This window comes from Vibrio sp. SCP2 (assembly GCF_059295395.1).
Map to the genome: position 1 here is coordinate 1 of NZ_JCAFVV010000013.1, position 57,671 is coordinate 57,671.

Consider the following 57,671-nt stretch of genomic DNA (forward strand, 5'->3'; position numbering starts at 1 on the left):
CAATGGTCACTTCGTTTCATTGAAACCTAATTTGAAACCGAAGTTTCTAATTGGATTATCATCAACGAGTGCCCACACAGATTGATAGGTTTATATTGTTAAAGAGCTTTCCGACTGAGCTTCGCTCAAATCGGACGGCCATTTTAGCGAGATAAAGTTTAGTGTCAACCACTTTTTTCAAACTTTTTTTCAAGCGTTTCCGTTTGGCTAATTGACCTTGCTAACTGGGCTCTCGTTTCTTTCGAAGCGTTGCCGTGTCAGCGAGGGGGCATTATAGAGATCGAAAGATTCTTGGCAAGCCCTTTTTTCAGTTTTTTCTAACTTTTTTATCGTTCGATTAAATTTCGATCTAAAAGCCTTATAAGTGAGCCTTTTCTTTACATATCTTTAAACTTATTGGCGAATAGAGTCACTTTTTCCCAATTGGTGTACTCTACCTCTTTACTTGTATCTGTCTCTCCCCCCGTCATACTCATAATGAATTTAATCATTGTTCTATCGAACCAGTTATAACGTGGGTAATAGAGAGCACCTGCAAAGACACCGATTAGTTGAGGCTGCCAAGGCGACTTTTTAAGAAATGTCTTTATATAAGCACTACCTTCAGGCGTATCCTTTCCTTGGTCTTCTTTACGTGCCGTTAGATTCACACAGAAGAAAGCAACTTTACTCTGCTGTAATGAAGACAAGTTACGCTCAATAAACTGATAGAGCTTTTTGTTAAGGTGACCATAACGAATAGAGGCACCAATAAGCACTCGCTCATATTGGCTGAAATCCACCGTGTCTATGGTGTGTAGGTCGAGCAGTTCACAATCATATTCAGACAGCTCTGTCTGTATATGGCTAAATATCTTTTTAGTTTGACCTTCACGGCTTGAATAGAGAAATAGCGCCTTTGCCACATCGTCTCCTTAGCTACGCCAGAACGTCGGCGTAAGTAGTATAAGTAGAGTAAAGATTTCTAGTCGTCCAAATAGCATCGAAACAATCAGAACCCATTTCGCCTTGTCATTCACATCACCAAAGTGAAGTGCTACTTCACCAAGACCCGGACCTAAGTTGTTGAGTGTCGCCGCAACCGCAGAGAAAGCACTTAGCTCATCCATTCCAGTCGCAATCAGACCTAACATGCAGACTACAAAAACCAGAGCATAGGCAGAGAAGAATCCCCACACAGCATCGACAACCCGCTGAGGAAGAGAACTACCGCCGACTTTGATCGTATACACTGCACGCGGGTGTACCAAACGCTTCAGTTCACGCACACCTTGCAACGTCAGTAATAAAATACGGATGACTTTCATACCACCACCGGTAGAACCCGCACATCCACCAATAAAGGAGGAGAAAAGCAACAGCACGGGTAAGAATAGTGGCCACTCAGCAAAGCCTGTCGTTGTGAAGCCTGCTGTGGTCGAAATGGAAACCGTTTGGAAAAGAGCCTGATCAAAGGCGTCATATACCGAGCTATATGAGTGGTGGTTTAATAAAACTAGGAAACAAACCACAAACAGTAAGACCTGAATAAAGATAAAGGCTCTAAACTCCGGGTCCTTCCAATAGTACTTAGGATGCACGCCGCCAGAGGCAAAGGCCGCAAAGTGAAGTGAGTAGTTACATGCCGAGATCAAAAGGAACACGACGGTAATCATATTGATCGCGTAACTGTCGAAATGTCCCATACTCGCATCATGGGTAGAGAAACCACCAATGGCGATTGTCGAGAAACTATGGCTTATCGCATCAAACGGTGTCATCCCTGCAAGCCAAAAAGAAGCAGCACAAGCAATGGTTAGACTTAAATAGATATACCACAGTGCTTTCGCTGTTTCGGCGATACGCGGCGTCATCTTGGTGTCTTTTACTGGCCCCGGAATTTCAGCTCGATAAAGCTGCATACCACCGATACCTAATACCGGTAAGATCGCAACGGCAAGTACGATGATACCCATACCGCCAAACCATTGTAGGAACTGACGATAAAACAAGATTGCTTTGGGCAAGTCATCAAGACCAACAATGACCGTGGCTCCGGTGGTGGTTAAAGCAGAAAAAGACTCAAAGAAAGCGTCTGTGACAGAAACATTGGGATTGTCAGCGATGAGAAATGGCAGTGAACCTGCACTTCCAAGTACCGTCCAAAACAAAACGACAATCAGAAAACCATCACGAGCTTTTAATTCATGTTTATGGCGTCGGTTTGGAAACCAACACACGGTTCCGCAAAACAGCAGAACGAAAAAGGTGGTGACAAAAGGAACACCTGCACCGTCTCGATAGATAAGCGCTACTAAAGCAGGGGCTAGCATAGAGAGACTAAAAAGCGCGAGCAAAAGCCCGACGATGCGAATAATGGATCGAAATTGCATGGTTAGATTGATTTATGAAGCGTAGCTTCAGACTTCCTAATTATCTTTGTTGTTTGTCCAACGAGGTAACCTGTACCTTGGCGCCACTCTTATTAATAATGGTTTGAGTAAAGTCACTCACTTGACGAAGTTCAATCTCGATAACCATTTTAACCAACTCACTGTACTCAGCACTGACTTCTTGAGCTCCGAACTGAGGAAATAGAGACTGTGCAATTGGCATAAACCCATAGTCTAACTCTAGTAGTAGTTTTGTGGTTATTTTTTTCTCAATTGTTTGAAGCGACTTGAGAGCTTGCTGTACCCCACCACCATATGCTTTAACCAATCCACCGGTTCCTAGCTTGATACCACCAGAGTAGCGAGTTACCACAGCAGTAATTTCACCCACTCCCGAACCTGATAATTGCGCCAATATAGGTTTCCCCGCGGTTCCTGATGGCTCACCGTCGTCGCTAAAACCCCATTGCATTGAATCTTCAGGTCTACCAGCAACAAACCCCCAGCAATTATGTCGCGCATCTGAGTGTTTGCTTTTTATCTGCTCAACAAACGCTTTAGCTAAGTCAATTGATGGAGTATGCGCAAGGTAAGTAATAAAGACGCTTTTCTTTATTTCCTCTTCAAACTGAGTGGGTTGTGCAGGTATTAAATACGGCAGGTTATTCATGGCTGTGGTTCGTGTTATGTCTTGCTCGCAGTGTATCACGAGAGCGAATTTAACGTCGCCTAAGATCTGTCCGAGCGCACAATGTTAAACACTTGTTTAAAAAATGTATTGAATTTAACCAACAGCAAGTCCAAACTAAAACTACTGGTCTAACCAGAATAACTATAACACCACTTTCCTTTACAGCGGTTGCAACTCAACCAGCCGCTGTACACGCAATCCTAAGATTGTATGTCATGGAGATAGACAATGATTTACCAAGCCGAAACCCTACAGGTAAAGGAATTACAAGACGGAATCGCTGAGCTCAGCTTCTGTGCACCAGCGTCTGTTAACAAGCTCGACCTCGCTACTCTTGAGTCTCTGGATAAGGCTCTTGACGCGCTAAAAGCTCACAGCTCTCTCAAAGGCTTACTGCTTACTTCAGATAAAGAGGCGTTTATTGTTGGCGCTGACATTACTGAGTTTCTGGGCCTATTTGCCAAATCAGAGCAAGAGCTAGATCAATGGCTTCAATTTGCTAACAGCATCTTTAATAAGCTTGAAGACCTACCCGTACCGACACTTTCTGTTTTAAAAGGCCACACTTTGGGTGGTGGATGTGAGTGTGTACTTGCTACTGACATGCGTATTGGTGACAAAACCACCAGCATTGGCTTACCAGAGACTAAACTCGGAATCATGCCAGGCTTTGGTGGTTGTGTTCGCTTACCGCGTGTTATCGGTGCCGACAGCGCGATGGAAGTCATTACACAAGGCAAAGCTTGCCGAGCGGATGAAGCACTTAAAATCGGTCTACTAGACGCTATTGTCGAGACAGATGCTCTGTACGAGTCAGCGATTAAGACTCTAACCCAAGCGATCAATGAAAAACTGGATTGGAAAGAACGACGTAAACAAAAAACATCGCCACTTTCACTCAGCAAGCTTGAATCTATGATGAGCTTTACGATGGCAAAAGGCTTGGTCGCTCAGAAGGCTGGTCCTCACTACCCTGCACCAATGACAGCAGTTGTGACTATCGAGGAAGGTGCTCGTTTTGCTCGCAATGAAGCGCTTGATGTTGAACGCAAACATTTTGTTAAGCTAGCGAAATCAGAAGAAGCCAAGTCTCTAGTTGGTCTATTCCTTAATGATCAATATATTAAAGGGCTAGCTAAAAAAGCGGCTAAGTCTGCTAGCAAAGACACTCAACGTGCAGCGGTATTAGGCGCAGGTATCATGGGTGGCGGTATTGCTTACCAGTCGGCACTTAAAGGTGTCCCTGTCTTAATGAAAGATATCGCCCAAGCGTCGCTAGATTTAGGTATGACCGAAGCCTCTAAACTGCTTAACAAGCGCCTATCTCGCGGCCGTATTGATGGCTTTAAGATGGCGGGTATCCTAGCTTCGATCACTCCAAGCCTTCATTACGCAGGCATCGAAGAGACGGATGTTATCGTTGAAGCAGTGGTTGAAAATCCGAAAGTGAAAGCGGCAGTACTCAGTGAAGTCGAGCAACAAGTGGGGGACGAAACCGTCATTACCTCAAATACATCGACTATCCCAATCAACCTGCTGGCTAAATCACTTAAACGACCAGAAAATTTCTGTGGTATGCATTTCTTTAACCCAGTACACCGCATGCCTTTAGTCGAGATCATCCGTGGTGAACATACCTCAGATGAAACCATCAACCGCGTTGTCGCTTACGCTGCGAAAATGGGTAAATCACCAATCGTAGTGAATGACTGTCCCGGATTCTTCGTCAACCGCGTACTCTTCCCTTATTTTGGTGGTTTCAGCATGTTGCTACGTGACGGTGCTGATTTCACTAAGATCGACAAAGTCATGGAACGTAAGTTTGGCTGGCCAATGGGACCTGCCTATCTGCTAGATGTAGTCGGCATTGATACCGCTCACCATGCCCAAGCGGTAATGGCTCAAGGCTTCCCAGAGCGTATGGGTAAACAAGGTCGTGATGCGATTGACGCTCTGTTTGAAGCAGACAAGTATGGTCAGAAGAATGGTAGCGGCTTCTATAGCTACGCTTTGGATAGAAAAGGCAAACCGAAAAAAACATTCAGTGAAGATATTCTGCCAGTACTCGCCGACGTTTGTGCAGAGAAGCAGGAGTTCGATGATCAAACCATCATCCAACGAATGATGATTCCGATGATCAATGAAGTTGTCTTGTGTCTGCAAGAAAACATCATCGCTTCTCCTCAAGAAGCCGATATGGCTTTAGTTTATGGTCTGGGCTTCCCTCCATTCCGAGGTGGCGTTTTCCGTTACTTAGATAGCGTAGGTATTGCCGAGTTTGTCGCAATGGCGAACCAATATTCAGATCTAGGCGCTATGTACCAAGTACCACAATTGCTGATTGATATGGCTGAAAAAGGCCAAACCTTTTATGGTGCTCAGCAACAAGGTTCTATCTAAGGAGATTCCCAAATGATTAATCAAACTAAAAACGTTGTCGTAGTAGATTGTCTACGTACACCGATGGGACGCTCTAAAGGTGGAGCTTTCCGTCATACTCGCGCCGAAGATCTTTCTGCTCAGTTAATGAAAGGCATTCTTGCGCGCAACCCTCAGGTTAACCCAAGCGAGATTGAAGATATCTACTGGGGCTGTGTACAGCAAACGTTAGAACAAGGCTTTAACGTTGCGCGTAATGCAGCACTGCTTGCAGGCTTGCCAATTGAAATTGGTGCAGTAACTATCAACCGCCTATGTGGTTCATCAATGCAGGCTCTGCATGATGGTACACGCGCAATTATGACTGGTGATGCGGAGATTTGCCTCATTGGTGGTGTTGAGCACATGGGGCATGTTCCTATGAACCACGGTGTGGATTTCCACCCAGGCATGTCGAAAAACGTTGCTAAAGCAGCGGGTATGATGGGTTTAACCGCAGAAATGCTTGGTAAACTGCACGGTATCAGCCGTGAGCAACAAGATGAATTTGCTGCGCGCTCTCATGCTCGCGCTCATGCAGCTACCGTTGAAGGTCGCTTTAAAAACGAGATCCTTCCAATTGAGGGCCACGCTGCGGACGGTACCCTATTCACGCTAGATCACGATGAAGTGATTCGTCCGGAAACCTCAGTAGAAGGTCTATCTCAGCTTCGTCCGGTATTTGACCCTGCAAACGGAACCGTCACCGCAGGTACATCCTCTGCGCTATCTGATGGTGCATCAGCCATGCTGATCATGAGCGAAGACAAAGCCAATGAACTTGGCTTGCCAATTCGCGCACGCATCAAAGGTATGGCTATTGCGGGTTGCGATCCATCTATCATGGGTTATGGCCCTGTACCGGCAACGCAGAAAGCGCTTAAACGTGCCGGTCTCTCTATCGAAGATATGGATGTGGTAGAGCTAAATGAAGCATTTGCTGCTCAATCTTTACCTTGTGCTAAAGACCTAGGTTTGCTGGAAGTAATGGACGAGAAGGTCAACCTTAACGGTGGCGCTATCGCTCTTGGTCACCCACTGGGTTGTTCTGGTTCTCGTATTTCGACCACACTGATTAACCTGATGGAAGCTAAGGATGCCAAATATGGTCTAGCCACCATGTGTATCGGTTTAGGTCAGGGTATCGCAACCGTCTTTGAACGCCCTTAATCTACTATCAAGTAAAACAACGCCAGCATTAAGCTGGCGTTTTCTTTAGTGCTTTAACCAGTCGTGATGGAGCTGATTGGAAGAGCCTAAGTAATCCACCATCCACTGAATAAGCTTGTGGTTATCATCCTTGCGCCAGACTAAACAACATTGGCTGATCGGCTTTTCATCTGGTAGTGTTTTCTCCACCAGTACCCCCTCAAGAATTAACGGCATCGCAATGTGTCGAGGCATATAACCTACCCCGACACCATTTTTGAGACACTCAATCGCACTGTACCAATTGGGCAGCAACAAACGCCGCTGCTGCGGATAATGCCCTGTGTGACGCTTGGGCAACACGCTAGAGGTATCATCCAAGCAGATTGCTGGATACCGACTGACAAACTCTTCAGTTAGATATTGCTGGCGGACACAAGGATGCGCTGGAGACATCACAAATGCCCAGTCTAAAACCCCCATATCTCTCACTTCAAAATCACCACCCACAGGAATCGCAGAAGTCGCTCCAATCACGATATCTGCTCGCTCTTGTGCTATCGCCTCCCACGAGCCGTTAAACACTTCCATATTGATCTGCAGCTCAGCGAACTCAAACTCACGGTAAAAGTCTTCCACTAGCGGTTTAAGCTTATCTAGCTTGACCACATTGTCTAAGGTCAGCTTGAGTGTTGATTGCCAACCTTGAGCAGCGCGTTTGGTTTGCGCCTTAAGATCTTCCATCTGTCTCAGCAGTAACCGAGCTTCAGCAATAAACAGTTCACCTGCGGGTGTCAGCTCGACTTTCCTTGGCAGACGGCGAAACAATATCACGTCCAACTCTTGCTCGACCTGACGCACGCCATAGCTGATCGCCGACGGGACTTTATGCAACACCTCAGCCGCAGCGGTAAAACTTCCCAAGCGGGCAACGGTATCTAACATCTCAAGCGATGATTTTGAATACATAGCGCACAACCGTTCAAATTTTTTGATTGATAACCAATAATTTTAACGTTTTATTTTCTGAAAATCGAAAAATAGAATGGCGGGGTAAATAAATCAGGGTTGGCGCCAACTGATACTGAGTAAATAATGATTAAATAATTTGATTGGTTGAATCATGAAAATTTCAAAACTACAGCTTGTTTATCTCGCAGCCCTTTCGATGCTCGGCTTTATTGCCACCGACATGTACCTACCTGCATTCAAAGCGATGGAAATCGACTTTGCAACAGGCCCTGAGCAAATAGCTCTTTCTCTGACTGTCTTTCTTGTCGGAATGGCTTTTGGTCAGTTGATGTGGGGCTTAGCCTCCGATAAGTTTGGCCATCGTAATACCCTAGCGGCCGGCTTGGTGATTTTCACTATCGCATCATTTGGCTTGGCGTTTAGCGATCAAGTCTGGCAGCTACTGACTCTGCGCTTTGTGCAAGCGATCGGTGTTTGCGCACCGGCAGTGATCTGGCAAGCAATGGTGATCAAACGCCACTCCAGTAATAGCCAACAGATCTTTGCTACGATCATGCCTTTAGTTGCATTGTCTCCGGCACTTGCGCCACAACTAGGTGTGCTATTGGCAGATAACTTTGGCTGGCACAGTATTTTTGTCGCTCTGACATTAATGGGGGTATTACTCGTCATCGCCACCATGGCACAGAAAAATGAAAAGGCCGAGGTCAAGCAAACCAGTATCTCGGCAGATATTAAGGCACTGCTAGGTTCCAAAACCTACTTAGGCAACGTGTTTATGTTCGCCACGGCATCAGCGGCATTCTTTGCTTACCTAACCGGTATGCCAGAGATCATGTCGCAGCTTGGCTATCAAGCGAAAGATATTGGTTTGAGCTTTATTCCACAGACTATCGCCTTTATGGCTGGCGGTTACTTAGGTAAAGTCGGTGTGCGTAAATATGGGGATGAGAAAGTCCTGCGCCAGCTGATCGGGCTATTCAGTGTCGCTTCTCTACTGATAGTTATCGCCTCTCAGTGGCAGCTAACGTCAATCTGGCCAATTCTCGCCCCATTCTGTTTAATAGCGGTTGCCAACGGTGCTCTATACCCAATCGTTGTTAATCGCGCATTAGCCAGTGCACAGCAAAGTCCAGCAACTGCAGCAGGATTACAGAATAGCCTACAGATCTGTGTCAGCAGCCTAGCCAGTGCGTTAGTCGCCTCGATGGCAAGTCAGGCTCAACTGGTGACAGGTATTGCGATTGTGATTTGTATGGGCGGAATGTGGATTGGCTATGTAGTGTCTAATCGTGAGTTGTCTCAACACTTCACAGCACCAGACAATTCAAGAGTCGTCGGTGATGAATAAATAGACAAAGAGCCGCAATGGCGGCTCTTTTAGTTTCAATCAGATAAGTAAGCAGTTACAAACTCTTCAGACCCCACTTTTCAGCAGTCTTTTTAAAGAATCCTTGAGTTTTCTTCAGCTCCACCCAGTGATTAAGGTAATTAATCCAAACCTGATCATCCTGTGGCAGTAACATCGCGATTGGCGTCGGCTTACGTGGCTCTTTAACCGGAACAATGGCCAATTGCTTAAACTTCTCCACCAGCGTTGCCGCCTCTACGTTTGACGTCACCGAGACATCGGCTCTGCGTGCCAGTAACTCTTGAAAGTCACGTGCTGGCGCTTCAATAACCACATGTTGTGCTGATGGGAAAAACTCTTTGACCATCTTCTCTTGTACCGTGCCTAACGTTGCCGCCACTTTTACTTCCGCTTTATCAAAGTCACTCCAGTCAGAAAACTTGTCTAAATCCTTTTTCTGCACCACGGGAACAAATGCTAAATAGAAGTAAGGCTGACTGTAGCCCGCTACCTTAGCACGCGACATGTTAAGCGAAGCGCTGCCAGTAATGTCGTACTTATTGGCCGTCACCCCATTGACTAGTGTTTTCCAATCGGTTGCGACGTATTCGACTTTCACCCCAAGATCTTTAGCTAACTCAGTTGTTACATCAATATCAAAACCACGGTAGCTATTGGTAGCCGGATCCTTCATTGTCATCGGGTTCCAATCCCCAGTTGTACCTACACGTAGCACCCCTTTATCGAGGATTTGATGTAAACGACTGGTTTCAGCCATCACCTGACCTACTGACAATAAGCACAATCCAAGTGCTAAAATATACTTGTTCATTATATCTTCCCTAAAGTTATTACGAATTAAGCCCGTTCATTGCTAACATAGCAGCATCAAATGGATTTTTTTAGTCAATACAAGGTGTAATGTGACTTCTCGTTATCTATTGCTTGGTTCACTGTTACTTCTCACTGGCTGTTCGGATTATCAGTGGGGTTGGTACGTGCTCGACCCGACAACCGATCAAGGCCGAACCAATGTAAGCTTTCTACTTGCCGGCTTTAGCGACACAATTCAAGTCTCTCTGCTGAGTATGCTATTTGCCATGACGCTCGGACTCATTGTCGCGTTACCTGCGCTTTCACCACTGAAATATCTGCGTGCTATCAACCGTGTCTATGTCGAAAGTGTGCGTTCTGTGCCAGTGCTCGTATTACTACTGTGGGTTTATTATGGTATGCCTACGTTATTGGATATCTCACTCGATCATTTCTGGGCGGGGGTCATTGCACTGACTATCGCGGAAAGTGCCTTTATGGCGGAAGTATTTCGCGGTGGGATTCAAGCCATCAGTCGCGGCCAACATGAAGCAGCAGAGTCACTAGGTTTGAACTATTGGCAGAAGATGCGCTTAGTGATTTTGCCGCAAGCTTTCCGACAAATCTTACCGCCATTAGGTAACCAATTTGTCTATATTCTCAAAATGAGTTCTCTGGTCAGTGTGATTGGTTTAAGTGACCTAACCCGTCGTGCCAACGAGCTAGTGGTTAATGAGTACTTACCTTTAGAGATTTATACCTTCCTAGTTCTAGAATATTTAGTGCTGATTCTTTTGGTCTCTCAAGCTGTTCGTTGGTTAGAAAAGCGCATCGCTATTCCTAGCCATTAAATCGCTTCGCAACTAACTAGAGACAACAAAGCCGCTCATCATGAGCGGCTTTGTAACATTATCATTGCTAGTAAAAGCGATTACTTTTGTTTTACTGGGCGCTGCCAACCTGAAATCTTACGCTCTTTAGCGCGAGTGATGACTAACTCACCTTCAGCGACATCTTTGGTCAAAGTCGTTCCCGCACCAATTGTCGCACCATCAGCGATAGTGACTGGCGCCACCAGCTGACTGTCAGAGCCAACAAAAACATCGTTGCCGATGGTTGTTTTAAACTTGTTTGCGCCATCATAGTTACAAGTGATCACACCCGCCCCTACATTGGTGCGCTGACCGATCTCGGCATCACCTAAATAAGTCAGGTGATTAGCTTTAGAGCCCTCACCAAGGCGAGCGTTCTTCACTTCAACGAAGTTACCAACGTGAGAGTCATTACGCATCTCAGCACCAGGGCGCAGACGAGTGAATGGACCCACGCTACACTCTTCACCGACCGTCGCGCCTTCAATCACACTGTATGGACGAATAACCGTGTTATCGTCTATTTCACAATCTTTGAGTACACAACCAGTACCAATCACGACATTATCACCGAGCGATACTTTTCCTTCGATAATAACATTGGCATCAATTTCACAATCCATACCGCACTGCAATTCACCACGTAGATCGAAACGTGCAGGGTCGCGTAGCATTACGCCTTGCTCTAGTAACTTTTGTGCTTGCATTGACTGGAACGCGCGCTCTAGACGCGCCAACTGAGCGCGGTCGTTAACCCCTTCCACCTCAATTGGGTTTACTGGATGAACTGCTTCAACCGCTCTGCCTTCATCATGGGCTGCAGCGATAACATCGGTTAAGTAGTACTCACCTTGAGCATTGTTGTTGTTTAGACCAGACAACCAACGTTTCAGATCGCCGCCAGTGGCAACCATCACACCAGTATTGATCTCTTTAATCAGCTTCTGCTCTTCTGTCGCATCTTTTTGCTCAACAATAGCTACAACAGGGCCGTTCTTACGCACGATACGTCCGTAGCCCATAGGATTATCTAGTACAACAGTTAGCAGTGCGATACCGCCTGTTGGCTGGGCATCGAGCAAGCTTTCAATGGTTTCTTCTGAGATCAGTGGTACATCGCCGTAAAGCACTAAGATTTTTTCATCATCTTCAAACTGTGGTGCTGCTTGATCCACTGCGTGACCTGTACCGAGCTGATCCGCTTGCAACACCCAACTTACTGATTCACTGCTTAGTTCAGCTTGCATTTGATCGCCACCATGGCCGTACACCAAATGGATGTTCTGCGCGCCTAATCCGTTACATGTATCAATCACATGTTTCACCATTGGCTTACCCGCAAGCGTATGCAGAACCTTAGGTTTATTGGAATACATGCGAGTCCCTTTGCCCGCCGCCAGAATCACTGCGCTAAACTTCATTGAGTTACCCATTTGAACTTGTATTAAAACTGAGAGGTATTCTAGACACTAATCGTTGATTAGTTAATTGATTAGGAAAAATTTCCGTTAAAAATTAAGCAAAAAGGCGGTCTTACGACCGCCTTTATCACTTTTAAAACAGTGTCGCGAATTAGCGACGCTGTTTTGTCAGCTCGATAACTCGTAGCTGAGCAATGGCTTTAGCCAGTTCACTGGCCGCTTGAGCGAAGTCCATATCGCCGTGCTGATTGTGGATACTCTCCTCAGCGCGACGTTTAGCTTCCTCTGCCTTAGCTGCGTCTAGCTCTTCACCACGGATAGCCGTATCAGCCAGTACAGTCGCTGTACCCGGTTGAACTTCTATCATACCACCAGAAACATAGATAATTTCTTCGTGGCCGTGCTGTTTAACAATACGCACCATACCAGGCTTGATAGCGGTCAGCAGCGGTGTGTGACCATGGAAAATACCAAGCTCACCTTCGCTACCGGTCACCTGGAACGTTTCAACTAGGCCAGAGAAGATTTTCTTCTCCGCACTAACAACGTCTAGGTGAAAGGTTATTGCTGCCATATCGCCTCCTAGTTAGCCTTATAGCTTCTTCGCATTCTCGATAGCATCGTCGATCGTACCGCAGTACATGAACGCTTGCTCTGGAATGTCATCGTAATCACCAGCTAGTAGACCTTTGAAGCCACGTAGAGTCTCTTTAAGAGGTACGTAAACACCTGGGTCGCCAGTAAATACTTCCGCTACGTGGTAAGGCTGAGTTAGGAAACGCTCAATCTTACGTGCACGAGATACAACTTGCTTATCTTCTTCAGATAGCTCGTCCATACCTAGAATCGCAATGATATCTTTCAGCTCTTTATAGCGCTGAAGTGTCTGCTGAACGCCACGAGCGATGTCGTAGTGCTCTTGACCTACTACTAGTGGGTCTAGCTGACGAGAAGTCGAATCTAGCGGGTCGATCGCTGGGTATAGACCCATAGCTGCGATGTTACGGTTAAGTACAACCGTTGCATCTAAGTGCGCGAACGTAGTTGCTGGAGAAGGGTCAGTCAAGTCATCCGCTGGTACGTATACCGCCTGTACAGACGTGATAGAACCTGCTTTAGTTGACGTGATACGCTCCTGAAGAACACCCATCTCTTCTGCTAGTGTAGGCTGGTAACCTACCGCAGAAGGCATACGGCCTAGAAGTGCTGATACCTCAGTACCTGCTAGCGTGTAACGGTAGATGTTATCAACGAACAGTAGAACGTCACGACCTTCGTCACGGAAGCGCTCTGCCATTGTTAGACCAGTCAGTGCAACACGTAGACGGTTGCCTGGTGGCTCGTTCATCTGACCGTAAACCATTGCTACTTTCGATTCTTCTGGCTTCTCAACGTTTACAACGCCAGCTTCCTGCATTTCGAAGTAGAAGTCGTTACCCTCACGAGTACGCTCACCAACACCTGCGAATACTGAAAGACCAGAGTGTTGTAGTGCGATGTTGTTGATAAGTTCCATCATGTTAACGGTCTTACCTACACCTGCACCACCGAATAGACCGATTTTACCACCCTTAGCGAATGGACAAACTAGGTCGATTACTTTAACGCCAGTTTCTAGTAGAGCAGTTTCGTTTGATTGCTCTTCGTAGCTTGGTGCTTCACGGTGGATAGAGTAAGTCTCTTCCGCACCGATTTCACCACACTCATCAATCGCATCACCAAGTACGTTCATGATACGACCAAGGGTCTTAGTACCTACTGGTACTGAAATTGGAGCGCCAGTATTTACAACTTCAACTCCACGACGTAAACCATCAGAGCTACCCATAACGATACAACGAACTACGCCACCGCCTAGCTGTTGTTGAACCTCAAGAACTAGACGCTCTTTTGATTCAGTAACGTTTAGAGCGTCATATACACTAGGTACTTCGCTCTGTGGGAACTCTACGTCGACTACCGCACCGATGATCTGTACGATCTTACCTGTAGCCATCGTTAATCCTCTAAACTATTTCGTTTTACCTAAGCTTAAACCGCTGCTGCACCTGAAACGATTTCTGATAGTTCTTGTGTAATCGCTGCCTGACGGGCTTTGTTGTACACAAGTTCTAAGTCATCAATCAGGTTGCTCGCATTATCAGTTGCAGCTTTCATTGCAATCATTCGAGCCGCTTGCTCACAAGCAAGGTTCTCAACCACACCTTGGTATACTTGAGATTCCACATAACGCACTAGAAGTGTATCTAGTAGCGCTTTTGGTTCTGGCTCGTAGATGTAGTCCCACTGGTGGGTACGCTGCATCTCTTCGCTGTCCGATTTAGGCAAAGGTAGTAATTGATCGATCGTTGGTTGTTGAACCATAGTGTTCACAAACTTGTTGCTCACCACATATAGGCGGTCCAATTCACCTTCATCGTATTTCTTAAGCATAACGCTGACAGAACCGATTAGGTCTTCAAGGCTTGGCTTATCGCCTAGACCTGAAACCTGAGCAGCCACTTTTGCACCGCTGTTGTTAAAGAAAGCTGTTGCTTTTGAACCGATCAACGCCAGTTCAACTTCAGCACCTTTCTCTTTCCAGCTTTGCATGTCTGTCACAGCTTTTTTGAACACGTTAATGTTCAAGCCGCCACAGAGGCCACGGTCTGTTGAAACGATGATGTAACCAACACGCTTAGCTTCACGCTCTTCTAGGTATGGATGACGATACTCTAGACTTGCGTTTGCTACGTGACCGATCACTTTACGTATTGTTTCAGCGTATGGACGAGAAGCTTCCATTGCGTCTTGAGAGCGACGCATTTTTGAAGCTGCTACCATTTCCATTGCTTTCGTAATCTTCTGAGTGCTTTTAACACTACCGATTTTATTACGTATCTCTTTTGCGCCGGCCATCGTTACTCTCCATTAGTTGGTGACATTACTGCCACCGACCTATTACCAAGTTTGGGTTGCTACGAAGTCGTCAGTCAGCTTCTTCAGCTGTGCTTCAACTTCATCGTTGTATGCACCCGTCTTGTCGATCTCAGCTGCAAATTCAGCGTATTGACCGCGAGCATACGATAGTAGAGCCGCTTCGAAATCTAGCAGTTTGCTTAATTCAACATCTGCTAGGTAGCCGCGCTCTGCCGCAAAGATAACTAGAGCTTGGTCAAATACAGACATTGGAGCGTACTGCTTCTGCTTCATTAGTTCTGTAACTTTCTGACCGTGGTCTAGCTGTTTCTTTGTCGCTTCATCAAGGTCAGACGAGAACTGTGCGAAAGCCGCTAGTTCACGGTACTGAGCTAGTGCAGTACGGATACCGCCTGATAGCTTCTTGATGATTTTCGTCTGTGCAGAACCACCAACACGAGATACTGAGATACCTGGGTCAACCGCTGGGCGAACACCCGCGTTGAATAGCTCAGTCTGTAGGAAGATCTGACCGTCAGTAATCGAGATTACGTTTGTCGGTACGAATGCTGAAACGTCACCAGCTTGAGTTTCGATGATAGGTAGTGCAGTCAAAGAACCAGTCTTACCTTTCACTTCACCGTTAGTGAACTTCTCTACGTACTCTTCGCTTACACGAGCTGCACGCTCTAGTAGACGTGAGTGGAGGTAGAAAACATCACCAGGGAATGCTTCACGACCTGGTGGACGTTTTAGTAGTAGAGAGATCTGACGGTAAGCTACCGCTTGCTTAGATAGATCATCATAAACAATCAGTGCGTCTTCACCGCGATCACGGAAGTATTCACCCATCGCACAACCTGCGTATGGCGCTAGGTATTGTAGCGCTGCAGATTCAGAAGCAGATGCAACAACAACGATAGTGTTAGCTAGCGCGCCGTGCTCTTCTAGTTTGCGAACTACGTTAGCGATAGTCGATGCTTTCTGACCGATAGCTACGTAGATTGAGAAAATACCAGAGTCTTTCTGGTTGATGATTGCATCGATCGCCATTGCTGTTTTACCAGTCTGACGGTCACCGATTACAAGCTCACGCTGACCACGACCGATTGGGATCATTGAGTCAACAGATTTGTAACCAGTTTGCACAGGTTGATCTACCGATTTACGGTCGATTACACCTGGTGCAATCACTTCTACAGGCGAAGACAGTTTAGCTTCGATTGGACCTTTACCATCAATTGGCTCACCTAGTGTGTTTACAACACGACCAAGCATTTCGGGACCAACTGGTACTTCAAGAATACGACCAGTACCTGTAACTTTCATGCCTTCCTTAAGGTCAGCATATGGGCCCATTACAACCGCACCAACCGAGTCACGCTCAAGGTTAAGTGCTAGTGCATAACGGCCACCCGGTAATTCAATCATTTCACCTTGCATCACGTCCGCTAGGCCGTGAATGCGAATGATACCATCGCTTACCGATACGATAGTACCTTCGTTGCGAGCTTCACTAACAACTTCGAAAGATTCGATACGTTGTTTGATTAGATCGCTAATTTCCGTGGAATTAAGTTGCATGCTCCAATCCCCATTAAGACTGCAATGCATCGCTCAGGCGGCTTAAACGGCCACGTGCTGAGTTATCGATGACTAAGTCTCCGGCTCTAATAATAACCCCACCAAGTAGGGCCTCATCTACGCTGCAATTCAGCTGGACTTTGCGTTCAAGACGCGTTTCAAGTTTGCTGCTGATGTCTGCTTTTTGCTGTTCTGAAAGTTCAGTCGCAGAAGTCACTTCTACACTGATTTCTTTCTCGTGCTCTTGTTTTAACAACAGGAACTCAGCACATACATCAGGAAGAGCCAATAATCGGCCATTCTCCGCCATCACCTTAATCAGGTTTTGGCCAAACTCATCAACTTGTTCGCCACATACCGCAACAAATACTTCTGCAAGTTTGTCTGCAGACATTGAGCTAGTTAATAACTCATGTACTTGTTCGTTGTTGGCGACTTCCGCGGCAAAAGACAACATCTGACCCCATTGGTCTAGTTGGCCTTTTTCTACAGCAAAGTCGAATGCTGCTTTAGCATAGGGGCGTGCGATAGTAGTCATATCAGCCATGTGCGCCCCCAGACTTAAAGTTTTGCAGTAATGTTGTCGAGAAGATCTTTGTGCGCGTCTTTATCGATAGAGCGCTCTAGGATTTTCTCAGCACCAGCTAAAGCCAGAGTTGCAACTTGTTTGCGCAGTTCATCGCGCGCACGGTTGCGTTCTGCTTCAAGTTCAGCTTCTGCTTGCGCAAGGATTTTCTGGCGTTCTGCCTGAGCTTCCTCACGAGCTTCGTCTAGAATTTGAGCTTTACGCTTGTTCGCTTGCTCAATGACCTCAGTTGCTGTGCGCTTCGCTTCTTTCAATTGAGAAGAAGCGTTAGCTTGAGCTAGATTCAAGTCTTTCTCAGCACGTTCTGCCGCATGAAGGCCGTCAGCAATTTTCTTCTGACGTTCTTCGATTGCGTTCATGATTGGCGGCCATACATACTTCATGCAGAACCACACAAACAGAGCGAACGAGATTGCTTGACCCAGCAGAGTTGCGTTCATATTCACAACAGCTACCCCTCTTTAATTGGACTTAGTGTTAATCAATGACAAACCAATGTTTGTCTCTGAAAAGCAATGATTAACCAGCTAGTTGACCAACGAATGGGTTTGCGAAAGTAAATAGTAGAGCGATTACGATACCGATCATTGGAACCGCATCTAGTAGACCAGCGATGATGAACATCTTAACTTGTAGCATAGGAGCCATTTCTGGTTGACGCGCAGCACCTTCTAGGAACTTACCACCTAGGATTGCGAAGCCGATTGCAGTACCTACTGCACATAGACCAACGATGATTGCTACTGCGATTGCTGAAAAGCTCAGTACAGTTTCCATTACTATCTCCAAATATACTTTTTGACTAATAAGAGTTTAAAAAATTAGTGATCACTGTCTTCGTGTGCCATCGACATATAAACAATCGTAAGCATCATAAACACGAAGGCCTGAATCGTAATAACCAAGATATGGAAGATTGCCCACGGTAGTGAACCCATCCATTGTAAATACCATGGTAACATTGCCGCACAAAGAATGAATACAACCTCACCCGCGAACATGTTACCAAATAGACGCATACCAAGTGATAGAGGCTTCGCAAGTAGCGATACCACTTCAATCAGTAGGTTAAACGGAATCATGATTGGGTGATTAAATGGATGTAAAGCAAGTTCTTTGGCGAATCCACCTAGACCTTTTACTTTGATGCTGTAGTAAATCATCAGAGCAAACACGCCTAGAGCCATAGCCATGGTGATATTAACATCAGCTGACGGTACAACCTTAAGGTAAGGAATACCAAGCCAATGCTCTGCTGGGTAAGGTAAGAAATCGATAGGAACTAAGTCCATCACGTTCATCAAAAATACCCAACAAAAGATAGTTAGTGCTAGAGGGGCAATCAATGGGTTGCGTCCATGGAACGTATCTTTGACGTTTTCCGCGACAAATTCTACGATCATTTCAACAGCACACTGAAGCTTACCTGGTACACCCGCTGTTGTTCTCTTCGCTACTTTGTAGAAAATTCCTAAGAAAATTAAACCAGTAAACCAAGAAAAAAACAGGCTATCGATATGTACGTTCCAGAAACTTGTCTCCTCCGCTACCAAGCCTAGCTTTGCTAAAGATAGGTTTGATAAGTGGTGGGCAATGTATCCGGACGATGTTAGCGCTTCACCTGGCGCAGCCATAACTCATCCTATTTTTTGTTGTTAATGAATAGCGCTGGCGCAAAGATATTAATCCCTAATACCAGCAAATAGGTTAGTTTGAGGGGAACGAGTTCCACCTGCATATACATGTAAGCAACAGAGAAGAGAGCCACAGTAATGAGGATCTTTAGTGCCACTCCGGTGTAGAAAGACGCAGCAACCATTTTTGCTGCACGAGCCCCTACAAACAGAAAAGCACACAAGGCAAATACAGCATTGGCGACAACAAATATGCTCCCTCCAATTAGCGCTGAGATTCCCCATTCAGTATTGACGGCTATCGCCATACCCGCTGCCACTAACGCAACCGCGCTCGCCTCGATCATTAACAATTGCTTTGCAAGCGCTCGTCCTGGTCTAGCTAACGCAGCTACCATGTATTCGTACCTCTAGTAAAATCCACAGCTTTACTACCTCAGGGCTGGGAAATTGGCGAAAATTATACGGTGAGTCGAACTGATTGCAATTAAAACACCGCAAAAAGTTACAATTTTGTTTACAAGCCGACAACTTCCGCACAAAAATTCGATTTTTACATATATTGATTGAGATCAATTATCTCATTTAGCTCTCAAGCTTGGCAATTAACTGCTCTAATTTGTGAGGCTCATCAAGACTAATCGTCACTTTCGACTTGCCGTTGTCAGCGCGCACAATTGCAACTTTAGCCCCAAGCATTTCACTCAATTTTTGTGACATTTGTTGTGCTTCAGCGTCTTGAACCTCATTTTTGGGTTCAGATTGTGGCTGGAGACACTTTTTCACTAACTGCTCGGTCTGACGAACGGTCATTTTCTTTTTGGCGACCTGCTGAGCGATCTCGACCTGTTGCTCACCTTCAAGAGCCAACAGAGCCCTAGCATGCCCCATATCAAGCAGATTGCCGGAGACTAAACTTTTCACGTCATCTTCTAGCTGATTTAGACGCAATAAGTTACTTACCGCCGCACGAGACTTACCAATCACATCAGCAACCTGCTGATGAGTCAGACCAAACTCTTCTTGCAGACGATCAAGCGCGACCGCTTCTTCGATCACATTAAGATCTTCACGCTGAATGTTCTCGATCAATGCCATGGCGATCGCTGCGCGATCTTCGACATTCTTCACCACGCATGGCACTTGCTTAAGGCCCGCTTTACGAGCTGCACGCCAGCGACGTTCTCCGGCGATGATTTCAAATTTGTCACCGTCAACCTGTCTCACTACGATAGGCTGAATAATCCCTTGAGATTCAATTGAAGCGGCAAGCTCTTCTAACGCTTCAGGCTCCATCTCTTTGCGCGGCTGATATACACCCGGCTTTAAGCTATTAATATTTAAATCGGTGAGACTACCATCCGATGACAGTTCTTGGCTGTGCAGTGCACTTTGCTGTTTTTCACGCGCTAGTGAACTGGTTGAAAGCAGGGCATCAAGCCCTTTACCTAAACCACGCTTAGACATGAGACGGAATTCCTTTGGTTGTCGTTATGCAGGGACTTCTTCGCGGCGAAGCATCTCACCAGCTAGAGCTAAATAAGCCTTAGCACCTGCAGAGTATTTATCGTAATACATTGCCGGTTTACCATGACTAGGCGCTTCAGCGAGACGCACATTGCGCGGAATAACGGTGCGGTACACCTTGTTGCCAAAGTGCTTTTTAAGTTGATCGGATACTTCGTTCGACAGTCTGTTGCGAGGGTCATACATGGTACGTAGTAACCCTTCGATTTTTAGATTTTCGTTTACAACAGCAGCAAGCTTACTGATTGTATCCATTAACGCGGTTAAACCTTCAAGTGCAAAATACTCACACTGCATTGGAACCAAAACCGAATCGGCTGCGGCCATAGCGTTGATTGTAAGAAGGTTTAGAGAAGGAGGACAATCGATAAAGATGAAATCATAGTTATCGCGAACTGATGCTAAAGCGTGCTTAAGGCGAACTTCACGGGCAAAAACTTCCATCAGTTTGATTTCAGCCGCCGTCACATCTCCATTGGCCGCCACTAAATCATAGTTGCCGGATGTCTTACGACACACCACTTCATCAAACGGCACATCTTCTACAAGCAGTTCATAAGCCGTGGCATCGACTTGGTATTTATCTACACCACTGGCCATCGTTGCATTGCCTTGTGGGTCGAGGTCTATCACCAATACCTTACGCTTAGTCGCAGCCATAGATGCGGCTAAGTTGATGCATGTCGTTGTTTTTCCAACCCCGCCTTTCTGGTTGGCGATCGCTACGATTTTTCCCACAATGAACCTCGCTTTTATTCCTTGCGCGATAAGATTACTAGATGACGCTCACCTTCCAATTGAGGAACATTCAAAGCTTTGACGTCGGTCACAGAACACCACTCAGGTAATTGCTCAATCTCATCCTGTGGTAATTGACCTTTCAGCGCTAAGAAATGCCCACCTGGTGATTTTGGTAGATGGTGGCACCACTCAACCATATCAGTCATTGAAGCAAATGCACGACTTAATACGCCATCGAATTTATCTTCAGGCTGGTATTCTTCGACTCGACTTTGAATCGGTGTCACATTTTCTATTTTGAGTTCATGAAGAACTTGTTTGATAAAGCGAATGCGTTTGCCCAAGCTATCGAGCAACACAAACGCTTTGTCAGGATTCATAATAGATAAAGGAATACCTGGCAGTCCTGGTCCTGTACCGACATCAATAAAACGCTCACCCTGTAAGTGAGTGCTAACAATGATGCTGTCCATAATGTGTTTCACCAGCATCTCTTGTGGATCACGTACCGATGTCAGGTTGTACGCCTTGTTCCATTTGTTGAGCATTTCGACATAGCCAACCAGCTGTTCACGCTGACGAGGCGAGACCTCTAGATCGGTCTGAGCAATCAGTTCATCCAGTTGAGTGCGTAGTTGAGACATTATGCTTCCTCGCCTTTTTTCAGCAGGCCATGTTTTTTCAAGTGAACTAAAAGAATCGAAATCGCAGCCGGTGTAATGCCCGAAATGCGCGAAGCGATACCGATAGACTCTGGTTTCGCTTCTGTCAGTTTCGCCACCACTTCATTCGATAGACCGCTGACCTTAGCGTAATCTAAATCGACAGGGATCTTTGTATGCTCATGGCGCAGCGACTTTTCGATCTCATCTTGCTGGCGTTTGATATAACCTTCGTATTTGACTTGGATTTCAACCTGCTCAGCGGCTTGTTGATCTTCGATGGCTGGGGCGAATGCGTCTAGCTGAGTCAATTGATCGTAAGACATTTCTGGACGACGCAGTAAATCTTCACCACTCGCTTCACGTGCCATCGGTGTTTTTAGCAGTTCATTTAGTGCATCAACCCCTTGTGATTTAGGGTTCATCCAGATCTCTTTCAAGCGTTGACGCTCAGCTTCGATATTGTCGATTTTTTGATTAAATCGAGCCCAACGTACATCATCAACCAAGCCAAGCTGACGAGCTTGCTCAGTCAAACGTAAGTCCGCGTTGTCTTCACGAAGTAACAAGCGGTATTCCGCGCGTGAAGTAAACATACGGTAAGGTTCTTTAGTCCCCATGGTCGATAGGTCATCAATCAACACGCCCATGTAAGCTTGATCACGACGTGGGCTCCAGCCTTCTTTGTCTTGGCTAAACAGACTGGCGTTAAGGCCAGCCATCAAGCCTTGTGCCGCAGCTTCCTCGTAACCCGTGGTACCGTTAATTTGTCCCGCAAAGAACAAACCACTAATAAATTTGGTTTCATAGGTCTGCTTTAAGTCGCGTGGGTCGAAGAAGTCATACTCAATCGCATAACCTGGGCGCACGATATGCGCGTTTTCGAACCCTTTCATCGAGCGTACGATCTGAACTTGAACATCAAACGGCAAGCTGGTGGAAATACCATTTGGATACAGCTCATGCGTATCAAGCCCTTCTGGCTCAATAAAGATCTGGTGGCTGTTCTTGTCAGCAAAACGCATCACCTTGTCTTCGATTGACGGACAGTAGCGCGGGCCAATACCTTCAATCACACCCGCGTACATTGGGCTGCGATCAAGGTTGTTACGAATTACATCGTGAGTCTGCTCGTTGGTGTGAGTGATAAAACATGGGATTTGACGCGGATGCTGTTCACGCTTTCCAATAAACGAAAATACGGGTGCAGGGTTATCACCATGTTGAGCTTCTAACTCAGAAAAATCGACACTGCGCGCATCAATGCGTGGAGGTGTGCCTGTTTTTAAACGATCGACTCTAAACGGCAGTTCACGCAGACGATCAGCCAGCGCGATCGATGGCGGATCCCCCGCACGACCACCTGACGAGCTCTCCATACCAATATGGATCTTACCGCCGAGGAAAGTCCCCACAGTCAGCACGACGGCTTTTGCGTAGAAACGCAGTCCCATCTGGGTAACAACACCCAAGACACGATCTTGCTCAACAATAAGATCATCAACAGATTGTTGGAACAGAGTGAGATTAGGGGCGTTTTCTAGCGCGTTGCGAACATAAGCTTTGTACAACGCACGATCAGCTTGAGCACGGGTTGCTCGTACAGCTGGGCCTTTCGAGGCGTTGAGTGTTCTAAATTGAATACCGGAATGATCAATCGCTTGAGCCATTAAACCGCCCATCGCGTCGACTTCTTTGACTAAGTGACCTTTACCGATACCACCAATTGCTGGGTTACACGACATCTGACCTAAGGTGTCAATGTTGTGAGTGAGTAACAGGGTTTTTTGCCCTGTACGAGCAGATGCGAGTGCGGCTTCCGTTCCTGCGTGACCGCCACCAACGACGATGACATCAAATTTTTCGTGATAAAGCATGAACCGACCTCAGGTATTCAATAGAGAGTTGGATAGAGAAAAAGAGCGTTATTCTACCTTCTTTCACGGGCTGAGAAAATGCTTTTGGCTCTTTTCCTTCAAGCAGTGAAATCCTTATATATATAAGATCTATATATATGATCTTTTATTAGATCTACTATTAAGATCGACCGTTTCTGTGGATAAGTGGAAAATGATCAATAAGATCATGGATCTTATTTGGATCATATCATGTGATCTTGCCTTGATCAGATCGAGGATTAGCTGGGATCAAAATTGGTAGTTATGCACAGGAGTAAAAAAGGATCTAAGTTGTTACTTGGATAACTATAAGTTAATCACCGGAAAGATCGTAGTTTATCCACAGATGAAGTGATTAAAAAATGAGCGAACAGTTTTTGGGGAGTAAGGAAAGTTATTCACAAAAGGGGTAAGTGGCCAAGCAATTGACCACTTAGAAGGGGATTAGAAAAGCTCAATATGGTCATTTAACCAGCTTTCTGCGGCATCTTCTGGTACATCATGGCTGAGAACATCGATGGTAAAACACTCTGTCAGTGCTGTAGCGCCGATATCGGTAAGTAGGTCATGGGCATGCTGACCCGCTGCGCAGAACGTATCGTAACTCGAATCACCAATGGCGATCGTCGCGTACTTGACCCCACTCATTTTCGGTGGTGTGTCTTGTAGGGCTTGAATAAACGGCTGAATATTGTCTGGGTATTCACCAGCGCCGTGAGTTGAAGTAATGATTAACCAAGTACCCTTATTGTCAACTTGTGCCAAATCAGGTTGGTTATGGATGGTAGTCTCAAAGCCTTTTTCGATTAGTAGATCACTGAGGTGGTCTCCCACATACTCAGCACCACCCAGTGTGCTACCTGTAATAATGTGGATCATAGGTGTTCCTTTATACACAATGAAAAAACGCGACCAGAGGCCGCGTTATAGATTATTTTCCGATACAGAAAGAAGAGAAGATGCGCCCTAGAAGGTCATCAGAGCTAAACTCACCCGTAATCTCACTCAAATGTTGCTGAGTGATACGCAGTTCCTCAGCCAAGATTTCTCCTGCCATATAGCCTTCAAGTTGCTGCTGACCTATATCTAGGTGCTCTGCGGCGCGATCGAGTGCTTCCAAGTGGCGACGTCGGGCCATAAAGCCGCCTTCATTACCACCAGCGAAACCCATGCACTCTTTGAGGTGAGTACGCAGCGCTTCAACGCCATCGCCTGTTTTCGCTGAGAGCCTGATTAAGGTTGGATCGTTGACATGACAGATACCGAGATCTTCACCAGTTTGATCAGCCTTGTTGCGGATCACTGTCATGCCGATATTATCGGGCAAGCGATCAACGAAGTCTGGCCAAATCTCTTTCGGATCGGTAGCGTCTGTCGTCGTGCCATCCACCATAAACAGAACTCGGTCTGCTTGAGTAATTTCATCCCACGCGCGTTCGATACCGATTTTTTCTACTTCATCAGAGGCGTCACGCAGACCTGCGGTATCAATAATATGCAATGGCATCCCATCAATATGAATGTGCTCGCGCAGTACATCACGAGTTGTGCCGGCAATATCCGTCACAATAGCAGATTCTTTACCTGACAGGGCATTGAGCAGGCTTGATTTACCCGCATTCGGACGACCTGCGATGACCACTTTCATCCCTTCACGCATGATAGCGCCTTGTGTCGCTTCTTTGCGTACCGCTGCTAGGTTATCGATGATGGTTTGCAGATCGGCAGCGACCTTACCGTCGGCAAGAAAGTCGATCTCTTCTTCTGGGAAATCAATCGCCGCTTCGACATAGATACGTAAGTGGATCAGTGATTCTACAAGGGTATTGATTCGGCCTGAAAATGCGCCTTGCAGTGACTGGAGTGCAGATTTGGCCGCTTCTTCAGAACTAGCATCAATTAAGTCAGCAATCGCTTCTGCTTGAGCCAGATCGAGCTTATCGTTTAGGAAAGCACGCTCTGAGAACTCACCAGGTCGTGCGGTACGTATCCCAGGGATCTGGAGAATGCGCTTAATCAGCATATCCATCACAACTGGACCGCCATGCCCTTGAAGCTCAAGAACATCCTCACCAGTAAATGAATGTGGGTTAGGGAAGTAGAGTGCGATACCTTGGTCGATCTGATGGCCATCTTGTGAGTTAAATGGCAGATACTCAGCGTAACGTGGACGTAACTCTTTGCCTGTCACTTCAACCGCGACTTGCGCTGCCAAAGGGCCGGATACGCGAATAATCCCGACGCCACCACGACCGGGCGCTGTTGCTTGAGCAACGATGGTATCTGTTGTCATAAATGTGCCTGTGCTATCTAAATGCCGCGCTGGGCAAAAATTCTGTTAGCTGAATTGTAATCAGCTCAAATAAAAAAGGCGACCTTTTGGCCGCCTTTCGTTGTTAATTCCACTAAAGGTTACTTGCTGTGTAAGCCTTTTTTCTCCAGTGCTTTGTAAATAAGCGTTTGCTGGATAAGGGTTACGATGTTCGATACTAGCCAGTAAAGAACTAGACCTGACGGGAAGAACAGGAAGAAGAAAGTAAACATAACCGGCATAAAGGTCATGATCTTCTGCTGCATTGGATCCGTTACGGTTGTTGGGCTCATCTTCTGGATTAAGAACATAGAAGCACCCATCAGTAGTGGCAAGATGTAGTATGGGTCTTGCGCTGAAAGGTCATGAATCCAACCAAAGAATGGTGAGTGACGTAGCTCTACCGATTCCATTAGTGCCCAGTAAAGAGCGATGAAAATAGGCATCTGTAGAATCAGAGGTAAACAGCCACCAAGTGGGTTTACTTTCTCTTTCTTATACAGTTCCATCATTTCTTGGCTCATGCGTTGACGGTCATCGCCAATACGCTCACGCATCGCTTGCAGCTTAGGCTGAAGCATACGCATTTTCGCCATTGAGGTGTACTGTGCCTTAGTCAGTGGGTACATCGCACCACGGACAATGAAGGTCAAACAGATGATTGCCACACCCCAGTTGCTAACAAAGCCTTGAATGAACGAAAGCAGTGAGTGCAGAGGTTTTGCAATAAACCATAACCAACCGTAGTCAACTACTAGGTCTAGGTTTGGTGCCACTTCAGCCATTTGGTCTTGCAGTTTAGGACCAACCCAAAGTGTTGCTTTGAAGTTTGCGCTATCGCCATCCGCAATGGTTTTGTTTGGCATGCGAACACCGATATCACCTAGGTTACCGATCACGCGAGTGTAAAGGTTAGTACCTGGTTCATCACGTGGAATCCACGCAGTTGCGAAGTAGTGCTGGATCATCGCTGCCCAACCCTGACCATTAGTCAGTGGTAGAGATAGGTTACGATCTTGCATGTCTTCGAAGCTGTACTTCTTGTAGCGAGTATCTTCAGTAGAGTATGCACCACCGCGGTAAGTTGGCATTGTGATGCTACCACCAGCGTCAAGTAGGTTTTGACGTAGGTGAGCGTACATACCAAATGTCGCGTTGTTGCCAGATTTGTTTACGATGTCATATTCAACGTCAAGTGCGTAGCTTCCACGCTTAACAATGAATGTTTTTGTGTACTCAAGACCATTGGCAGTGAATGTCATTGGAATACGCAGTTCATCCTGACCGTCAGCTAGAGTAAAGCTGTCTGCGCTTACAGAGTAAGCAGGGCGGTTTGAGCTGCTAAGGTCGATACCTTGAGGGCCTACAAGACCACTTTGCGCGATAAACTGATGGCCGGCTTCGTTCTTAAGCAGAACAAATGGGTCAGATGAATCTAGCTCGTTTGAGTATTGGTTTAGGTCTGCATGAATAACATCACCACCCACCGTATCAATCGACAGAGTCAATACATCAGTGGTCACAGTAACCGTTTTAGCAGAAGCTTGCTGCATTGGAGCTGGATCTAGCTCGTCGGCAAAAGATGGTGCAGGTAGAGTACTGCTTGATTGAGCCTGCTCAACCGGCTGAGGCGTTGGATTCTTTGCAACTTGCCATTGCTGGAACAATAGGAAAGAAACCAGTGCTAGCGCGATTAACAGGATATTACGTTGAGAATCCATCGTTATTTATCTCTGTCTTGTTTTTGGACTGGTGGAACGGGGTCATACCCCCCTTCATTCAAAGGATGGCATTTTAATAGACGTTTGCTCGATAACCAACACCCTTTTACAAAACCGTGAGCTTTTAACGCTTCAATGGCATAAGTAGAGCAGGTTGGAGTAAAACGACAGCGTGGTCCGATAAGCGGACTAATAAAACCTTGATAGAGACGGACGAATCCGATTGCTAACCACGCGAAGGGCGAGACAGGCGCTGCCATAATTTATCAAACAGTTTGAAAATATCTTCATTGCTTAAATCTTGCGCGCTTTTCTTGGCAATAACAACAAAATCTTTGTTAGCAAGCTGATGTTGATTGTTACGAAAGCTTTCACGTGCAAGGCGCTTAAAACGGTTACGACCTACAGCGGTTTTGATCTGTTTCTTGGGAACGGCTAAACCTAGTCGAGGATGAGATAGGCTATTTTTACGAGCAATGATGGTGAAATGAGGTGAGCCAGCTCTGTGAGCTTGCTGAAAGACATTTTGATAATGCTCGGGAGTTAACAAGCGTAACTCCCGATTGAACGCGTACGTTTTCAAAATAATCTAACGATTACTTAGAAAGACGCTTACGGCCTTTTGCACGACGTGCATTGATAGTAGCACGACCGTTCTTAGTAGCCATACGTGCACGGAAACCGTGAGTACGCTTGCGCTTTAGAACTGAAGGTTGAAAAGTGCGTTTCATGATAATTACCTTTACTGATCAGTAGTTTTAGGTCAATGTTAACCCGGCGTGGGCAATAACGTCTTCTTTATATATAAAGAGGACAAACCGACGCCTCTCAACAAAGAGGCGGAATTGTAATCACAGTCACACAAAGTGTCAATCTTTGTGCAAGCGCTAAATTCCGACCGGGCGATTATACGTAGTGTGAGCAAAATCTCAAGGATCGTTCGATACTATCCGTTGATCTTTACTCAGCACCGACTTGTCGAAGAAATTTTTGCAAGCGAGGATCTTGTGGATTGCCAAAGATATCCTGTGGAGAACCTTGCTCAACAATGTTTCCTTCCGCCATAAAGATCACTCTGTCGGCGACCTCTCTGGCAAATTGCATTTCGTGAGTCACCACCAGCATCGTCTGATGCTTAGTTGCTAAGTCCTTCATTAAATTAAGAACTTCTCCAACCCACTCGGGATCAAGCGCTGATGTCGGCTCATCAAAAAGCAGTAGCTCAGGTTGCAGCGCCATCGCTCTGCCGATACCCACACGCTGCTGCTGGCCCCCAGACAGTGCCGCTGGATAACTATCCCCTTTGTCACCTAAACCAATGTCATCAAGAATCTCTTGAGCACGGCGCAAGGCGTCGGCTTTTTTCCAACCGCGCACCGTGACTAAGCCTTCGGCGATATTTTGTCTCGCTGTCATATGAGCGAAAAGAGCGTAGTTTTGAAACACAAAACCGGTTTTACGCCGCAGAGCTAACACTTCCGCTTTGGTGTGTTTTTCGGTATCAACGCTAACATCATCGATTGTTATGACGCCTTTATCAGCATTTTCGAGAAAGTTAACTGTGCGCAGTAAGGTCGATTTACCTGTGCCACTTGAGCCTATGATAACGATGATTTCACCTTGGTTAATCTCTAGGTCGATGCCTTTGAGAACTTCGGTATCGCCAAAGCGCTTATGGATATTGTTGAGTTTAATCATCGTACATACGCCTTATTCAGTTTTGCTTCCGCCCAAATTTGTACTCTAGTCAGAATGACCACCACACCCCAGTAGATTAAAGCGACCGCTAAGAATGCTTCAAAGAAGCGGAAACTGGATGACGCTTCCATCTGCGCTTTCGCCATGATTTCCGCAACACCGAGCGTAAACGCTAGTGAGGTAGATTTGATCATATCAATGAAGTAGTTCATTAGTGATGGCAGTGCTACGCGAGTGGCTTGTGGCAGGATGACTCGACGCATTGCCTGAGAGGTTGTCATGCCTACAGATAAACTGGCTTCCATTTGGCTGCGATCAATACCGATTATTGCCGCGCGAATACTCTCGGCCATGTATGCCGCGAAGTGAAGAGTCAGACCAATTACAGCTGCGCTGAAAGCATCCAGTCCAACTAACCACGGAAAGATCTGCGGCAGGCCGTAGTAAAGCAGGAATAACTGTACTAACAGTGGCGTACCACGGAAAAAACTGATGTATAGCTGGCTGAGTTGATCAAGAACTGGGACGCGAAATACACGGATATTGGCCAAAATGACGGATAAAATCAGTGAAAATAGCAAACCCCAAGTTGCCATCTCCATCGTGGTGCCAAGATACTTGAGTAGTATCGGCATCAGATCCAGCATGTAGTTAAAATCGAATCCCATAGCCTATTCCAATGATTAAATAACGACGTAAAAAAGCAAAACCCACTGCAAAGGAAGGGAAGCAGTGGGTTTAAGAGTTCTATCTAAATCAGATAGAAATGTCTAATGGTTTACTCGGTGATGTCTGCGCCGAACCACTTCTCAGAGATGGTCTTAAGCGTACCGTCTGCGCGCATAGCTGCGAGTGCTTGGTTCACTTCTGCTTGAAGCTTTTTACCATTCTCGTTGTCAACAAATGGCCAAGCATTCTGGATGGTTTCAAATGGCTGACCCGCAAGTTGTAGCGGAAGACCGGTTTTCTTGATCAGCTCTAATGCTGACAAGCGATCCATCACGAATGCATCTGCACGGCCTAGTGCGACATCATGCTCAATACCTGTGTCGTATGTCTTTATATTGATCTTGCCATCTTTGTCGTAGTTACGCAGTAGCTGCTCGAAGTTAGAGCCTAAGTTTACTGCGACTGTTTTGCCTTCAAGATCTTCAATGCCTTGAATGCTGTCATTGCCTTTACGAACTGTGATTTGCGCGCCATCGACCACGTATGGGTCAGCAAATAGGTACTTCGCCTTACGTGCATCCGTCATAGTGATCTGGTTAGAGATGGTGTCGATACGACCCGTTTCTAACAGACCAAATAGACCAGAGAAGTTAGCCGTGACGTACTCAACTTTGTAATCGTTGCGTTTACCGATCTCATCCCACAGGTCTACTTCGAAACCTTGTAGTTTGTCTTGCTGAACGAAAGTAAACGGGAAGTAGCGACCCGACATTCCGACTTTAACTTCAGTCGCTGCTTGGACAGTAGCAGCAGAAAGCGCGATAGCTGCAACTGCAGCCTTAATCCAGTTTTTCATAGTACAACTCCATATAATTATGGGGATAAATACTACTGTCACTTTACTTAATTAGATAAATAACCAAGTGCAATAACCTAGACAGTAGAGTAATAAGGTGAGGTGATTTGCTGATATTCAACCTGTTAGACGAGGCTAGTTGAGAAAAGACGAAATTTGGATGATGAAAAATTTTCATTCACAGACTTATCACCAGAGCAAAGATCTCACAAAAAATGCCTTAATGTGGATCAAAGTGTGAGTAAAAATGGGGCAGAATGTGTGGATCTAGCGAATAATGTCGAAAATATTGTGAATAACTTAGATCTTATTCACTGGATCGTCGATCATTTGCTGGCGATCTTGGTTATCAACAGGTAAAATTGCCAATCTTTTCAGATCAATTACTTCGAGTGGGGGCACCGTGTCATCTTCGCTTTGGTTGCAATGTTTGCAACAGCTTCAAGAAGAGCTACCAGCAACGGAATTCAGTATGTGGGTTCGTCCATTACAAGCTGAGCTCAATGACAATACACTCACTCTTTTTGCCCCAAACCGTTTCGTATTGGACTGGGTACGTGATAAGTACCTCAACAGCATTAATCGTCTGCTGCAAGAGTATTGCGGTAATGACATGCCAAGTCTGCGTTTTGAAGTGGGTAGCCGACCAGTTGCAGCGCCAAAGCCAGCGCCTAAGCGTACCCCTGCTGATGTCGCTGCTGAATCTTCAGCTCCCGCACAGTTACAGGCAAGAAAGCCAGTCCATAAGACTTGGGATGATGATGCGCAAGCCATTGCGGATATTAACCATCGCTCGAATGTGAACCCAAAACACAAGTTCAACAACTTTGTTGAGGGTAAATCGAACCAATTAGGCTTAGCGGCCGCTCGTCAGGTGTCAGATAACCCAGGCTCTGCATACAATCCACTATTCTTATACGGCGGTACAGGTTTAGGTAAGACCCACCTGCTGCACGCTGTGGGTAATGCGATTGTGGATAACAAGCCAAATGCTAAAGTTGTCTACATGCACTCTGAGCGCTTTGTGCAAGATATGGTAAAAGCGCTACAAAACAACGCGATTGAAGAGTTCAAGCGTTACTACCGTAGTGTCGATGCGCTGCTTATCGATGATATTCAATTCTTTGCCAATAAAGAGCGTTCGCAGGAAGAGTTCTTCCATACTTTCAACGCTCTGTTAGAAGGCAACCAACAGATCATCTTGACTTCAGACCGTTATCCAAAAGAGATCAATGGTGTTGAAGATCGCCTTAAATCTCGTTTTGGTTGGGGTCTAACGGTTGCGATCGAGCCACCAGAGCTAGAAACACGCGTCGCGATCTTGATGAAAAAAGCAGAAGATCACCAAATTCACCTTGCCGATGAAGTGGCGTTCTTTATTGCTAAGCGACTGCGTTCCAATGTTCGTGAGCTGGAAGGTGCTTTAAACCGTGTTATCGCCAATGCGAACTTTACCGGCCGACCAATTACTATCGACTTTGTTCGTGAAGCGCTGCGTGACCTACTTGCCCTGCAAGAAAAGTTGGTGACGATTGATAATATTCAAAAGACAGTGGCGGAATACTACAAGATTAAAGTCGCAGACCTGTTGTCTAAGCGCCGCTCTCGCTCAGTAGCCCGTCCACGTCAGCTAGCGATGGCATTGGCTAAAGAGCTGACTAACCACAGCTTGCCAGAAATTGGTGATGCGTTTGGTGGTCGAGACCATACCACTGTACTGCATGCTTGCCGTAAGATTGAGCAGCTACGTGAAGAGAGCCACGACATTAAAGAAGATTACTCGAACCTGATTCGTACTCTTTCTTCTTAATTCGCACTATTTCTTGATTCACAGTATTCTAAGCATCGAGCAACAATAACGAATTCGGATAAGAGCATCCTATGAAATTTTCCATTGAGCGTAGCCACCTGCTTAAACCACTTCAGCAAGTGTCAGGAGCACTGGGCGGTCGCCCAACTTTACCAATTCTTGGTAACTTACTTCTTAAAGTCGAAGACAACGTACTCTCAATGACGGCAACCGACCTTGAGGTCGAGTTGATTAGCCGTGTTAACCTCGAAGGTGAATTCGAAGCGGGGAGTATTACCGTACCTTCACGCAAGTTTTTGGATATTTGCCGTGGTTTGCCTGATGACTCTGTGATTACCTTTGTTTTAGAAGGCGATCGTGTTCAGGTTCGTTCTGGACGCAGCCGTTTCTCGCTATCGACCCTACCTGCCAATGATTTCCCAAATATTGAAGATTGGCAGAGTGAAGTGGAAGTATCACTAACTCAAGCTGAGTTACGCGGGTTAGTGGAAAAGACACAATTTTCAATGGCGAATCAAGATGTTCGTTATTACCTCAACGGTATGCTGTTTGAGATTGACGGCACAACGCTACGCAGTGTTGCGACCGATGGTCACCGTATGGCGGTATCTCAAACTGAACTTGGTGCTGACTTTGCACAGAAGCAAATCATAGTGCCGCGTAAAGGTGTATTAGAGCTAGTTAAGCTACTCGATGCACCAGAGCAACCTGTTGTGCTGCAAATTGGTAGTTCTAATGTTCGTGCTGAAGTGAACAACTATGTGTTTACCTCTAAGCTGGTGGATGGTCGATTCCCTGATTACCGCCGCGTTATGCCACAGACGACAACTAAAACGCTTGAAGCGGGTTGTGACGAATTACGCCAAGCTTTTTCGCGCGCTGCGATTCTTTCTAACGAGAAATTCCGTGGCGTACGTGTCAATCTAGCTGACACCGAAATGCGTATCACGGCCAATAACCCAGAGCAGGAAGAAGCTGAAGAGATGCTTGATGTCAGCTTTGAGGGTGAGCCGATTGAGATTGGTTTCAACGTTAGTTATGTATTGGATGTGTTGAACACCCTGCGCTGTGAAAAAGTCAGAATTTCGATGTCAGATGCCAATGCCAGTGCGCTGATCGAAAACTCGGAAGACGACAGTGCCATGTACGTGGTGATGCCAATCCGACTCTAGCATGCCGCTCTCTCGTCTTATAATAAAGCAGTTTAGAAACATTGAAGCCTGTGACATTAACTTGTCAGCAGGCTTTAACTTTCTTATTGGACCAAACGGCAGTGGCAAAACCAGTGTCTTAGAAGCGATCTACTTACTTGGTCATGGTCGCTCATTTAAGAGCTCTTTGACCGGAAGAGTGATTCAAAATGACTGTAATGAGCTGTTTGTTCATGGACGTTTTTTGAACTCGGATCAATTTGAGCTACCAATTGGCATTAATAAGCAGCGTGATGGCTCAACAGAGGTTAAAATAGGCGGTCAGTCTGGGCAAAAGCTCGCTCAGCTGGCGCAGGTTTTACCCTTACAGTTGATACACCCAGAAGGGTTTGATTTATTGACTGATGGGCCGAAACATCGTCGCTCGTTTATCGACTGGGGTGTGTTTCATACCGAGTCGGCTTTTTATGATGCTTGGGGGCGATTCAAACGTCTTAACAAGCAGCGCAATGCTCTATTGAAAACAGCAACTAGCTATCGAGAGCTGAGTTATTGGGATCAAGAGATGGCGCGTTTGGCTGAGAGTATCAGTCAATGGCGAGCCGATTACGTTGAGCAAATGAAGGTCAAAGCGGAGCAGATCTGCAAAGCGTTTTTACCCGAGTTCGACATCCAATTGAAGTATTATCGCGGTTGGGATAAAGATACGCCTTACCAAGAGATACTAGAGAAAAATTTTGAGCGTGATCAGGCGTTAGGGTACACCTTTAGTGGTCCTAACAAAGCGGATTTGCGCATTAAAGTGAATGGTACGCCTGTTGAAGATGTGCTTTCACGAGGTCAGTTAAAATTGATGGTGTGTGCACTGCGCGTGGCGCAAGGGCAGCATCTGACAGAAATGACTGGCAAGCAATGTATCTACTTAATTGATGACTTTGCATCTGAATTAGATAGCCAACGTCGTAAGCGTCTAGCTGATTGCTTAAAAGAGACGGGGGCGCAAGTTTTTGTAAGTTCTATTACTGATAGCCAAATTGCGGATATGCGTGATGAAAATGGCAAGATGTTCCATGTGGAACATGGCACAATAGAGCAAAATATATAGCGGAAGATAACTCATGTCTGAAAATTACGATTCATCGAGTATTAAGGTACTAAAGGGTCTGGATGCGGTTCGTAAGCGTCCTGGTATGTACATCGGCGACACGGATGATGGCACCGGTCTGCACCACATGGTTTTTGAGGTGGTGGATAACTCAATTGATGAAGCGTTAGCGGGTCACTGTCAAGACATCGTTGTGACAATTCATGAGGACAATTCAGTATCGGTACGCGATGATGGTCGTGGTATCCCTACCGAAATGCACCCAGAAGAGAACGTATCAGCAGCAGAAGTTATTATGACGGTACTTCACGCTGGTGGTAAGTTCGATGATAACTCATACAAGGTATCAGGTGGTCTGCACGGTGTAGGTGTTTCGGTAGTAAACGCACTCTCTAAGCAAGTAACACTGACTATCCATCGCGGTGGTCAAATCCATACTCAAACTTACCATCACGGTGAGCCTCAAGCGCCACTAGCAGTGATTGGTGAAACTGAGCAAACGGGTACAGAAATCCGTTTCTGGCCAAGCGAAGAGACATTCTCTAACACAGAGTTCCACTACGATATTCTAGCTAAGCGTCTACGTGAGCTTTCTTTCCTAAACTCTGGCGTATCGATCAAGCTACGTGATGAGCGTGAAGAAGATAAGCAAGATCACTTCATGTATGAAGGTGGTATCCAAGCGTTCGTTGATCACTTGAATACTAACAAGACACCAATCATCGAAAAAGTATTCCACTTTAACGCAGAGCGTGAAGACGGTATCGCGGTAGAAGTCGCGATGCAGTGGAACGATGGTTACCAAGAGAACATTTTCTGTTTCACCAACAACATTCCTCAGCGTGATGGTGGTACTCACCTTGCTGGTTTCCGTGCAGCCCTAACGCGTACATTGAACTCGTTCATGGACAAAGAAGGCTTCTCGAAGAAAGCGAAAACTGCAACTTCAGGTGATGACGCGCGTGAAGGTCTAACTGCGGTTATTTCGGTTAAGGTGCCTGATCCTAAGTTCTCAAGCCAAACTAAAGACAAACTGGTTTCTTCTGAAGTGAAGTCAGCAGTTGAGCAAGCTATGGGTGAGAAACTGTCTGAGTTCCTAATTGAGCACCCAGCAGAAGCGAAAACGGTTTGTACTAAGATTATCGACGCAGCTCGTGCTCGTGATGCGGCGCGTAAAGCTCGTGAAATGACTCGTCGTAAAGGCGCTCTAGATCTAGCTGGTCTGCCAGGTAAATTGGCAGACTGTCAGGAAAAAGACCCAGCACTTTCTGAACTATACATAGTGGAGGGTGACTCGGCAGGCGGCTCCGCAAAACAAGGCCGTAACCGTAAGAACCAAGCGATTCTTCCTCTGAAAGGTAAAATCCTTAACGTTGAGAAAGCGCGTTTTGACAAAATGCTTTCTTCTCAAGAGGTAGCGACACTTATTACAGCGCTTGGTTGTGGTATCGGTCGTGACGAGTACAACCCAGACAAACTGCGTTACCACAACATCATCATCATGACCGATGCCGATGTCGATGGTTCGCACATTCGTACGCTGCTATTGACCTTCTTCTATCGTCAAATGCCAGAGCTGATTGAGCGTGGCTACGTGTACATTGCTCAGCCACCGCTTTACAAAGTGAAGAAAGGTAAGCAAGAGCAGTACATCAAAGATGAAGATGCGATGAACCAATACCAAGTGGCATTGGCGCTAGATAACGCATCTCTTCACGTAAACGCACAAGCGCCAGCCCTAGCAGGTGAAGCGCTAGAGAAGCTTGTTCAGCAGTACAACGCGGGCATTAAGCTGGTGGAGCGCATGAGTCGTCGTTATCCACGTGCTCTTGTGCATGAACTGGTTTACACGCCACGTTTAACGGCAGAGCAGTGTCATGACGCCGCGGCAGTTGAAGCATGGACTAAGCAGCTTGTCGAGCAGCTTAATGCCAAAGAAGTGGGTGCAAGCCAGTACAGCTTCGAAGTGGAACAACACGCTGAACTTGATCTTAACCTACCTAAGATTATTGTTCGTACCCATGGTGTGACGCATGAGTTTGCATTAAGTGTTGATCTGTTCAACTCGAAAGAATACGGCAAGCTAGCAGACCTATCTGAAGCGTTAGATGGCCTAATTGAAGAGGGTGCTTACATCAAACGTGGTGAGCGTACTCAACCAATCACAAGCTTTGTTGATGCTCTTGAGTGGTTAATCAAAGAGTCACGCCGTGGTCTAAGCCTACAGCGCTACAAAGGTCTAGGTGAGATGAACCCAGATCAGCTTTGGGAAACGACCATGGACCCAGAGACTCGCCGCATGATGCAAGTAACGATTGAAGATGCGGTTGGTGCAGATCAGCTGTTTACGACGCTAATGGGTGACCAAGTAGAACCTCGTCGTAACTTTATCGAAGAGAATGCACTTAAAGTAGCTAACCTAGACGTTTAGATTGTTTTCTCTTCGCTGGATGAACTGATTTCTGTGTCGAAGGTGCTTATTTATGCTTATAAACTCCGCGCCTTCTCCTTGAACTAAGCTCATCCAGCTTCGATAAAAATAATCTAAAGATTTTAAAAAGACTGTCAGAAATGACGGTCTTTTTTGTTTTCGATATTTTAATTACTTTTCAAATACTTGGAATGTCATTCTCAAGAAGGAGGAACGACAGAGTTGGGGATCTCTAAAAGCACATTGAAAATTTTTTAATTCGGAACCCTTGAAACTATTTTGCTTTAGCCACATATCTATTGTTGAAGAGGGAAGCTGTCTTGCTCAAGAGAGAAGAAACAGAACCTCTGGATTCGCTGATAAGATATCGCTCAGGAGAGGATAACCTTAGAGGCACACATTGAACCGATTTATTACTACGTCCCAGCGTTATAAGAACCCGAGGAGTAGAAAATAAATCCCTTGGCCGGCAAAGATCTCAACAAGATAGATCCGCGCAAACTCACGGCTAAGACTATTGCTTACTATGAGGATAGCATTATGAGAACTGTAGATTTCACTCCACTTTACCGCAACGCAATTGGCTTCGATCGTCTATTCAACATGATGGAAGCAAACACTGCGAAAAACGCTTCTGGCGGTTACCCTCCTTACAACATTGAGCAAAAAGACGAAAACCACTATCGCATTACTATGGCAGTGGCAGGCTTCGCTGAAGAGCAGCTCGATCTGACTCAGAAAGAAAACATGCTGATTGTTAAAGGTGAGCGTAAAAGCGAAGAAGAGAAGCAATACGTTTACCAAGGTATCGCAGAGCGCGATTTCGAACGTAAATTCCAACTGGCAGACTACGTAAAAGTCGTGGGTGCAAGTATGGAAAATGGTCTTCTACACATTGACCTAGAGCGTGAGATTCCAGAAGCGATGCAACCGCGTAAGATTGCTATCAATGGCAGTAACCTAATCGAAGGTTAATTAACTGTCTCAAAAATGAGAGTAAAGAGTGAAAGAGCGCACATTAGCGCTCTTTTTTATTGTACTCGAATCTGTAAATCAGTACTTTCTGCGCCGTAAACTATAAATGTGGAAAATAGAATGAAAAAATTATTATTGGCGGCTTTAGTTATTGCTGTCTCAGGCTGTTCTAGCCTTGTTGCTCCGCTTGCTACTGATTACACCGCATCAAACGGTGAAAAGATTCGTATCGCTTACGCAAACCCTGAAAAATCGGCTAACTGTGAGCTGAAAGGTCAGTCAGCTTTCAACCCTAACTCGCAAAGTATTATGGGGATTGTATCGTTTGGTGATAGCGGAATGGATGCTGAGCACAAAATCAACTCAACTTTTGGTGAAGAAGCAGCAGCAATAGGCGCTAACTATATTAATCGTGGATTTGCTGGCTCTTCTACATACGGTGGTGTGTATCAGCGTTCTTCTACAATAGAAGCAAGCTACTTCCTATGTGAGCACATCCCAGCTCTATAAATACCAACAGCCCAAAGCATGAACTTTGGGCTGTTTTTGTTTTGCTGCGCTTAACCTTGCTGGTAAGCGCGTTCTACTTCCTCTGCGATGATCGTGATACCTTTTTGCATCATTTCATCATCTTGAACATAATTCATTCGCAAGCATTGATGAGCATGTTCCCAGTCATCTTCTTGACCAATAAAGAAGTACTCGCCAGGGACAATCAGTACGCCGCGTGCTTTTAAGCGCTGATACAGTTCCATAGTGGTGATCGGCAACTCATCAAACCAAAGCCAAAGGAAAATAGCCCCCTCTGGTTTGTGAATTCGGAAACGTGAGTCAGTAATTGCTGTTTGCAGTAACTCGACAGCGCGCTGAGACTTCTGTTTGTAGAAAGGTTTAATCACCTCTGAGCTCAGCTTTAACAAATCCCCTTTGCCAATAATGTGGTTGGCAAACGCAGGGCCTAAACTGCCCGGAGCGAGACTGATAATGCCGTTCATATTGGTCATAGCCTGAGTGATTTCTTCACTGGCAATCACGATTCCGCAACGCACACCCGGCAAACCGAGCTTTGATAGGCTCATACAAAGAATGGTGTTTTCATTCCAGAATGGCTCCACATCTTCAAAAATAATATTTGGAAACGGTAAACCGTAAGCATTATCAATGATCAGTGGGATGTTGTTTTCACGCGCGAGCTTATCCAATTTATGGATCTCTTCGTCGGTCAGCACGTTGCCAGTCGGGTTGGTAGGGCGGGATGCACAGATAGCGGCGACAGAGTCATCTACCTTTAGCTGTTCAAAATCGACATGATATTTAAATAGACCATTGTCGAGCATTTCAATCTCTGGGTGGTAAGAGACAAAGATATCTTCATTTATGCCTGCATCGCCATAGCCAATGTATTCTGGAGCGAGCGGCAGTAAGATTTTTTTGTGCGAGCCGTCAGGCTGTTTGCCAGCCAGCAGATTAAATAGGTAGAAAAAGCCACTTTGACTGCCGTTGGTTAAGCTGATGTTTTTTTCTGTGATATTCCAGCCATAGGTCTGTTTAAGTAGCTTGGCGAGCGCTTTAACAAATGCATCTTTGCCTTGCGGGCCATCGTAGTTCGCCATTGCGGCAACCAGCTCTCCACTTTCTAGCAGTTCCTCACTGGCGAGTCGAAAATAATCGAGCATGGCAGGAATGGCGGCCGGGTTACCTCCACCGAGCATGATGGCACCAGGAGTGCGTAGACCATCATTTAAATCATCCATTAACTGGGTAATACCTGAATACTGATTAAATTTTTCACCAAACTTAGAAAACTGCATTACTTTCTGTACCTAATTCATTGTTGTCATTGCTTTAGTTCTTGAACAGCTAGTGCGTGGCTAGCCAATAGAGTAATCCTTGAACATACATTAATGATAATAGGACGAAAAGCACTAAATCAGTGCATTGATAAAGAAAAGCCCAACTCCGAGGAGTTGGGCTTGAGTAGACTTACTTAGTGTAAGGTCTTAGACCCTACTTTCGTGCTTACTTCTGCAGTAAAGAAATATCGGCAATTTCTAAGAACAGGTTACGCAGGTTGTTTAGCAGTGTTAGACGGTTCTTTTTCAGAGCTTCGTCATCTGCCATTACCATTACGTTATCGAAGAAGGCATCAACAGGCTCACGTAGGTTAGCAAGCTTGCTTAGCGCCTCTTGGTAGTTACCAGTTGCGAACGCTGGCTCTAGCGCTTCTGTCATCACTTCAACGCTTTCAGCTAGTGCTTTTTCTGCGTCTTCTTGTAGAAGCGCAAGGTCGATGTCTGTCGCTAGCTCACCGTCGAATTTCGCTAGGATGTTACCTACACGTTTGTTCGCTGCAGCTAGTGCTTCTGCGGCTTCTAGCTCACGGAAGTGAGATACTGCTTTCACGCGCTGATCGAAGTCTGCAGGCTTAGTTGGACGGTTAGCCAGTACAGCTTGGATGATATCCACGCTGAAGCCTTCGTCTTTGTACCATGCATTGAAACGACCAAGCATAAACTCGATTACGTCGTCAGCAACATTTGCGTTAGTCAGCTTGTCACCAAATAGAGACTGAGCTTTAGCGATCAGGTCTGTTAGGTCTAGGTTGTAGCCGTTTTCTACGATAATACGTAGTACACCTAGTGATGCACGACGAAGTGCGAATGGGTCAGAGCCCTTAGGAGCTTGACCAATACCGAAGATACCAACGATAGTATCTAGCTTGTCTGCCATTGCTACCGCAGAAGAGATCCCTGTGCTTGGTAGCTCGTCACCCGCGAAACGAGGCATGTACTGCTCGTAAAGCGCCAGTGCAACTTGCTCATCTTCACCATCGTGAGTCGCGTAGTGCATGCCCATTACACCTTGAGTATCGGTAAACTCGAATACCATTGATGTCATTAGGTCACACTTCGCCAGAAGACCTGCACGCTTAGATTTTTCAACGTCAGCATCGATCTGCTCAGCGATGTAGCCAGCAAGCTCTGTGATGCGGTCTGTCTTGTCTTTGATAGTACCAAGCTGCTTCTGGAAGATAGCTTGCTCTAGCTCAGGTAGACGGTCGATTAGAGGACGCTTACGGTCAGTGTTAAAGAAGAATTCTGCATCCGCTAGACGTGGACGTACAACCTTCTCGTTACCTTCGATTACGTAGCGAGGCTCTTTTGATTCGATGTTTGAAACGAAGATGAAGTTAGGCAGTAGCTTCTTGTTGTCATCGTAAACAGGGAAGTACTTTTGGTCACCTTTCATGGTGTAAACCAATGCTTCAGAAGGTACTTTTAAGAACTCTTCTTCAAACTTCGCAGTTAAGACTACTGGCCACTCAACTAGAGACGTTACTTCTTCAACTAGATCGTCTTCTAGATCAGCAACACCACCAACTGCTGCTGCTGCTTTTTGCGAGTCAGCAAGGATGATCGCTTTACGCGCTTCGTAATCTGCCATTACTTTACCGCGTTCTTCTAGGATCGCTGGGTATTGCTCTGCTGATTCGATAGTGAACTCTTGCTCACCCATGAAGCGGTGACCACGGATAGTGCGGTCTGATGCTACGCCTAGGATCTCACCTTCGATAAGGTCAGAGCCCATCAGCATAGTTAGCGTTTTAACCGGGCGGATAAACTGAGTTGTCTTGTTACCCCAACGCATTGGCTTAGCGATAGGTAGATTACCCAGTGCTTTTGCTGCTAGGTCGACAACGATTTCAGACGTCGCTTGGCCTTTTACTTCTTGTTTGAAAAGAAGCCATTCGCCTTTGTCTGTCACTAGACGGTCAGCTTGTTCAACCGTGATACCGTTACCACGCGCCCAACCTTGAGCCGCTTTAGTCGCGTTACCGTCAGCATCGAATGCCACAGAAACTGCAGGGCCACGCTTCTCTACTACTTTGTCTGCTTGGCCTTCAGCTAGTGCTGAAACCTTAAGTGCTAGACGACGAGGAGCGGCGTACCATTTCACACCTTCGTGTGCTAGGTCTGCGCCTTTTAACTCTGCTTCGAAGTTTGCTGCGAACGCTTCCGCTAGAGTGCGAAGTTGCGTTGGTGGTAGCTCTTCAGTACCCAGTTCAATTAGAAATTCTTTTGCCATGATTACTTCTCCTCGTTGCGGCACATTGGGAAGCCAAGCGCTTCACGTGATGCGTAGTACGCCTCAGCAACAGACTTAGTCAGGTTGCGGATACGAAGGATGTAACGTTGGCGCTCTGTTACAGAGATAGCTTTGCGCGCATCAAGGATGTTGAATGCGTGACCCGCTTTTAGAATGCGCTCGTAAGCTGGAAGCGGAAGTGGCTTCTCTAGCTCAAGTAGCTCTTTACACTCTTTTTCACACTGATCGAAGAAAGTGAATAGGAAATCTACGTCTGCGTGTTCGAAGTTGTACGTTGATTGTTCCACTTCGTTTTGGTGGAAGATGTCACCGTAAGTCACTTTGCTACCGTCTGGTGCGATGTTCCACACTAGGTCGTAAACAGAGTCTACTTCTTGGATGTACATTGCTAGACGCTCGATACCGTAAGTGATCTCACCAGTAACAGGTTTACACTCAAGGCCACCTACTTGCTGGAAGTAAGTAAACTGAGTCACTTCCATGCCGTTTAGCCATACTTCCCAACCAAGACCCCATGCGCCTAGCGTAGGGTTTTCCCAGTTGTCTTCTACGAAACGAATATCGTGTACTAGCGGGTCGATACCAAGAACTTCAAGTGAGCCTAGGTACAACTCCTGAATGTTATCTGGAGATGGTTTTAGAGCTACTTGGAACTGATAGTAGTGCTGCAGACGGTTCGGGTTTTCACCATAACGACCATCGGTTGGACGACGTGAAGGTTGAACGTAAGCTGTCGACATTGGCTCTGGGCCAAGTGCACGTAGACATGTCATTGGGTGAGAGGTGCCCGCACCTACTTCCATATCTAGAGGTTGAACAATAGTACAACCGTTTTGTGCCCAGTAATCCTGCAGCGCGAGGATCATTCCCTGGAAGGTTTTGATATCGTAATTTTGCATAGTAATTCGCGCGATTCTTGTGTCAAAAATTGAGAAAAAATAACAATCAAGTATACCCAGATATTTGGCATGGGAGTAGCGTTAATCTTGATTAATTCCTAGGCAAAATTCTCCTTTAATGGAAATATAATGGCTTATTCGTCCAAATTTTCCTAAAAGGGAGTTTATTTGCAGTTTATCGCTTGAGAAACGCCTTTCAGATGGTTAGAATTCCGCCGTCTTTGGGGAGTAGCTTACTTAACTATCAACACTGGGATGTTAAGTTCGTTCGTCAACATAATTGATGCAAAATCATCATGGCGTTCGAGACGTATCGACCAATTTAATCACAACAATGTCGCATGCGTTTAGCAAGACCTTAGACAAATCATCACGAACCGGGGTGGGGCGTGAGGTTTGTCTTCGGTTAAAATTATAATCCCTGCCCCAGAAGAGCATGTCGTGAGCGTTTTAGCTATTTCTATCACCACCGTTGCCTTGGCGGAAATCGGTGATAAAACCCAACTTTTGTCCCTGCTTTTAGCCAGTCGATACCGTAAACCAGTACCGATCATCGCCGCTATATTTTTAGCTACATTGGCGAACCATGCCCTTGCTGCATGGCTTGGTGTTGTTGTCGCCGATTACCTCTCTCCAGATATTTTGAAGTGGGTGCTGGTGGTGAGCTTTTTGGTGATGGCTGGCTGGGTACTGATCCCTGACAAACTTGATGATGATGAACAGATTTCCAGTCGGGGACCGTTTGTTGCGAGCTTCATTGCCTTTTTTATCGCTGAAGTTGGAGATAAGACTCAAATCGCGACTTCGATTCTTGGTGCGCAGTATCCAGACGCACTGACATGGGTCATTCTGGGTACCACGATTGGTATGTTGCTGGCCAATGTCCCAGTGGTACTTATTGGCAAACTATCCGCCGATAAAATGCCGCTAGATTTAATTCGCAAGATTACAGCTTTGTTGTTTATTGCTCTGGCGACCGCGGCGGCCGTGCTTCAATAACATCGGCTAAGTTGGTGTTAAATATCAATAACTAGCAGTGAAAAGATCCAGTTCAAACTCTGAATTTATTTCATTCTGAGTCGTGATCACTGACATATAAGTGTCATACTTGTCATGGTACTTTAACCATGTGAATGATAGCGAGAGGGCAAGGTTATGCTTACACGTTATATGGGGATGACACCTAAAAGTCAGAGTTATTTGTTCACCTTTGGTCTAGCGCTGTGTTTGCTAGCAATGGTACTGACCGATATGTGGCTACCGATTGTGGCAGGTTCGTTTATTTTGACTGGTTTGACTGTTGAAGCTTGGATTCGAGCTGAACATATTATCCCGATGCATGAAGAGATGCGCGCGATGAGAAAGCAGATCAATAAACTTCAGTCAGAAGTCCGCACACTAGAATACGATGAATAAAACAACGGCAGCCTTTGTGGCTGCCGTTTTCTTTTCTGTTGTGGCGCTTAAGCCATTCCTTTCTTAATCAGATACTGATAAGGCAGTTGTTCGGTTTGCGAACCAATCAATTGGTGGTCCATAAAGCGGCAGAAACTTGGAATGTCGCGAGTTGTTGATGGGTCATCCGCCTTCACTAGCAGTACTTCACCATCTTGCATGGTTCTAATTGTCTTCCTGACCATCATCACTGGCTCTGGGCAGCGTAATCCTTCCGCCTCTAATGTCTTGGTTGCCTGTTCTGGATTGAATGTCATGGTCGTATCTTTGGTTACTCAATTTGGCCTAGATGATACTAGTGAAGAAAAAATATTCAATAACCCCTTGGCAAAGCGATCATTTTGTTTTAATTTAGTTAACAAGTTGGTAACATTTAAAACAGGAGAGCAAGTATGTTGACAGCTTTAGATCGTCTAACCATCTATTCAGTGCTGTGTTTTATCTCTTTTTGCGCACTTGTTTTACGTTCACCAGCAGAATCGTCGTCATTTATGCCTTTGCTCGGCATGGGTGCGACGGTGGTAGGGATTTGGCTTGAGATGCATCGCTGGCCGAGCGCATCTGAAGAACACGAAAACGAACTGTAGCGCTTCCAACTACGCTTCGTTTTTTATCACTACGCTCAACTACATTCCGACACTATCCCCAGTTTTCTTGGGCTTCCCCGCTGAAAAGCGGGATTTTTTTTGCCTGAAAAAGGTACAATACGCCCATGCCCATCTAAAATACGTGGTTTAAGCGTGGAATTAGAAGATATTTATCGTCGAGATCTCAACCTCTTGGTCGCATTGCGCGTACTGATTGAAGAGTGCAGCGTGAGCAAAGCAGCGAATCGCCTTAACCTTAGTCAATCCGCGATGAGTCGTGTTTTAGGGCGGCTGCGCGATATGCTTGGTGACCCTTTGTTCACCCGCCAAGGTCAACATCTGATTCCGACAGAAAAGGCACTCGAAATTGATCGCTGTTTAGGTGAGCCACTAGAATCACTGCGTCAGTTGTTGTCTCCAATTGAGTTTGAACCAAGCAGCTGCGATCAAACGTTTAATATCGCTACGACGGACTACGCAATGCAAACTATCTTGCCGTTTGCTTTGCCACGTATTTATCAAGAAGCGCCCAATGTGTCGTTTAACTTTTTACCACTTCAGCATGATAGATTAGCCGATCAGCTCACCTATGAAGGTGCAGACCTAGCGATCTGCCGCCCAATTGGCCCTGTAGAGCCACTGCGTAGCGAAATTTTGGGTCGGGTTGGGGTGTTGTGCCTACTATCGAAGCAGCACCCATTAGCAGACAAAGAGCTCAGCTTGCAGGATTATCTCAACTACCCGCATGCGATGATCGCTATTAGTGATGGTGTTAAGGCGTTGATTGAAGGGGCGTTAGTTGACCAACCTAAGCGCAAGATGGTGCTGCGTGCGTACCATCTAGAGGCTGCGTTGGCGATTGTCGATACCATGCCACTGATTATTACGGTTCCGGCAGACTTGGCTTATTTGGTCGCTGAACGCTATGACCTAGTCATCAAGCCATTGCCATTTCAGTTTACCCCATTCGACTATTCGATGATTTGGCACCCACGCTGTGAGCATTCGCCTGCTCAGGAGTGGTTACGCGGAATCGTAAAGGAAGAGTGCAGTCGCTTGATTGCCAAGCGCATTGACGATATTGGTTTGGATTGATCGAAAATAATTGGAGACGTCATTCCGGAATTGAGGAACGAAATATCCGGAATTTCTTACGTTTAGAGATTCCTTACTCGCTCGTTCCTCACTCTAAGGAATGACAGAAGTGCTTTTTAGCGATTAAAGCTTGATAACCACACGACCTGTTACTTGACCGTTAGTGATATCTTCCGCGTATTTTGGTGCTTCAGCCAATTCTACTTCAGTACAAGCTTGCTCAAAGTAGCTATCTGGAAGTAGCTCTACCAGTTTCTCCCACGCTGCGATGCGTTTTTCGGTTGGGCAAGAGACAGAGTCAATACCTTGTAGGCGAACGTTACGCAAAATGAAAGGCATCACTGTAGTAGGTAGGTCAAAACCACCCGCTAGACCACATGCTGCTACCGCGCTGTTGTAATCCATTTGAGCCAGTACTTTTGCCAGTACTTTACTGCCTACAGTATCAACTGCGCCTGCCCACACTTGCTTTTCAAGTGGGCGTGCTGGCTCTTCAAACTCAACGCGGTCGATAATGCGACTTGCACCTAGTTTCTCAAGTAGTGGGCCATTTTGCTCAACACGACCTGTTACCGCTGCTACTTTGTAACCTAGCTGCGCCAATAGCGTTACTGCTACTGAGCCAACACCGCCACTTGCACCAGTAACAAGAATTTCGCCGTCTTCAGGCTTAATTCCAGCATCAAGCAGAGCTTGGACACATAGCATACCTGTGAAGCCAGCTGTACCGACCATCATAGCTTTTTTGCTATCAAGCCCTTTTGGTAGTGGAACGAGCCAGTCAGCTTTCAGGCGAGCACGCTGAGCCATACCACCCCAGTGGTTTTCACCAACGCCCCAACCAGTCAGTACTACTTTGTCACCTGCTTGGTAGCGGTTGTCTTCAGAGCTCACTACGGTACCGGCTAAGTCAATACCTGGAACCATAGGGAAATTACGAATAATTTTGCCTTTCCCCGTGATTGCTAAACCGTCTTTGTAGTTTAGTGATGAGTAATCAACATCAATCAGTACGTCGCCTTCTGGCAGTTGTGCTTCGTCGATTTGCTCGATAGAAGCAATAGTACGTTTTTCTTCTTGGTTTAGAATCAGTGCGTTGAACATAAGTGGTCTCCACAAAAAGAGCAGCAATTTAAAAACTGGTTATGAGTGTAGATCCAAATTAGATATGACAAAAATGAAACTTTAGCATTATATCTATGCGCATCACGCATTTTGACCAAAGTATAAGCAAGTGAAAGGTTTTCTACGGATGGGATAACAAAAAAGCCCTTAACCAAGTGGGTTAAGGGCTTAACAGTTTATGAGAGGAAGAACTTGTACGACGGGTTGTCGGTTTCATCCTTACACTGGTAACCCAGCTCGCGTAGGTGAGCAGAGAAGCGAGATAAATCGGATTCATCTAACTCAAAGCCACACAGTACGCGACCATAGTCAGCGCCATGGTTACGATAGTTGAACAAGCTGATATTCCAGTGTGTGCCGAGTGTGCTCAAAAATTTCAACAGTGCACCTGGGTATTCTGGAAACTCAAAGCTATATAAGCGTTCTTTAAGTGGTTTAGAAGGTTTACCACCAATCATATAGCGCACGTGCAGCTTAGCCATTTCGTCATCAGAGAGGTCGACCACAGGGTAGCCACCATCACGCAAGTCATGAATGATGTTATCCAGCTCTTCTTGCCCGTCTTGCAGACGAACACCAACAAAGATATTGGCTAGTGCGTCATCGTTGTAACGATAGTTAAACTCAGTCACGGCACGGCCGCCAATCAAGTTACAGAACTCGAAGAAAGCGCCCTGACGCTCAGGGATGGTTACCGCCAATAGACCTTCACGTTTCTCACCCAGTTCACAGCGCTCAGAGACGTAACGTAGACCGTGGAAGTTAGTGTTAGCACCAGAAAGAACCGTACCTAGGTTTTTATCTTGCAGCCCATTTTGCTCGGCAAATTTCTTCAAACCCGCTAAAGCCACTGCGCCAGAAGGTTCGGCAATCGCACGTGTGTCTTCAAAGATATCCTTTACAGCTGCGCAGATTTCATCACTGGATACCGAGATATGACCATCAATGTATTTCTGACAAAGGCGGAAAGTCTCATCACCAATGCGTTTTACGGCGACGCCATCAGCAAACATGCTCACTTGATCGAGCACCACTGGTTCACCTGCGTCTAAAGCTGCTTTCAAACAAGAAGAGTCTTCTGGCTCAACGGCAATCACTTTGATTTCAGGCATCAGTTGCTTAACTAATACTGCGACGCCTGCCGCTAGACCACCACCACCTACGGGAACGAAGATGTAGTCGAGGTGACCATTTTGCTGCAGCATCTCCATACCAATCGTACCCTGACCGGCAATTACTAGTGGGTGATCGAATGGTGGTACAAAAGTATAGCCATGCTCAGCTGATAGACGCTCTGCTTCGGCTTTTGCCTCGTCAAAGTTATTGCCGTGCAGCACTACGTTACCGCCAAAACCTCGTACCGCTTCGACTTTGATATCTGGCGTGGTTTTTGGCATCACGATAGTGGTCTTGATGCCGAGCTTGGTCCCAGAAAGCGCCATACCCTGAGCATGGTTACCCGCAGAGGCTGCAATAACCCCCGCTGCTTTTTGCTCTTCACTAAGGCTTGCAACCATGTTGTAAGCACCGCGCAGTTTAAACGAGTGTACCGGCTGGCGGTCTTCACGTTTGATTTGCACGTTATTACCAATACGCGCAGCAAGGCGTGGCATCTCTTGAAGTGGCGTTACTGTCGCCACTTCATAAACAGGCGCTCGTAAGATCTGGCGCAGGTAATCCGCGCCAGTTTGAGGTTCTTGCCCTGAAAGTATTGACTCACTCATAAGCTAGTCCTCTAGCTTAGATTTGTCTCGTACTGCACCTTTGTCAGCACTGGTCGCCATACTTGCGTACGCTTTTAGTGCAAATGAAACTTCACGTTGACGGTCGACTGGTTTCCAGCCTAACTCATCTTGTTTTGCACGGCGCTCAGCAAGTTCTTGTTCTGAAACTTGTAAAGAAATTGAACGGTTCGGAATATCAATAGCGATCATATCGCCTTGTTTCACCAAGCCGATCGCACCACCGTTAGCTGCTTCTGGAGAAGCGTGACCGATAGACAAGCCAGATGTACCGCCAGAGAAGCGACCATCCGTCAGTAGGGCACACTCTTTACCTAGTCCCATAGACTTTAGGTATGTCGTTGGGTAGAGCATCTCTTGCATGCCCGGGCCACCTTTAGGGCCTTCGTAACGGATAACAACCACATCACCCGCTTTCACTTTGCCACCAAGGATGCCTTCAACTGCATCTTCTTGGCTTTCAAACACTACCGCAGGGCCCGTGAATTTATGAATACTCTCATCCACACCTGCGGTCTTAACGATACAGCCATCTAATGCAATGTTGCCAGAAAGAACGGCCAGACCACCCTCTTGGCTGAAGGCGTTGTCTTTGGTGCGGATACAACCTTCAGCGCGGTCGTCATCAAGACGATCCCAACGACAATCCTGAGAGAATGCCTGAGTGGTACGAATACCTGCAGGACCTGCGCGGAAGAACTTCAATACTTCTTCATCTTCAGTTTGGATGATGTCGTATTTGGCTAGCTGCTCTTTCATTGACAGACCAAGAACGGTGCGTGCTTGGTTGTGAAGTAGGCCAGCGCGGTCAAGCTCACCAAGAATGGCCATGACACCACCCGCGCGGTGGACGTCTTCCATATGATATTTCTGAGTTGAAGGAGCTACTTTACAAAGGTGTGGAACCTGACGAGATAGACGATCGATATCTTCCATATCGAAGTCGACTTCACCTTCTTGCGCTGCAGCTAGCAGGTGCAGGATCGTGTTGGTTGAACCACCCATTGCAATATCGAGTGCCATTGCGTTCTCAAACGCATCAAAGGTCGCGATGTTGCGCGGTAGTGCAGATTCGTCATCTTGCTCGTAGTAACGACGCGTCAGTTCAACAATGCGACGGCCCGCATTAAGGAATAGCTGTTCACGGTCAGCGTGAGTAGCTAGCATTGATCCGTTACCAGGCTGAGAAAGACCTAGTGCTTCGGTTAGGCAGTTCATTGAGTTAGCAGTAAACATACCTGAACATGAACCACATGTTGGACATGCACTGCGTTCGATCTGCTCACTCTGCTCGTCTGACACTTTCGGGTCTGCGCCTTGGATCATTGCATCAACCAAGTCTAGCTTGATGATTTGATCAGAAAGCTTGGTTTTACCCGCTTCCATCGGACCGCCAGAAACAAAGATAACTGGAATATTCAGGCGCATTGACGCCATTAGCATTCCCGGAGTGATTTTGTCACAGTTAGAGATACACACCATGGCATCAGCACAGTGGGCATTAACCATATACTCAACTGAGTCGGCAATCAGCTCACGTGATGGTAGTGAATAAAGCATGCCGCCGTGGCCCATTGCGATACCATCATCGACAGCGATAGTGTTGAATTCTTTGGCGATTCCGCCCGCTTTTTCAATCTCACGTGCTACCAACTGCCCCATGTCTTTTAAGTGTACGTGGCCTGGTACAAACTGGGTAAATGAGTTAACTACCGCGATGATTGGCTTACCGAAATCTTCGTCTTTAACGCCCGTAGCACGCCATAAGGCGCGCGCACCGGCCATATTGCGTCCGTGTGTTGTGGTTGCTGATCTATATTTTGGCATTGTGTTACTTCCTATATTTGCCGGTGCTTTTTAAGCTTTGTCTGCGTCTTGTGGGTAAACGTAATCTAGCCAACCCCATTTATCTTCTGTGGTGCCATTAAATAGGCCGAAGTAAGCTTCTTGGAGCTCTTTGGTGATTGGGCCACGTTTACCGCTGCCGACTTCAATCTTATCGATAGTTGCAACAGGAACGACCTCTGCTGCAGTACCTGTCATAAAGACTTCGTCTGCTAGGTAAAGCGCTTCACGCGCAATGTTTGCTTCACGCACTTCATAACCGCGATCACGAGCGATAGTCATAATTGAATCGCGAGTGATACCAGGTAGGATTGCGCTGGTTGCTGGTGGCGTAGTGATAACACCATCTTTAATCACGAAGATGTTTTCGCCAGCACCTTCAGATAGGTAACCATCGACACTGAGCGCAATACCTTCATCGTAGCCGTGACGACGAGCTTCACCACCAACCAGTAGTGAAGATAGGTAGTTACCACCAGCTTTTGCCGCTGTTGGAATCGTGTTTGGCGCTGCACGGTTCCAGCTAGAGATCATTGCATCTACACCTTTCTCTAGTGCTTCTTCACCTAGGTATGAACCCCAAGGGAAAGCTGCAATGATCAGATCCATTTCAGTGCCTACTGGTGGGCATACACCTAGACCTACGTTACCCACGAAACCTAGTGGGCGAATGTAGGCGCTATCAAGTTTGTTTTGACGCAGTGTTTCGCGTGTTGCTTCCATAATCTCTTCAACAGTGTATGGAATAGGGAAGCGATAGATTTTCGCTGAATCTTTAAGACGTTTTGCATGCTCTAAATGGCGGAAGACAATTGGGCCTTTAGGTGTGTTGTAGCAGCGTACGCCTTCAAAGACTGAAGTACCGTAGTGCATAGCGTGAGTTAACACATGCACGTTAGCCTCTGCCCAAGGAACCATTTCACCGTTAAACCAAATGTAGTCTGCTGTTTTTGTAGCCATTATTGCCTTCCTTATGCACAAATCTTTTGTTGTAGGTTGTTATTTGGGAGTTCGTCACTCGCAATTTGCGTGACTTCAACAGTGCGGACATCCCAAAGTTTCTCGATTTGATTGGTGAGAAATGAAATAGGACGATCACTGTCGACGATGATTTCAACGCTAGCGACTTTGCTTTCGTGGTTTTGCGTGCCAGCTACTTGCTTAACAATAAAACCACGGTGGCGTACCACGCGAAGAACGCGTTCTAACAGTACTGGTTTATCATCCGCTTTGATGTCGATTAGATATCTTTCCATGTTAGGTGTTCTCCAGCATGTCATTGTTTGATGCACCTGGTGGTACAAGTGGCCATACGTTTTCTTCTTCGTCGATTAAAACATGAAGTAAGTATGAGGTTTTACTTTCTAGCATTTCTTTAAGAGCTGGCTCAACTTCTTCTTTTTTAGTGATCACTTTACCAGGAATATCAAAAGCTTTTGCTAGCATCAAAAAGTCCGGGTTGTCATCAAGAATGGTTTCACTGTGGCGACCATCAAAGAACAGCGATTGCCATTGGCGAACCATGCCTAAACGCTGGTTATCGAGTAAAACGACTTTGACCGGAATCTGACGACGCTTCAGTGTGCCTAGCTCTTGGATGTTCATCATAAATGAGCCATCACCTGTGATAAGGATAGACTGATCATCAGGTCGAGCAACCGCTGCTCCCATTGCTGCTGGAAGGCCAAAGCCCATAGTGCCTAGTCCAGCGGACGTAATGAAGTTTTGTGGCTCGCGTGGTTGAATGTGTTGCGCTGCCCACATCTGGTGTTGGCCTACATCGGTAGAAACAATCGAAGTGTCCGGCATGAGATCAGATAGCTGCTTCAATAACCCTGGAGCATAGATAAGATCGCCTGGGTGGTCGTAGCGCCACTTGAAACCACTACGGAGACTTTCACTGTGTTTAACCCAAGGCGTAATGTCTTGAGTCAGCTCTAGTTGAGGAAGAACAGCAGGGATTTCACCACGTACTGGCGCATTGGCTTGGCGCAGCTTGTGAATCTCTGCGGCATCAATGTCAATGTGAATCACCTTAGCATTTGGCGCAAAGGTGTCGAGCTTGCCAGTCACTCGGTCATCAAAGCGGGCGCCAACAGCAATCAAAAGGTCACACTCTTGTACGACTAGGTTGGCCGCTTTAGTACCGTGCATGCCCAGCATACCTAGATAGTGAGGATCATGTCGCTCAATCGTACCTAGCCCCTTCAGGGTGCTGACAGAAGGCATTGGGTTTAAACGTAGGAACTCTCGTACTGAGTCCGTTGCGTGACCAAGCTGAACACCACCACCGACATAAAGTACCGGACGAGAGCTTTGAGAAAGCAGCTCTTGTGCTTGGGTAATAGCCTCTTGGCTTGCCACAGGCATCGCTGGTGGAGAAAAAGGAGGAAGAAGGTTTACAGGTGCTTGGCCTAGCTGAACATCTTTGGCGATATCAACGATTACTGGGCCTGGACGACCTGTTTTCGCCACTTCAAAGGCTTCAGCAAGTGTTGGCGCCAGTTCATTGATATCTGTTACTAGATAGCTGTGTTTGGTACACGCTAGCGACATACCGATCACATCAATTTCTTGGAACGCGTCAGTACCGATATGAGAGCTGGCAACCTGACCTGTGATCGCAACCAGTGGAACTGAATCCATAAAGGCATCGGCGAGACCTGTGACTAGGTTGGTCGCCCCCGGCCCTGATGTTGCCATACAGACCGCGACGTCCTGAGTTGAGCGAGCCATACCAATTGCGGCCATCGCTGCGCCTTGTTCATGTCGACAAAGGATATGTTCGACGCCACCATCATAGAGGGCATCATAGATTGGCATGATGGCCCCACCTGGGTAACCAAATACGGTTTTAATACCTTGCTGCTTTAGGGCGGCAACGACTAACTCGGCACCTGTCATTGTGAGCCCCCTTTATGCATTGCTTGATGTTGTGTTGTGTTGCACGTCATGTGCGCTCCCATTCTTCCTACGGCTCTTGTTTTTCTGAGCTTTAATTTATGTCTGCCAAATTTTCAGCGTACTAATTGTAAAAAACCCCCGGACTTTTCAGTGCGGGGGTTTTTTTGAATCTGTGGTTATCTTTCGCCCACTCTACCCCGCGCGGAATCAATAATGACCACGATAATCAGGGCAATCAGTGCGTTAATGCGGGCGTTGAAGTTCATTTATTATTTCTTTAGTTATCTGTGTCTATATGGGCACGAAATTGTTTGCGTCTCTAGTGGTAACATACAATTCCGCCGCATGACAAGCAAAAACTCATTCTTTTTTCACATTCTTTCAGCATCTCGCCAAGCTATATAACAACCTTGATAACAAAATAGACGAACTATCAGGGGGATAAATAATGGTCAGACAACAAGTGAGCTTGGTATGGGATTAGCGATCATTCACAGCCGAGCTTGCGTCGGGGTAGAGGCACCAACAGTGACGGTAGAAGTGCATATCAGTAATGGTATGCCCGGATTTACCTTGGTTGGACTACCTGAAACTACGGTTAAAGAGTCTCGCGACAGAGTGCGCAGTGCGATCATCAACTCACGCTTTGAATTTCCAGCTAAGCGAATCACAGTCAACCTCGCGCCTGCTGATTTACCTAAAGAAGGCGGTCGATTCGATCTGCCGATAGCATTAGGCATCTTAGCGGCGTCGGAGCAAATTCCTGTTAATGAGCTAAATAATCAAGAGTTTATTGGCGAGCTTGCTTTATCTGGAGAGCTGAGAAGGGTGAAAGGCGTGTTACCCGCGGCGTTGGCTGCCAACCGAGTTGAGCGCAGTTTAGTGGTCCCCCATAGTAATGGTGATCAGGCGGCTTTAGTTGGTGCTGAAAGACATAAATCGGCGCAAAGCCTACTTGAAGTGTGTGCCGATCTGTGTGGACAACAAAAACTCTCGTTACATCAAACAACGCAGCGCTGTGTAGCACCGAGTAGCCAGAGAGATCTGCAAGATATTATCGGGCAGCAGCAAGGCAAGCGTGCTTTGGAGATAGCTGCCGCAGGCAATCACAACTTGTTGTTTCTTGGCCCTCCTGGGACAGGAAAAACCATGTTGGCGTCGCGCTTGTGCGACTTGCTGCCCGATATGTCAGATAGTGAGGCGCTTGAATCGGCTTCGGTAGCTTCACTAACCCAACAAGAAATCAATGCCCACAATTGGAAGCAGCGTCCTTTTCGCGCCCCGCATCACTCAAGTTCGATGGCGGCACTGGTGGGAGGAGGCTCTATTCCAAGACCGGGAGAGATCTCTTTGGCGCACAATGGATTATTGTTTCTCGATGAGATGCCAGAGTTCGAACGCAAAGTACTCGATTCGTTGCGTGAACCACTGGAATCTGGGGAGATTATTATCTCACGAGCCCAAGGCAAGACGCGCTTTCCGGCTAGGTTTCAGTTGGTTGGGGCATTAAATCCGAGCCCCACCGGATACTACGAAGGCAACCAATCACGAGCCAATCCGCAAACTATTCTGCGCTACTTAAGCCGTTTATCTGGTCCATTACTTGATCGCTTTGATATGTCTCTGGAAATCCCAGCGCTACCAAAGGGGACGTTAGCGGAAGGGGGCGAAAGAGGCGAATCGACTCAGATTGTGCGTGAGCGGGTGTTGATAGCGCGTGAGAAAATGTTGTCACGAGCGAGTAAGGTGAATGCCTTATTAGGCAGTCGAGAAATCGAACGCTACTGCCCCTTACATAAGCAAGACGCGCAGTTTTTGGAAACCGCATTGCATCGACTGGGTCTATCGATTCGTGCTTATCATCGCATTATTAAGGTCGCGCGTACAATTGCTGACTTAGAGGGGGCAAGCCATATTGAGCGCAATCATCTTGCCGAAGCACTAGGCTATCGGGCGATGGATCGTTTACTGCGCCAACTAACGGCTCAAGCAGTATAAAAAGCCCGCATTTGCGGGCTAGTGTTGTTAGAACTGGTAGTTTACACCGACAGAGAAGATCATCTGGTCTTCATCATAGAAGTCGATGTTGGAGTCACTCTGACCATAGCCAGCAAACGAGATCAACGACCAGTTCTGCCAACCCATAAACTGCTGATATTCGTACGCAGCGAACAAGCTAAACTCGTCATCCTCACGGACCTTGTTGTAAACAGGGTGTGAAGCATCATAGCTTTTACTGGTGTAGCCGGCAGTAAGTGCGAATTGATGGCGATTGATGACTTTAAATAGCGAAAGCTCGCCGCCCCAAGAGGTGAGAGAGTTAGCATCGCCGTCGGCATCCGTTTTAATGTAAGTGAGGGATGGAACTAAGAAGGTAGCGCGATCGAGGTGCAGCTTATAATCACCTTTTACATAGATCGATGTCGCATCTCGTTCGAGTAGGCCTGCTGACGATACATAATTTGAGTCTAATCCAGAGCGTTCATTCTCAATATCTTTGATCGCATATGCGGTATCTAGACTAAAACCAGAGTTGGCAATATTGCTAAATTTAACACGATACGCATTGCCTTTCTCATCGGTGACACTACGAGCTGAGTTAGTTTGGAAAGGATCGGCCCAAGTTTCACCAGACATAATGGTCGGTAGGAAAGAGGCGTCAATCACTGTTCCATTTGCCAACTGTTGCTTATAGCCTAGTTCTAACGCTAAGGTACCGACAGCAATATCTTCACGAGATGTACCAACATAGAACTGCTTGTCGAGTTGACTACCAAAGGTGTAAGCAACACTCCCTAATGGCAAGGCTAACACACTGCTATCACTTTGCCCCTTTTGGGTATTGTCGGTAATGGTCGCATTAGTGTCGGTATTAAAGTTGGAGGTTGAAGAGGTATAACCGGCACTGAGCGATATCTCGCCGCTGATCCCCGCTGAATCAGAGAGCTGAGCCATTGCAGGTGTGCTCAATACAGCAAGAGCAATAAGGGTTGGTTTTGTGGTCATTACGGGTTCTCCATGGTGTAAACCTAGTGACTGATTGCCTTGAGGTCGAAGTGTGCTCTAACAACTCTGACCATAGTTAGATTAGTTTCAAACTTTCCAATGGCTTGTATAATTACACGCTGTTTTATTATTCATAAATGAATGTTTATAAATTTTTCATTAAATCTCACTTATTAAGCGTATGTTGGCACATTTACTCCTTGTTCTGAATGTTAGTTTGGTCATCTTGAACTCCGCAGCCTGCTCGATAGCTATTTGCGTGGTGGCCGTTTTTAAGTTTGTTTTGCCAAGTGCTGTACTCAAAGCAAAAGGTACCCAGCTTGCCAATAAGATCATGTGGCTATGGGCAACGATAAACTCCGCCATTCTTAACGTTTCGAACCGAATTGAGTGGGATATTCAAGGCGGCGATGAACTGAAAAAAGATGGTTGGTACTTGATGATCAGTAACCACCTTAGCTGGACAGATATTGTTGTACTGTGCTGCGTGTTCAAAGATCGCATTCCAATGCCTAAGTTTTTTCTCAAGCAGCAACTGCTTTATGTGCCTTTTATCGGTATGGCTTGTTGGGCTCTCGATATGCCATTTA

Annotated in this window: 55 protein-coding genes (1 of these 55 running past the window's edge); 16 read left to right on the forward strand and 39 right to left on the reverse strand. The window is 46.3% G+C overall.

Features of this window, described 5'->3' with window-relative positions; all coding sequences use genetic code 11:
* Positions 1–377: 377 nt before the first annotated feature.
* The 3 genes from hemG to AC5O63_RS20730 are packed head-to-tail and all read right to left on the reverse strand — an operon-like array spanning position 378 to position 3,042.
* Positions 378–905, reverse strand: coding sequence for a menaquinone-dependent protoporphyrinogen IX dehydrogenase (gene hemG, locus AC5O63_RS20720; RefSeq protein ID WP_494506122.1), 528 nt, complete (start codon positions 903–905; stop codon positions 378–380).
* A gap of 9 nt (positions 906–914) precedes the next feature.
* Positions 915–2,372, reverse strand: a complete 1,458-nt coding sequence (locus AC5O63_RS20725; RefSeq protein WP_494506123.1) for a TrkH family potassium uptake protein — start codon at positions 2,370–2,372, stop codon at positions 915–917.
* Positions 2,373–2,412: 40 nt separating this feature from the next.
* The gene (locus tag AC5O63_RS20730) at positions 2,413–3,042 is read right to left on the reverse strand and encodes a YigZ family protein (protein WP_494506124.1); all 630 of its coding nucleotides are present in this window, start codon (positions 3,040–3,042) and stop codon (positions 2,413–2,415) included.
* A 249-nt stretch (positions 3,043–3,291) separates the two neighbouring features.
* On the opposite strand from AC5O63_RS20730, the gene fadB reads away from it, so the two are divergent.
* Positions 3,292–5,463, forward strand: coding sequence for a fatty acid oxidation complex subunit alpha FadB (gene fadB, locus AC5O63_RS20735; RefSeq protein ID WP_494506125.1), 2,172 nt, complete (start codon positions 3,292–3,294; stop codon positions 5,461–5,463).
* 12 nt (positions 5,464–5,475) lie between these two features.
* Positions 5,476–6,651, forward strand: a complete 1,176-nt coding sequence (gene fadA, locus AC5O63_RS20740; protein WP_494506126.1) for an acetyl-CoA C-acyltransferase FadA — start codon at positions 5,476–5,478, stop codon at positions 6,649–6,651.
* Positions 6,652–6,696: 45 nt separating this feature from the next.
* On the opposite strand, the gene punR is transcribed toward fadA, so the two are convergent.
* A complete protein-coding gene (gene punR / locus AC5O63_RS20745) occupies positions 6,697–7,599 on the reverse strand; it encodes a DNA-binding transcriptional activator PunR (protein WP_494506127.1) in 903 nt (300 codons plus the stop codon).
* Positions 7,600–7,753: 154 nt separating this feature from the next.
* Here punR and punC point away from each other — a divergent pair, with 154 nt between their 5' ends.
* Positions 7,754–8,953 (forward strand): purine nucleoside transporter PunC, encoded by a 1,200-nt coding sequence (gene punC, locus AC5O63_RS20750; RefSeq protein WP_494506128.1) that lies wholly within the window; start codon positions 7,754–7,756, stop codon positions 8,951–8,953.
* A gap of 55 nt (positions 8,954–9,008) precedes the next feature.
* On the opposite strand, the gene AC5O63_RS20755 is transcribed toward punC, so the two are convergent.
* Positions 9,009–9,785, reverse strand: a complete 777-nt coding sequence (locus tag AC5O63_RS20755; protein ID WP_272785994.1) for a transporter substrate-binding domain-containing protein — start codon at positions 9,783–9,785, stop codon at positions 9,009–9,011.
* A 91-nt stretch (positions 9,786–9,876) separates the two neighbouring features.
* Between AC5O63_RS20755 and AC5O63_RS20760 the strand changes: the two genes are divergently transcribed.
* Positions 9,877–10,617, forward strand: a complete 741-nt coding sequence (locus AC5O63_RS20760; RefSeq protein WP_494506129.1) for an amino acid ABC transporter permease — start codon at positions 9,877–9,879, stop codon at positions 10,615–10,617.
* 80 nt (positions 10,618–10,697) lie between these two features.
* Here AC5O63_RS20760 and glmU read toward each other — a convergent pair whose 3' ends face one another.
* The 23 genes from glmU to AC5O63_RS20875 form a co-directional block, all read right to left on the reverse strand.
* A complete protein-coding gene (gene glmU / locus AC5O63_RS20765; RefSeq protein WP_494506130.1) occupies positions 10,698–12,059 on the reverse strand; it encodes a bifunctional UDP-N-acetylglucosamine diphosphorylase/glucosamine-1-phosphate N-acetyltransferase GlmU in 1,362 nt (453 codons plus the stop codon).
* Between the two features lie 151 nt (positions 12,060–12,210).
* Positions 12,211–12,633: a F0F1 ATP synthase subunit epsilon gene (locus AC5O63_RS20770; RefSeq protein WP_004743573.1), complete on the reverse strand. Its 423-nt coding sequence runs from the start codon at positions 12,631–12,633 to the stop codon at positions 12,211–12,213.
* An 18-nt stretch (positions 12,634–12,651) separates the two neighbouring features.
* Entirely contained in the window at positions 12,652–14,055 is a 1,404-nt protein-coding gene (gene atpD, locus AC5O63_RS20775; protein ID WP_272785997.1) for a F0F1 ATP synthase subunit beta, read from the reverse strand.
* 35 nt (positions 14,056–14,090) lie between these two features.
* Positions 14,091–14,957: a F0F1 ATP synthase subunit gamma gene (atpG, locus tag AC5O63_RS20780; RefSeq protein ID WP_272785998.1), complete on the reverse strand. Its 867-nt coding sequence runs from the start codon at positions 14,955–14,957 to the stop codon at positions 14,091–14,093.
* 42 nt (positions 14,958–14,999) lie between these two features.
* Positions 15,000–16,541 (reverse strand): F0F1 ATP synthase subunit alpha, encoded by a 1,542-nt coding sequence (gene atpA / locus AC5O63_RS20785; RefSeq protein WP_004743576.1) that lies wholly within the window; start codon positions 16,539–16,541, stop codon positions 15,000–15,002.
* A 13-nt stretch (positions 16,542–16,554) separates the two neighbouring features.
* A complete protein-coding gene (gene atpH / locus AC5O63_RS20790; RefSeq protein WP_272785999.1) occupies positions 16,555–17,088 on the reverse strand; it encodes a F0F1 ATP synthase subunit delta in 534 nt (177 codons plus the stop codon).
* A 14-nt stretch (positions 17,089–17,102) separates the two neighbouring features.
* The gene (gene atpF / locus AC5O63_RS20795) at positions 17,103–17,573 is read right to left on the reverse strand and encodes a F0F1 ATP synthase subunit B (protein ID WP_004743578.1); all 471 of its coding nucleotides are present in this window, start codon (positions 17,571–17,573) and stop codon (positions 17,103–17,105) included.
* Between the two features lie 73 nt (positions 17,574–17,646).
* Entirely contained in the window at positions 17,647–17,904 is a 258-nt protein-coding gene (gene atpE / locus AC5O63_RS20800; protein WP_004411110.1) for a F0F1 ATP synthase subunit C, read from the reverse strand.
* A 44-nt stretch (positions 17,905–17,948) separates the two neighbouring features.
* Entirely contained in the window at positions 17,949–18,761 is an 813-nt protein-coding gene (gene atpB / locus AC5O63_RS20805; protein ID WP_004743579.1) for a F0F1 ATP synthase subunit A, read from the reverse strand.
* An 8-nt stretch (positions 18,762–18,769) separates the two neighbouring features.
* The gene (locus AC5O63_RS20810; protein WP_004743580.1) at positions 18,770–19,159 is read right to left on the reverse strand and encodes a F0F1 ATP synthase subunit I; all 390 of its coding nucleotides are present in this window, start codon (positions 19,157–19,159) and stop codon (positions 18,770–18,772) included.
* A gap of 187 nt (positions 19,160–19,346) precedes the next feature.
* Positions 19,347–20,228: a ParB/RepB/Spo0J family partition protein gene (locus AC5O63_RS20815; RefSeq protein ID WP_494506131.1), complete on the reverse strand. Its 882-nt coding sequence runs from the start codon at positions 20,226–20,228 to the stop codon at positions 19,347–19,349.
* A 24-nt stretch (positions 20,229–20,252) separates the two neighbouring features.
* On the reverse strand, positions 20,253–21,026 hold the full coding sequence (locus AC5O63_RS20820) for a ParA family protein (RefSeq protein WP_004743582.1): 774 nt from the start codon (positions 21,024–21,026) through the stop codon (positions 20,253–20,255).
* Between the two features lie 14 nt (positions 21,027–21,040).
* On the reverse strand, positions 21,041–21,673 hold the full coding sequence (gene rsmG / locus AC5O63_RS20825) for a 16S rRNA (guanine(527)-N(7))-methyltransferase RsmG (RefSeq protein ID WP_272786001.1): 633 nt from the start codon (positions 21,671–21,673) through the stop codon (positions 21,041–21,043).
* Positions 21,673–23,568, reverse strand: coding sequence for a tRNA uridine-5-carboxymethylaminomethyl(34) synthesis enzyme MnmG (gene mnmG / locus AC5O63_RS20830; RefSeq protein ID WP_486787064.1), 1,896 nt, complete (start codon positions 23,566–23,568; stop codon positions 21,673–21,675). Before mnmG ends, rsmG begins: the two co-directional genes overlap by 1 nt.
* A gap of 465 nt (positions 23,569–24,033) precedes the next feature.
* Complete coding sequence (gene mioC / locus AC5O63_RS20835; RefSeq protein ID WP_494506132.1) at positions 24,034–24,468, reverse strand: FMN-binding protein MioC; 435 nt, start codon at positions 24,466–24,468, stop codon at positions 24,034–24,036.
* Positions 24,469–24,520: 52 nt separating this feature from the next.
* Entirely contained in the window at positions 24,521–25,882 is a 1,362-nt protein-coding gene (gene mnmE, locus AC5O63_RS20840) for a tRNA uridine-5-carboxymethylaminomethyl(34) synthesis GTPase MnmE (protein WP_494506133.1), read from the reverse strand.
* Positions 25,883–26,001: 119 nt separating this feature from the next.
* Positions 26,002–27,621 carry a membrane protein insertase YidC gene (gene yidC / locus AC5O63_RS20845; RefSeq protein ID WP_171325423.1) on the reverse strand — a complete coding sequence of 540 codons (1,620 nt, stop codon included), beginning with the start codon at positions 27,619–27,621 and terminating at the stop codon, positions 26,002–26,004.
* 2 nt (positions 27,622–27,623) lie between these two features.
* Complete coding sequence (gene yidD, locus AC5O63_RS20850; protein ID WP_004743588.1) at positions 27,624–27,881, reverse strand: membrane protein insertion efficiency factor YidD; 258 nt, start codon at positions 27,879–27,881, stop codon at positions 27,624–27,626.
* Positions 27,848–28,171: a ribonuclease P protein component gene (gene rnpA, locus AC5O63_RS20855; RefSeq protein ID WP_230300094.1), complete on the reverse strand. Its 324-nt coding sequence runs from the start codon at positions 28,169–28,171 to the stop codon at positions 27,848–27,850. The genes yidD and rnpA overlap by 34 nt, the downstream gene beginning before the upstream one ends.
* Positions 28,172–28,217: 46 nt before the next feature.
* Positions 28,218–28,352 carry a 50S ribosomal protein L34 gene (rpmH, locus tag AC5O63_RS20860; RefSeq protein ID WP_004411068.1) on the reverse strand — a complete coding sequence of 45 codons (135 nt, stop codon included), beginning with the start codon at positions 28,350–28,352 and terminating at the stop codon, positions 28,218–28,220.
* 229 nt (positions 28,353–28,581) lie between these two features.
* Positions 28,582–29,319, reverse strand: a complete 738-nt coding sequence (locus AC5O63_RS20865) for an amino acid ABC transporter ATP-binding protein (protein WP_239852373.1) — start codon at positions 29,317–29,319, stop codon at positions 28,582–28,584.
* Positions 29,316–29,987 carry an amino acid ABC transporter permease gene (locus AC5O63_RS20870; protein ID WP_004743592.1) on the reverse strand — a complete coding sequence of 224 codons (672 nt, stop codon included), beginning with the start codon at positions 29,985–29,987 and terminating at the stop codon, positions 29,316–29,318. The genes AC5O63_RS20865 and AC5O63_RS20870 overlap by 4 nt, the downstream gene beginning before the upstream one ends.
* 110 nt (positions 29,988–30,097) lie before the next feature.
* Positions 30,098–30,844, reverse strand: coding sequence for an amino acid ABC transporter substrate-binding protein (locus AC5O63_RS20875; protein ID WP_069667989.1), 747 nt, complete (start codon positions 30,842–30,844; stop codon positions 30,098–30,100).
* 403 nt (positions 30,845–31,247) lie between these two features.
* On the opposite strand from AC5O63_RS20875, the gene dnaA reads away from it, so the two are divergent.
* The 6 genes from dnaA to AC5O63_RS20905 all read left to right on the forward strand — a co-directional run bounded on the left by dnaA (position 31,248) and on the right by AC5O63_RS20905 (position 38,826).
* Positions 31,248–32,654 carry a chromosomal replication initiator protein DnaA gene (dnaA, locus tag AC5O63_RS20880; RefSeq protein WP_004743594.1) on the forward strand — a complete coding sequence of 469 codons (1,407 nt, stop codon included), beginning with the start codon at positions 31,248–31,250 and terminating at the stop codon, positions 32,652–32,654.
* Between the two features lie 71 nt (positions 32,655–32,725).
* Positions 32,726–33,826, forward strand: coding sequence for a DNA polymerase III subunit beta (gene dnaN / locus AC5O63_RS20885; protein ID WP_004743595.1), 1,101 nt, complete (start codon positions 32,726–32,728; stop codon positions 33,824–33,826).
* Between the two features lies 1 nt (position 33,827).
* A complete protein-coding gene (recF, locus tag AC5O63_RS20890) occupies positions 33,828–34,910 on the forward strand; it encodes a DNA replication/repair protein RecF (protein ID WP_494506134.1) in 1,083 nt (360 codons plus the stop codon).
* Positions 34,911–34,923: 13 nt separating this feature from the next.
* A complete protein-coding gene (gene gyrB / locus AC5O63_RS20895; protein ID WP_494506135.1) occupies positions 34,924–37,341 on the forward strand; it encodes a DNA topoisomerase (ATP-hydrolyzing) subunit B in 2,418 nt (805 codons plus the stop codon).
* 540 nt (positions 37,342–37,881) lie between these two features.
* Complete coding sequence (locus AC5O63_RS20900; protein WP_494506136.1) at positions 37,882–38,316, forward strand: Hsp20 family protein; 435 nt, start codon at positions 37,882–37,884, stop codon at positions 38,314–38,316.
* 120 nt (positions 38,317–38,436) lie between these two features.
* On the forward strand, positions 38,437–38,826 hold the full coding sequence (locus AC5O63_RS20905; RefSeq protein ID WP_494506137.1) for a hypothetical protein: 390 nt from the start codon (positions 38,437–38,439) through the stop codon (positions 38,824–38,826).
* 50 nt (positions 38,827–38,876) lie between these two features.
* Here the strand turns inward: AC5O63_RS20905 and AC5O63_RS20910 are convergent, their stop codons facing one another.
* From AC5O63_RS20910 to glyQ, 3 genes are all read right to left on the reverse strand, one after another.
* Positions 38,877–40,127, reverse strand: coding sequence for a valine--pyruvate transaminase (locus AC5O63_RS20910; protein ID WP_494506138.1), 1,251 nt, complete (start codon positions 40,125–40,127; stop codon positions 38,877–38,879).
* A 208-nt stretch (positions 40,128–40,335) separates the two neighbouring features.
* A complete protein-coding gene (gene glyS, locus AC5O63_RS20915; RefSeq protein WP_494506139.1) occupies positions 40,336–42,402 on the reverse strand; it encodes a glycine--tRNA ligase subunit beta in 2,067 nt (688 codons plus the stop codon).
* A 2-nt stretch (positions 42,403–42,404) separates the two neighbouring features.
* A complete protein-coding gene (glyQ, locus tag AC5O63_RS20920; RefSeq protein ID WP_004743602.1) occupies positions 42,405–43,322 on the reverse strand; it encodes a glycine--tRNA ligase subunit alpha in 918 nt (305 codons plus the stop codon).
* Positions 43,323–43,763: 441 nt separating this feature from the next.
* Between glyQ and AC5O63_RS20925 the strand changes: the two genes are divergently transcribed.
* Both AC5O63_RS20925 and AC5O63_RS20930 read left to right on the forward strand, forming a co-directional pair.
* Positions 43,764–44,321, forward strand: a complete 558-nt coding sequence (locus tag AC5O63_RS20925) for a TMEM165/GDT1 family protein (RefSeq protein WP_494506140.1) — start codon at positions 43,764–43,766, stop codon at positions 44,319–44,321.
* Between the two features lie 156 nt (positions 44,322–44,477).
* Positions 44,478–44,738, forward strand: coding sequence for a hypothetical protein (locus AC5O63_RS20930; protein ID WP_494506141.1), 261 nt, complete (start codon positions 44,478–44,480; stop codon positions 44,736–44,738).
* 47 nt (positions 44,739–44,785) lie between these two features.
* Here AC5O63_RS20930 and tusA read toward each other — a convergent pair whose 3' ends face one another.
* Entirely contained in the window at positions 44,786–45,034 is a 249-nt protein-coding gene (gene tusA, locus AC5O63_RS20935; RefSeq protein WP_004743605.1) for a sulfurtransferase TusA, read from the reverse strand.
* A 135-nt stretch (positions 45,035–45,169) separates the two neighbouring features.
* Between tusA and AC5O63_RS20940 the strand changes: the two genes are divergently transcribed.
* Both AC5O63_RS20940 and AC5O63_RS20945 read left to right on the forward strand, forming a co-directional pair.
* On the forward strand, positions 45,170–45,364 hold the full coding sequence (locus tag AC5O63_RS20940) for a hypothetical protein (protein WP_004743607.1): 195 nt from the start codon (positions 45,170–45,172) through the stop codon (positions 45,362–45,364).
* A 153-nt stretch (positions 45,365–45,517) separates the two neighbouring features.
* Positions 45,518–46,459, forward strand: coding sequence for a LysR family transcriptional regulator (locus AC5O63_RS20945; protein ID WP_004743608.1), 942 nt, complete (start codon positions 45,518–45,520; stop codon positions 46,457–46,459).
* 123 nt (positions 46,460–46,582) lie between these two features.
* On the opposite strand, the gene acuI is transcribed toward AC5O63_RS20945, so the two are convergent.
* From acuI to ilvG, 6 genes are all read right to left on the reverse strand, one after another.
* Entirely contained in the window at positions 46,583–47,563 is a 981-nt protein-coding gene (gene acuI / locus AC5O63_RS20950) for an acrylyl-CoA reductase (NADPH) (RefSeq protein ID WP_239827195.1), read from the reverse strand.
* A gap of 197 nt (positions 47,564–47,760) precedes the next feature.
* A complete protein-coding gene (gene ilvA, locus AC5O63_RS20955; protein WP_494506142.1) occupies positions 47,761–49,308 on the reverse strand; it encodes a threonine ammonia-lyase, biosynthetic in 1,548 nt (515 codons plus the stop codon).
* Between the two features lie 3 nt (positions 49,309–49,311).
* The gene (ilvD, locus tag AC5O63_RS20960) at positions 49,312–51,153 is read right to left on the reverse strand and encodes a dihydroxy-acid dehydratase (RefSeq protein ID WP_008075512.1); all 1,842 of its coding nucleotides are present in this window, start codon (positions 51,151–51,153) and stop codon (positions 49,312–49,314) included.
* Positions 51,154–51,183: 30 nt separating this feature from the next.
* A complete protein-coding gene (gene ilvE / locus AC5O63_RS20965) occupies positions 51,184–52,131 on the reverse strand; it encodes a branched-chain-amino-acid transaminase (RefSeq protein ID WP_171325403.1) in 948 nt (315 codons plus the stop codon).
* Positions 52,132–52,142: 11 nt separating this feature from the next.
* Complete coding sequence (gene ilvM, locus AC5O63_RS20970; protein WP_004743613.1) at positions 52,143–52,427, reverse strand: acetolactate synthase 2 small subunit; 285 nt, start codon at positions 52,425–52,427, stop codon at positions 52,143–52,145.
* A gap of 1 nt (position 52,428) precedes the next feature.
* A complete protein-coding gene (gene ilvG / locus AC5O63_RS20975; RefSeq protein ID WP_494506143.1) occupies positions 52,429–54,075 on the reverse strand; it encodes an acetolactate synthase 2 catalytic subunit in 1,647 nt (548 codons plus the stop codon).
* A 474-nt stretch (positions 54,076–54,549) separates the two neighbouring features.
* Here ilvG and AC5O63_RS20980 point away from each other — a divergent pair, with 474 nt between their 5' ends.
* Positions 54,550–56,073 carry a YifB family Mg chelatase-like AAA ATPase gene (locus tag AC5O63_RS20980; RefSeq protein WP_494506144.1) on the forward strand — a complete coding sequence of 508 codons (1,524 nt, stop codon included), beginning with the start codon at positions 54,550–54,552 and terminating at the stop codon, positions 56,071–56,073.
* A gap of 27 nt (positions 56,074–56,100) precedes the next feature.
* On the opposite strand, the gene AC5O63_RS20985 is transcribed toward AC5O63_RS20980, so the two are convergent.
* Positions 56,101–57,081: a DUF2860 domain-containing protein gene (locus AC5O63_RS20985; RefSeq protein WP_494506145.1), complete on the reverse strand. Its 981-nt coding sequence runs from the start codon at positions 57,079–57,081 to the stop codon at positions 56,101–56,103.
* Positions 57,082–57,262: 181 nt separating this feature from the next.
* Here AC5O63_RS20985 and yihG point away from each other — a divergent pair, with 181 nt between their 5' ends.
* Positions 57,263–57,671: the start of a 1-acylglycerol-3-phosphate O-acyltransferase, YihG family gene (gene yihG / locus AC5O63_RS20990; RefSeq protein WP_494506146.1), read on the forward strand. The gene runs 476 nt beyond the window's last position; 409 of the gene's 885 nt are visible here — the first part of the coding sequence; the start codon lies at positions 57,263–57,265; its stop codon lies beyond the right edge, outside the window.

Coding starts and splice junctions, on each gene's coding strand:
- AC5O63_RS20725 (WP_494506123.1), bottom strand. CDS start 2,372: ATGCAATTTCGATCCATTATTCGCATCGTCGGGCTTTTGCTCGCGCTT.
- AC5O63_RS20730 (WP_494506124.1), bottom strand. CDS start 3,042: ATGAATAACCTGCCGTATTTAATACCTGCACAACCCACTCAGTTTGAA.
- fadB (WP_494506125.1), top strand. CDS start 3,292: ATGATTTACCAAGCCGAAACCCTACAGGTAAAGGAATTACAAGACGGA.
- fadA (WP_494506126.1), top strand. CDS start 5,476: ATGATTAATCAAACTAAAAACGTTGTCGTAGTAGATTGTCTACGTACA.
- punR (WP_494506127.1), bottom strand. CDS start 7,599: ATGTATTCAAAATCATCGCTTGAGATGTTAGATACCGTTGCCCGCTTG.
- punC (WP_494506128.1), top strand. CDS start 7,754: ATGAAAATTTCAAAACTACAGCTTGTTTATCTCGCAGCCCTTTCGATG.
- AC5O63_RS20755 (WP_272785994.1), bottom strand. CDS start 9,785: ATGAACAAGTATATTTTAGCACTTGGATTGTGCTTATTGTCAGTAGGT.
- glmU (WP_494506130.1), bottom strand. CDS start 12,059: ATGAAGTTTAGCGCAGTGATTCTGGCGGCGGGCAAAGGGACTCGCATG.
- AC5O63_RS20770 (WP_004743573.1), bottom strand. CDS start 12,633: ATGGCAGCAATAACCTTTCACCTAGACGTTGTTAGTGCGGAGAAGAAA.
- atpD (WP_272785997.1), bottom strand. CDS start 14,055: ATGGCTACAGGTAAGATCGTACAGATCATCGGTGCGGTAGTCGACGTA.
- atpG (WP_272785998.1), bottom strand. CDS start 14,957: ATGGCCGGCGCAAAAGAGATACGTAATAAAATCGGTAGTGTTAAAAGC.
- atpA (WP_004743576.1), bottom strand. CDS start 16,541: ATGCAACTTAATTCCACGGAAATTAGCGATCTAATCAAACAACGTATC.
- atpH (WP_272785999.1), bottom strand. CDS start 17,088: ATGGCTGATATGACTACTATCGCACGCCCCTATGCTAAAGCAGCATTC.
- atpE (WP_004411110.1), bottom strand. CDS start 17,904: ATGGAAACTGTACTGAGCTTTTCAGCAATCGCAGTAGCAATCATCGTT.
- atpB (WP_004743579.1), bottom strand. CDS start 18,761: ATGGCTGCGCCAGGTGAAGCGCTAACATCGTCCGGATACATTGCCCAC.
- AC5O63_RS20810 (WP_004743580.1), bottom strand. CDS start 19,159: ATGGTAGCTGCGTTAGCTAGACCAGGACGAGCGCTTGCAAAGCAATTG.
- AC5O63_RS20815 (WP_494506131.1), bottom strand. CDS start 20,228: ATGTCTAAGCGTGGTTTAGGTAAAGGGCTTGATGCCCTGCTTTCAACC.
- rsmG (WP_272786001.1), bottom strand. CDS start 21,673: ATGTCTCAACTACGCACTCAACTGGATGAACTGATTGCTCAGACCGAT.
- mnmG (WP_486787064.1), bottom strand. CDS start 23,568: ATGCTTTATCACGAAAAATTTGATGTCATCGTCGTTGGTGGCGGTCAC.
- mioC (WP_494506132.1), bottom strand. CDS start 24,468: ATGATCCACATTATTACAGGTAGCACACTGGGTGGTGCTGAGTATGTG.
- mnmE (WP_494506133.1), bottom strand. CDS start 25,882: ATGACAACAGATACCATCGTTGCTCAAGCAACAGCGCCCGGTCGTGGT.
- yidC (WP_171325423.1), bottom strand. CDS start 27,621: ATGGATTCTCAACGTAATATCCTGTTAATCGCGCTAGCACTGGTTTCT.
- yidD (WP_004743588.1), bottom strand. CDS start 27,881: ATGGCAGCGCCTGTCTCGCCCTTCGCGTGGTTAGCAATCGGATTCGTC.
- rpmH (WP_004411068.1), bottom strand. CDS start 28,352: ATGAAACGCACTTTTCAACCTTCAGTTCTAAAGCGCAAGCGTACTCAC.
- AC5O63_RS20865 (WP_239852373.1), bottom strand. CDS start 29,319: ATGATTAAACTCAACAATATCCATAAGCGCTTTGGCGATACCGAAGTT.
- AC5O63_RS20870 (WP_004743592.1), bottom strand. CDS start 29,987: ATGGGATTCGATTTTAACTACATGCTGGATCTGATGCCGATACTACTC.
- AC5O63_RS20875 (WP_069667989.1), bottom strand. CDS start 30,844: ATGAAAAACTGGATTAAGGCTGCAGTTGCAGCTATCGCGCTTTCTGCT.
- dnaN (WP_004743595.1), top strand. CDS start 32,726: ATGAAATTTTCCATTGAGCGTAGCCACCTGCTTAAACCACTTCAGCAA.
- recF (WP_494506134.1), top strand. CDS start 33,828: ATGCCGCTCTCTCGTCTTATAATAAAGCAGTTTAGAAACATTGAAGCC.
- gyrB (WP_494506135.1), top strand. CDS start 34,924: ATGTCTGAAAATTACGATTCATCGAGTATTAAGGTACTAAAGGGTCTG.
- AC5O63_RS20900 (WP_494506136.1), top strand. CDS start 37,882: ATGAGAACTGTAGATTTCACTCCACTTTACCGCAACGCAATTGGCTTC.
- AC5O63_RS20905 (WP_494506137.1), top strand. CDS start 38,437: ATGAAAAAATTATTATTGGCGGCTTTAGTTATTGCTGTCTCAGGCTGT.
- AC5O63_RS20910 (WP_494506138.1), bottom strand. CDS start 40,127: ATGCAGTTTTCTAAGTTTGGTGAAAAATTTAATCAGTATTCAGGTATT.
- glyS (WP_494506139.1), bottom strand. CDS start 42,402: ATGGCAAAAGAATTTCTAATTGAACTGGGTACTGAAGAGCTACCACCA.
- glyQ (WP_004743602.1), bottom strand. CDS start 43,322: ATGCAAAATTACGATATCAAAACCTTCCAGGGAATGATCCTCGCGCTG.
- AC5O63_RS20930 (WP_494506141.1), top strand. CDS start 44,478: ATGCTTACACGTTATATGGGGATGACACCTAAAAGTCAGAGTTATTTG.
- tusA (WP_004743605.1), bottom strand. CDS start 45,034: ATGACATTCAATCCAGAACAGGCAACCAAGACATTAGAGGCGGAAGGA.
- AC5O63_RS20940 (WP_004743607.1), top strand. CDS start 45,170: ATGTTGACAGCTTTAGATCGTCTAACCATCTATTCAGTGCTGTGTTTT.
- acuI (WP_239827195.1), bottom strand. CDS start 47,563: ATGTTCAACGCACTGATTCTAAACCAAGAAGAAAAACGTACTATTGCT.
- ilvA (WP_494506142.1), bottom strand. CDS start 49,308: ATGAGTGAGTCAATACTTTCAGGGCAAGAACCTCAAACTGGCGCGGAT.
- ilvD (WP_008075512.1), bottom strand. CDS start 51,153: ATGCCAAAATATAGATCAGCAACCACAACACACGGACGCAATATGGCC.
- ilvE (WP_171325403.1), bottom strand. CDS start 52,131: ATGGCTACAAAAACAGCAGACTACATTTGGTTTAACGGTGAAATGGTT.
- ilvM (WP_004743613.1), bottom strand. CDS start 52,427: ATGGAAAGATATCTAATCGACATCAAAGCGGATGATAAACCAGTACTG.
- ilvG (WP_494506143.1), bottom strand. CDS start 54,075: ATGACAGGTGCCGAGTTAGTCGTTGCCGCCCTAAAGCAGCAAGGTATT.
- AC5O63_RS20980 (WP_494506144.1), top strand. CDS start 54,550: ATGGGATTAGCGATCATTCACAGCCGAGCTTGCGTCGGGGTAGAGGCA.
- AC5O63_RS20985 (WP_494506145.1), bottom strand. CDS start 57,081: ATGACCACAAAACCAACCCTTATTGCTCTTGCTGTATTGAGCACACCT.